Source organism: Pseudomonas sp. S04, assembly GCF_009834545.1.
In the GTDB taxonomy this organism is placed as follows: Bacteria; Pseudomonadota; Gammaproteobacteria; order Pseudomonadales; family Pseudomonadaceae; genus Aquipseudomonas.
The window spans coordinates 2,961,267-3,018,937 of the sequence record NZ_CP019427.1; the positions used below are offsets into that span (position 1 = coordinate 2,961,267).

At 62.6% G+C, this 57,671-nt stretch carries 48 protein-coding genes (2 of these 48 cut by a window edge); 28 read left to right on the forward strand and 20 right to left on the reverse strand.

Annotated elements, in window-relative coordinates; translation table 11 throughout:
• Positions 1-401: the 3' portion of a Zn-dependent hydrolase gene (locus PspS04_RS13185; protein ID WP_095168845.1), read on the forward strand. It extends 871 nt beyond the left edge of the window; 401 of the gene's 1,272 nt are visible here — the last part of the coding sequence; its start codon lies beyond the left edge, outside the window; it ends in the stop codon at positions 399-401.
• A 71-nt stretch (positions 402-472) separates the two neighbouring features.
• Here the strand turns inward: PspS04_RS13185 and fabI are convergent, their stop codons facing one another.
• The 8 genes from fabI to gloB all read right to left on the reverse strand — a co-directional run bounded on the left by fabI (position 473) and on the right by gloB (position 11,212).
• Entirely contained in the window at positions 473-1,267 is a 795-nt protein-coding gene (fabI, locus tag PspS04_RS13190; protein ID WP_007910591.1) for an enoyl-ACP reductase FabI, read from the reverse strand.
• Positions 1,268-1,286: 19 nt separating this feature from the next.
• Positions 1,287-2,897: an ABC transporter ATP-binding protein gene (locus PspS04_RS13195; protein WP_095168844.1), complete on the reverse strand. Its 1,611-nt coding sequence runs from the start codon at positions 2,895-2,897 to the stop codon at positions 1,287-1,289.
• Between the two features lies 1 nt (position 2,898).
• Entirely contained in the window at positions 2,899-3,918 is a 1,020-nt protein-coding gene (locus PspS04_RS13200) for an ABC transporter permease (protein ID WP_095168843.1), read from the reverse strand.
• 1 nt (position 3,919) lies between these two features.
• Positions 3,920-4,993 (reverse strand): microcin C ABC transporter permease YejB, encoded by a 1,074-nt coding sequence (locus tag PspS04_RS13205; RefSeq protein WP_159995773.1) that lies wholly within the window; start codon positions 4,991-4,993, stop codon positions 3,920-3,922.
• A gap of 1 nt (position 4,994) precedes the next feature.
• Entirely contained in the window at positions 4,995-6,836 is a 1,842-nt protein-coding gene (locus PspS04_RS13210) for an extracellular solute-binding protein (RefSeq protein ID WP_095168841.1), read from the reverse strand.
• Entirely contained in the window at positions 6,833-8,665 is a 1,833-nt protein-coding gene (locus tag PspS04_RS13215; protein ID WP_159995775.1) for an extracellular solute-binding protein, read from the reverse strand. Before PspS04_RS13215 ends, PspS04_RS13210 begins: the two co-directional genes overlap by 4 nt.
• Positions 8,666-8,917: 252 nt before the next feature.
• Positions 8,918-10,345, reverse strand: a complete 1,428-nt coding sequence (locus PspS04_RS13220) for a transglycosylase SLT domain-containing protein (RefSeq protein WP_095168839.1) — start codon at positions 10,343-10,345, stop codon at positions 8,918-8,920.
• Between the two features lie 99 nt (positions 10,346-10,444).
• Positions 10,445-11,212 (reverse strand): hydroxyacylglutathione hydrolase, encoded by a 768-nt coding sequence (gene gloB, locus PspS04_RS13225; protein WP_159995777.1) that lies wholly within the window; start codon positions 11,210-11,212, stop codon positions 10,445-10,447.
• A gap of 65 nt (positions 11,213-11,277) precedes the next feature.
• Between gloB and PspS04_RS13230 the strand changes: the two genes are divergently transcribed.
• Together PspS04_RS13230 and rnhA are read left to right on the forward strand one after the other, a co-directional pair.
• Positions 11,278-12,036, forward strand: a complete 759-nt coding sequence (locus PspS04_RS13230) for a class I SAM-dependent methyltransferase (RefSeq protein ID WP_095168837.1) — start codon at positions 11,278-11,280, stop codon at positions 12,034-12,036.
• Positions 12,037-12,128: 92 nt separating this feature from the next.
• Complete coding sequence (rnhA, locus tag PspS04_RS13235; protein ID WP_095168836.1) at positions 12,129-12,572, forward strand: ribonuclease HI; 444 nt, start codon at positions 12,129-12,131, stop codon at positions 12,570-12,572.
• Between the two features lie 216 nt (positions 12,573-12,788).
• Here rnhA and PspS04_RS13240 read toward each other — a convergent pair whose 3' ends face one another.
• Positions 12,789-13,670 carry a LysR family transcriptional regulator gene (locus PspS04_RS13240; protein WP_095168835.1) on the reverse strand — a complete coding sequence of 294 codons (882 nt, stop codon included), beginning with the start codon at positions 13,668-13,670 and terminating at the stop codon, positions 12,789-12,791.
• A gap of 127 nt (positions 13,671-13,797) precedes the next feature.
• Between PspS04_RS13240 and PspS04_RS13245 the strand changes: the two genes are divergently transcribed.
• The 11 genes from PspS04_RS13245 to PspS04_RS13295 all read left to right on the forward strand — a co-directional run bounded on the left by PspS04_RS13245 (position 13,798) and on the right by PspS04_RS13295 (position 25,286).
• Entirely contained in the window at positions 13,798-14,946 is a 1,149-nt protein-coding gene (locus tag PspS04_RS13245) for a muconate cycloisomerase family protein (RefSeq protein WP_162530203.1), read from the forward strand.
• A 10-nt stretch (positions 14,947-14,956) separates the two neighbouring features.
• Entirely contained in the window at positions 14,957-15,247 is a 291-nt protein-coding gene (gene catC, locus PspS04_RS13250; RefSeq protein WP_159995779.1) for a muconolactone Delta-isomerase, read from the forward strand.
• 50 nt (positions 15,248-15,297) lie between these two features.
• Positions 15,298-16,227, forward strand: a complete 930-nt coding sequence (catA, locus tag PspS04_RS13255; RefSeq protein WP_095168832.1) for a catechol 1,2-dioxygenase — start codon at positions 15,298-15,300, stop codon at positions 16,225-16,227.
• A 154-nt stretch (positions 16,228-16,381) separates the two neighbouring features.
• Entirely contained in the window at positions 16,382-17,338 is a 957-nt protein-coding gene (locus PspS04_RS13260) for an AraC family transcriptional regulator (protein ID WP_095168831.1), read from the forward strand.
• Positions 17,339-17,454: 116 nt separating this feature from the next.
• On the forward strand, positions 17,455-18,819 hold the full coding sequence (gene benA / locus PspS04_RS13265) for a benzoate 1,2-dioxygenase large subunit (RefSeq protein WP_095168896.1): 1,365 nt from the start codon (positions 17,455-17,457) through the stop codon (positions 18,817-18,819).
• A complete protein-coding gene (gene benB / locus PspS04_RS13270; RefSeq protein WP_095168830.1) occupies positions 18,816-19,304 on the forward strand; it encodes a benzoate 1,2-dioxygenase small subunit in 489 nt (162 codons plus the stop codon). Before benA ends, benB begins: the two co-directional genes overlap by 4 nt.
• Positions 19,305-19,314: 10 nt before the next feature.
• On the forward strand, positions 19,315-20,328 hold the full coding sequence (gene benC / locus PspS04_RS13275) for a benzoate 1,2-dioxygenase electron transfer component BenC (protein WP_159995781.1): 1,014 nt from the start codon (positions 19,315-19,317) through the stop codon (positions 20,326-20,328).
• 147 nt (positions 20,329-20,475) lie between these two features.
• The gene (locus PspS04_RS13280; RefSeq protein WP_095168828.1) at positions 20,476-21,249 is read left to right on the forward strand and encodes a 1,6-dihydroxycyclohexa-2,4-diene-1-carboxylate dehydrogenase; all 774 of its coding nucleotides are present in this window, start codon (positions 20,476-20,478) and stop codon (positions 21,247-21,249) included.
• Positions 21,250-21,338: 89 nt separating this feature from the next.
• Positions 21,339-22,097 carry a DNA polymerase III subunit epsilon gene (gene dnaQ, locus PspS04_RS13285; RefSeq protein WP_095168827.1) on the forward strand — a complete coding sequence of 253 codons (759 nt, stop codon included), beginning with the start codon at positions 21,339-21,341 and terminating at the stop codon, positions 22,095-22,097.
• A gap of 304 nt (positions 22,098-22,401) precedes the next feature.
• The gene (locus PspS04_RS13290; RefSeq protein WP_159995783.1) at positions 22,402-24,657 is read left to right on the forward strand and encodes an Orn/Lys/Arg decarboxylase N-terminal domain-containing protein; all 2,256 of its coding nucleotides are present in this window, start codon (positions 22,402-22,404) and stop codon (positions 24,655-24,657) included.
• Positions 24,658-24,671: 14 nt separating this feature from the next.
• Positions 24,672-25,286, forward strand: coding sequence for a GNAT family N-acetyltransferase (locus tag PspS04_RS13295; protein ID WP_095168825.1), 615 nt, complete (start codon positions 24,672-24,674; stop codon positions 25,284-25,286).
• On the opposite strand, the gene PspS04_RS13300 is transcribed toward PspS04_RS13295, so the two are convergent.
• Complete coding sequence (locus PspS04_RS13300) at positions 25,252-26,145, reverse strand: LysR substrate-binding domain-containing protein (RefSeq protein WP_159995785.1); 894 nt, start codon at positions 26,143-26,145, stop codon at positions 25,252-25,254. The two genes, PspS04_RS13295 and PspS04_RS13300, sit on opposite strands and share 35 nt — an antisense overlap.
• 87 nt (positions 26,146-26,232) lie before the next feature.
• Positions 26,233-26,469 (reverse strand): hypothetical protein, encoded by a 237-nt coding sequence (locus tag PspS04_RS13305; RefSeq protein ID WP_095168823.1) that lies wholly within the window; start codon positions 26,467-26,469, stop codon positions 26,233-26,235.
• A gap of 184 nt (positions 26,470-26,653) precedes the next feature.
• On the opposite strand from PspS04_RS13305, the gene PspS04_RS13310 reads away from it, so the two are divergent.
• The 3 genes from PspS04_RS13310 to PspS04_RS13320 all read left to right on the forward strand — a co-directional run bounded on the left by PspS04_RS13310 (position 26,654) and on the right by PspS04_RS13320 (position 29,094).
• Positions 26,654-27,211, forward strand: a complete 558-nt coding sequence (locus PspS04_RS13310) for an NADPH-dependent FMN reductase (protein WP_095168822.1) — start codon at positions 26,654-26,656, stop codon at positions 27,209-27,211.
• Between the two features lie 209 nt (positions 27,212-27,420).
• A complete protein-coding gene (locus PspS04_RS13315) occupies positions 27,421-27,768 on the forward strand; it encodes a metalloregulator ArsR/SmtB family transcription factor (RefSeq protein WP_095168821.1) in 348 nt (115 codons plus the stop codon).
• Positions 27,769-27,810: 42 nt separating this feature from the next.
• The gene (locus tag PspS04_RS13320) at positions 27,811-29,094 is read left to right on the forward strand and encodes an arsenic transporter (protein ID WP_159995787.1); all 1,284 of its coding nucleotides are present in this window, start codon (positions 27,811-27,813) and stop codon (positions 29,092-29,094) included.
• Positions 29,095-29,223: 129 nt separating this feature from the next.
• Here the strand turns inward: PspS04_RS13320 and PspS04_RS13325 are convergent, their stop codons facing one another.
• The gene (locus tag PspS04_RS13325; RefSeq protein WP_159995789.1) at positions 29,224-30,174 is read right to left on the reverse strand and encodes a DUF1853 family protein; all 951 of its coding nucleotides are present in this window, start codon (positions 30,172-30,174) and stop codon (positions 29,224-29,226) included.
• A gap of 104 nt (positions 30,175-30,278) precedes the next feature.
• On the opposite strand from PspS04_RS13325, the gene PspS04_RS13330 reads away from it, so the two are divergent.
• From PspS04_RS13330 to PspS04_RS13365, 8 genes are all read left to right on the forward strand, one after another.
• Positions 30,279-31,169, forward strand: coding sequence for an NAD(+) kinase (locus PspS04_RS13330; protein ID WP_095168818.1), 891 nt, complete (start codon positions 30,279-30,281; stop codon positions 31,167-31,169).
• Positions 31,166-32,140, forward strand: a complete 975-nt coding sequence (locus PspS04_RS13335; protein ID WP_442966642.1) for a metallophosphoesterase — start codon at positions 31,166-31,168, stop codon at positions 32,138-32,140. The genes PspS04_RS13330 and PspS04_RS13335 overlap by 4 nt, the downstream gene beginning before the upstream one ends.
• On the forward strand, positions 32,137-33,006 hold the full coding sequence (locus tag PspS04_RS13340; RefSeq protein ID WP_095168816.1) for a rhomboid family intramembrane serine protease: 870 nt from the start codon (positions 32,137-32,139) through the stop codon (positions 33,004-33,006). The genes PspS04_RS13335 and PspS04_RS13340 overlap by 4 nt, the downstream gene beginning before the upstream one ends.
• 33 nt (positions 33,007-33,039) lie before the next feature.
• Positions 33,040-33,300 (forward strand): YeaC family protein, encoded by a 261-nt coding sequence (locus PspS04_RS13345; RefSeq protein WP_095168815.1) that lies wholly within the window; start codon positions 33,040-33,042, stop codon positions 33,298-33,300.
• Positions 33,297-34,127 carry a DUF2797 domain-containing protein gene (locus tag PspS04_RS13350; RefSeq protein WP_159995793.1) on the forward strand — a complete coding sequence of 277 codons (831 nt, stop codon included), beginning with the start codon at positions 33,297-33,299 and terminating at the stop codon, positions 34,125-34,127. The genes PspS04_RS13345 and PspS04_RS13350 overlap by 4 nt, the downstream gene beginning before the upstream one ends.
• A gap of 13 nt (positions 34,128-34,140) precedes the next feature.
• On the forward strand, positions 34,141-36,798 hold the full coding sequence (pepN, locus tag PspS04_RS13355) for an aminopeptidase N (RefSeq protein WP_159995795.1): 2,658 nt from the start codon (positions 34,141-34,143) through the stop codon (positions 36,796-36,798).
• 429 nt (positions 36,799-37,227) lie between these two features.
• The gene (locus tag PspS04_RS13360) at positions 37,228-38,280 is read left to right on the forward strand and encodes a YCF48-related protein (protein WP_159995797.1); all 1,053 of its coding nucleotides are present in this window, start codon (positions 37,228-37,230) and stop codon (positions 38,278-38,280) included.
• A 37-nt stretch (positions 38,281-38,317) separates the two neighbouring features.
• Complete coding sequence (locus PspS04_RS13365) at positions 38,318-40,693, forward strand: efflux RND transporter permease subunit (protein WP_371917593.1); 2,376 nt, start codon at positions 38,318-38,320, stop codon at positions 40,691-40,693.
• Positions 40,694-40,795: 102 nt separating this feature from the next.
• Here the strand turns inward: PspS04_RS13365 and PspS04_RS13370 are convergent, their stop codons facing one another.
• On the reverse strand, positions 40,796-42,469 hold the full coding sequence (locus PspS04_RS13370) for a hypothetical protein (RefSeq protein WP_237234995.1): 1,674 nt from the start codon (positions 42,467-42,469) through the stop codon (positions 40,796-40,798).
• The gene (locus PspS04_RS13375) at positions 42,466-45,687 is read right to left on the reverse strand and encodes a dermonecrotic toxin domain-containing protein (protein WP_159995801.1); all 3,222 of its coding nucleotides are present in this window, start codon (positions 45,685-45,687) and stop codon (positions 42,466-42,468) included. The genes PspS04_RS13370 and PspS04_RS13375 overlap by 4 nt, the downstream gene beginning before the upstream one ends.
• A gap of 162 nt (positions 45,688-45,849) precedes the next feature.
• Here PspS04_RS13375 and PspS04_RS13380 point away from each other — a divergent pair, with 162 nt between their 5' ends.
• The 3 genes from PspS04_RS13380 to PspS04_RS13390 all read left to right on the forward strand — a co-directional run bounded on the left by PspS04_RS13380 (position 45,850) and on the right by PspS04_RS13390 (position 47,644).
• Positions 45,850-46,146 carry a DUF5629 family protein gene (locus tag PspS04_RS13380; protein WP_159995803.1) on the forward strand — a complete coding sequence of 99 codons (297 nt, stop codon included), beginning with the start codon at positions 45,850-45,852 and terminating at the stop codon, positions 46,144-46,146.
• Complete coding sequence (locus PspS04_RS13385) at positions 46,133-47,308, forward strand: lactonase family protein (protein ID WP_174244577.1); 1,176 nt, start codon at positions 46,133-46,135, stop codon at positions 47,306-47,308. Before PspS04_RS13380 ends, PspS04_RS13385 begins: the two co-directional genes overlap by 14 nt.
• Before the next feature lie 156 nt (positions 47,309-47,464).
• Positions 47,465-47,644 carry a hypothetical protein gene (locus tag PspS04_RS13390; protein WP_095168809.1) on the forward strand — a complete coding sequence of 60 codons (180 nt, stop codon included), beginning with the start codon at positions 47,465-47,467 and terminating at the stop codon, positions 47,642-47,644.
• A 172-nt stretch (positions 47,645-47,816) separates the two neighbouring features.
• Here the strand turns inward: PspS04_RS13390 and PspS04_RS13395 are convergent, their stop codons facing one another.
• The 6 genes from PspS04_RS13395 to PspS04_RS13420 form a co-directional block, all read right to left on the reverse strand.
• Positions 47,817-48,428 (reverse strand): glutathione S-transferase, encoded by a 612-nt coding sequence (locus PspS04_RS13395; RefSeq protein ID WP_159995805.1) that lies wholly within the window; start codon positions 48,426-48,428, stop codon positions 47,817-47,819.
• Positions 48,425-52,066, reverse strand: a complete 3,642-nt coding sequence (locus tag PspS04_RS13400) for an AAA family ATPase (RefSeq protein WP_159995807.1) — start codon at positions 52,064-52,066, stop codon at positions 48,425-48,427. Before PspS04_RS13400 ends, PspS04_RS13395 begins: the two co-directional genes overlap by 4 nt.
• Positions 52,063-53,307 (reverse strand): exonuclease SbcCD subunit D C-terminal domain-containing protein, encoded by a 1,245-nt coding sequence (locus tag PspS04_RS13405; protein ID WP_159995809.1) that lies wholly within the window; start codon positions 53,305-53,307, stop codon positions 52,063-52,065. Before PspS04_RS13405 ends, PspS04_RS13400 begins: the two co-directional genes overlap by 4 nt.
• A gap of 113 nt (positions 53,308-53,420) precedes the next feature.
• A complete protein-coding gene (locus PspS04_RS13410; RefSeq protein ID WP_159995811.1) occupies positions 53,421-55,061 on the reverse strand; it encodes a BatD family protein in 1,641 nt (546 codons plus the stop codon).
• Positions 55,058-56,821, reverse strand: a complete 1,764-nt coding sequence (locus PspS04_RS13415; RefSeq protein WP_159995813.1) for a vWA domain-containing protein — start codon at positions 56,819-56,821, stop codon at positions 55,058-55,060. Before PspS04_RS13415 ends, PspS04_RS13410 begins: the two co-directional genes overlap by 4 nt.
• A protein-coding gene (locus tag PspS04_RS13420; protein ID WP_159995815.1) for a vWA domain-containing protein crosses the window boundary here: on the reverse strand, positions 56,818-57,671 show its 3' portion. The gene runs 223 nt beyond the window's last position; the window shows 854 of its 1,077 coding nt (coding positions 224-1,077); its start codon lies beyond the right edge, outside the window — the gene reads right to left on this strand; the stop codon is at positions 56,818-56,820. The genes PspS04_RS13415 and PspS04_RS13420 overlap by 4 nt, the downstream gene beginning before the upstream one ends.

Here is a 57,671-nt window from a genome sequence, read left to right on the forward strand (position 1 = left end):
GCATGACCCTGGACTTCCGGCACCTGCAGCCGGCGCGCCTGGACTCGATGATTGCCGAGGTGCGCGAGGTGATCGACAGCACCTGCCAGGAGCACGGCCTGACGTATGAGCTGACGCCGACCGCCGATTTCCCTCCGTTGTACTTCGACCAAGGCTGTGTCGAGGCCGTACGCGGCGCGGCCCAGGGCTTGGGCCTGTCCCATATGGATATTGTCAGTGGCGCCGGGCATGACGCGATCTTCCTCGCCGAACTGGGCCCGGCCGGGATGATTTTCGTGCCGTGCGAGGGCGGCATCAGTCACAACGAAATCGAAAACGCCACGCCAGAAGATCTGGCGGCGGGTTGTGCGGTGTTGCTGCGGGCGATGCTGGCGGCATCGGCGGCGATCGCCAAGAGGTAGGCCCAAGGCACAAAAAAACCGCCAGGATCGGCGTCAGCCGATCGTGGCGGTTTTTTCTTGCCGCGCGAAGATTACTCTTCGATGTTGCCCATGGCGGTGGTGTTGAAGCCGCCGTCCACGTACATGATTTCGCCGCTGATGCCGGACGCCAGGTCCGAGCACAGGAACGCGCCGGCGTTGCCGACTTCGTCGATGGTGACGTTACGACGCAGCGGGGTTTGCGCTTCGTTGGCGGCCAGCATCTTGCGGAAGTTCTTGATGCCCGAAGCTGCCAGGGTGCGGATCGGGCCAGCCGATACGCAGTTTACGCGGGTACCGTCCGGGCCCAGGGAGCCGGCCAGGTAACGCACGCCTGCTTCCAGGGAGGCCTTGGCCATGCCCATCACGTTGTAGTTCGGCATGGTGCGTTCGGCACCCAGGTACGACAGGGTCAGCAGGCTGCCGTTGCGGCCTTTCATCATTTCGCGACCAGCCTTGGCCAGGGCCACGAAGCTGTAGGCGCTGATGTCGTGGGCAATGCGGAAACCGTCACGGGTGGTGGCTTCGGTGAAGTCGCCGTCCAGTTGGTCGCCCGGGGCGAAGCCGACGGAGTGCACGATGCAGTCCAGGCCGTCCCACTTCTTGCTCAGTGCTTCGAAGACCTTGGCGATTTCTTCATCGCTGGCCACGTCGCACGGGAAGCACAGTTCGGGGCTCGAGCCCCAGCCTTGTGCGAACTCTTCGACGCGACCCTTGAGTTTGTCGTTCTGATAAGTGAAGGCAAGCTCAGCGCCCTCGCGATGCATGGCGGCAGCGATGCCGGATGCGATGGACAGCTTGCTGGCGACACCGACGATCAGTACGCGCTTACCGGCGAGAAAACCCATGTGTTGCTCCTCTTTCAGGTTATTGCGCAGTGGCTGGTGCCAGGAAAGCGGCTTCCAGCAACTGCTGTGTATACGGATGTTGGGGGGCGGCAAAGATACCTTGCGCGTCTCCCTGTTCGACCACTTGGCCATGCTTGACCACCATCAGTTGGTGGCTCAGCGCTTTCACCACAGCCAGGTCATGGCTGATAAACAGATACGTCAGGTTGTACTTGCTTTGCAGTCTGCGCAGCAGTTCAACCACTTGGCGTTGCACGGTGCGGTCCAGAGCCGAAGTCGGCTCGTCCAGCAAAATCAACGCCGGTTTTAGCACTAAAGCCCGGGCAATGGCGATTCTTTGCCGTTGCCCGCCGGAAAATTCATGGGGGTAGCGGTGCCGGGTTGCCGGGTCCAGTCCTACCTCCTCAAGGGCTGCAATGATAGCCAGCTCCTGTTCGGCTTGCGTACCGATCTTGTGGATCTGCAAGCCTTCGCCGACGATCTGGCTCACGCACATGCGTGGGCTCAGGCTGCCGAAGGGGTCCTGGAAGACCACCTGCATCTCCCGCCGCAGCGGTCTGACCTGCTGCTGCGTCAAACCGTCCAACTGCTTGCCTGCAAAGCGGATCGCGCCTTTGCTGGCGATCAGGCGCAAAATCGCCAGGCCCAGGGTCGATTTTCCCGAACCACTCTCGCCGACAATACCCAGGGTCTGGCCCTGGGGCAGGCTGAAGTTGATGCCATCCACCGCTTTCACATAATCGACCGTGCTGCGCAAGAAGCCTTTCTTGATCGGAAACCAGACTTTCAGGTCCTCGACTTGCAGCAGCGGCGGCCCGATTTCATTGGTTGCAGGCCGCCCGCTGGGCTCCGCGGCCAACAGCTCACGGGTGTACGGATGCTGCGGCGCGCGAAACAATTGTTCACAGGATGCCTGTTCGACGATGCAACCGCGCTGCATGACACATACCCGATGCGCAATTCTTTGCACCAGGTTCAAATCGTGGCTGATCAGCAGCAGCGCCATGCCCAGGCGCGCCTGCAACTCCTTGAGCAATTCGAGGATTTTCAACTGCACGGTAACGTCCAGCGCGGTGGTCGGTTCGTCGGCGATCAGCAATTCCGGCTCGTTGGCCAGGGCCATGGCGATCATCACCCGCTGGCGCTGGCCGCCGGACAATTCGTGGGGCAGCGCCTTGAGGCGCTTGTGGGGCTCGGGGATGCCAACCAGCTCCAGCAGCTCCAGGGTGCGCCGGGTCGCGACCTTGCCGGTCAGGCCCTTGTGGATCCCGAGCACTTCGTTGATCTGCTTCTCGATGCTGTGCAGCGGGTTCAGCGAGGTCATGGGCTCCTGGAAGATCATCGCGATCCGGTTACCGCGGATGTGGCGGATGGTTTTCTCTTTCAGGCTCAGCAGGTCGTGTCCGGCGTACTGGATGGTCCCTGTGGGGTGACGAGCGAGGGGGTAGGGCAGCAGGCGCAGGATCGAGTGCGCCGTGACCGACTTGCCCGAACCACTTTCGCCCACCAGGGCCAGGGTTTCCCCGCGCTTGATGTCGAAGCTGACGCCTTGCACCACGCGCTGCTGGTGTTCGCCAACCACGAACTCGACGCTGAGGTCGCGCACTTCGATCAGATTGTCCTGATTCATTTCACTTCCTCGGGTCGAAGGCATCGCGAGCGGACTCGCCGATAAATACCAGCAGGCTGAGCATCACCGCCAGCACGGCAAAGGCACTGATGCCCAGCCAGGGTGCCTGCAGGTTGGATTTGCCCTGGGCCACCAGCTCACCCAGGGACGGGGCGCCGGGTGGCAGGCCAAAGCCGAGGAAGTCCAGGGCGGTGAGGGTGCCGATGGCGCCCGTGAGAATGAACGGCATGAAGGTCATGGTCGAGACCATGGCGTTGGGCAGGATATGGCGGAACATGATCGCCCCGTTCTGCATGCCCAGCGCCCGGGCGGCGCGCACGTACTCCAGGTTGCGTCCACGCAGGAACTCGGCACGCACCACGTCCACCAGGCTCATCCAGGAAAACAGCAGCATGATCCCCAGCAGCCACCAGAAATTGGGCTGCACGAAGCTGGCGAGGATGATCAGCAGGTACAGCACCGGCAACCCCGACCAGATTTCCAGGAAGCGCTGGCCCAGCAAGTCGACCCAGCCGCCATAAAAACCCTGCAGGGCCCCGGCGATAACGCCGATGATCGAGCTGAGCACGGTCAGGGTCAGGGCGAACAGCACCGACACCCGAAAGCCATAGATCACCCGCGCAAGCACGTCCCGGCCCTGGTCATCGGTGCCCAGCAGGTTATCCGCCGAGGGCGGGGCCGGGGCCGGGACTTTCAGGTCGTAGTTGATGCTCTGGTAGCTGAAGGGGATCGGCGCCCACAGGGTCCAGGCGTCCTTGGCCTTGAGCAGTTCGCGGATGTAGGGGCTCTTGTAGTTGGCTTCCAGCGGGAATTCGCCGCCGAAGGTGGTTTCCGGGTAGCGCTTGAGTGCCGGGAAGTACCATCCGCCGTCGTAATGCACCGCCAGCGGCTTGTCGTTGGCAATCAGTTCGGCGCCCAGGCTCAGGCCAAACAGGATCAGGAACAGCCACAGCGACCACCAGCCACGCTTGTTGGCCTTGAACAGTTCGAAACGGCGGCGGTTGAGAGGGGACAGGTTCATCTCAATGCTCCCGGGTTTCGAAGTCGATGCGCGGATCGACCAGGGTGTAGGTGAGGTCGCCGATCAGTTTCACCACCAGGCCGAGCAAGGTGAAGATGAACAGCGTGCCGAAGACCACCGGGTAGTCGCGGTTGATCGCCGCCTCGAAACTCATCAAGCCGAGGCCGTCGAGGGAGAAGATCACCTCCACCAGCAGGGAGCCGGTGAAGAAGATCCCGATGAAGGCCGAGGGGAATCCGGCGATTACCAGCAGCATGGCGTTGCGGAACACGTGGCCATAGAGCACCCGATGACGGGTCAGGCCCTTGGCCCGGGCCGTGACCACGTATTGCTTGTTGATTTCGTCGAGAAAGCTGTTCTTGGTCAGCAGGGTCATGGTTGCGAAGTTGCCGATCACCAGCGCCGTGACGGGCAGTGCCAAGTGCCAGAAGTAGTCGAGGATCTTGCCACCCCAGCTCAATTCGTCGAAGTTGTTCGAGGTCAGGCCGCGTAAGGGGAACCAGTCCAGGTAGCTGCCCCCGGCGAACACCACGATCAGCAGGATGGCGAACAGGAACGCCGGGATCGCGTAGCCGACGATGATCGCCGAGCTGGTCCAGACATCGAAGTGACTGCCGTGGCGGGTGGCCTTGGCGATCCCCAGGGGGATCGACACCAGGTACATGATCAGGGTGCTCCACAGCCCGAGGGAGATCGACACCGGCATCTTTTCCTTGATCAGGTCGATGACCTTGGCGTCGCGAAAGAAGCTTTCACCGAAATCCAGGCGGGCGTAGTTCTTGACCATGATCCACAAGCGTTCCGGCGCCGACTTGTCGAAACCGTACATGTGCTCGATTTCCTTGATCAGCGCCGGGTCCAGGCCCTGGGCGCCACGGTAGCTGGAGCCGGCCACCGAGACTTCCGCGCCGCCACCGGCAATCCGGCTGGTAGCGCCTTCGAAGCCTTCGAGCTTGGCAATCATCTGCTCCACAGGGCCGCCGGGGGCCGCCTGGATGATCACGAAGTTGATCAACAGGATGCCGAACAGGGTCGGGATGATCAGCAACAGTCGCCGTAATATGTACGCCAGCATCTTATTGCTCCACGCCTGCAGGTTCGGTTTGCTCGTTGGTCAGCACCTCGATCGCGGGCTTGGCATCGGGCTTGATCCACCAGGTGTTGATGCCTATGTCATAGGCCGGTGAAATCTTGGGGTGGCCGATGTGGTTCCAGTACGCCACGCGCCAAGTCTTGATGTGCCAGTTGGGGATCACGTAATAGCCCCATTGCAGCACTCTGTCGAGCGCCCTGGCGTGGGCCACCAGGCTCTGGCGTGAATCGGCGTTGATCAGCTCTTCCACCAGTTGGTCGATGGCCGGGTCCCTCAGGCCGATGGTGTTGCGGCTGCCGGGCTTGTCGGCACTTTCCGATTTCCAGAACTCACGCTGTTCGTTGCCCGGTGAGTTGGACTGCGGGAAGCTGCCGACCACCATGTCGAAGTCCCGTGAGCGCACGCGGGTGATGTACTGGGACACATCGACCCGGCGGATCACCAGCTCGATCCCCAGGTCACTGAGGTTGCGCTTGAACGGCAGCAGGACCCGCTCGAATTCGGTCTGGGCCAGCAGGAACTCGATGCTCACCGGTTTACCGGTGGTGTCGACCATCTTGTCGTCGACGATGCGCCAGCCGGCTTCCTGCAGCAGTTGGTAGGCCTGGCGCTGCTGGGCGCGGATCATGCCGCTGCCGTCACACACCGAGTTCTCGAAGGGCTGGCTGAACACCTGGTCGGGGATCTTGCCGCGCAAGGGTTCGAGGATCGCCAGTTGCTCGGCATCCGGTAGGCCGCTGGCGGCCATTTCCGAATTTTCGAAGTAGCTGCGAGTGCGGGCGTAGGCACCGTTGAACAGTTGTTTGTTGGTCCATTCGAAGTCCAGCAGCAGGCTCAGGGCCTGGCGCACTCGCACGTCCTGGAACACCGGGCGGCGCAGGTTGTAGACGAAACCTTGCATGCCGGTGGGGTTGCCGTTGGGGATCTGCTCCTTGATCAGCCGACCTTCGGTGACGGCGGGAATGTTGTAGGCGTTGGCCCAGTTCTTGGCGGTCATTTCCAGCCAGTAATCGAACTGTCCGGCCTTGAGTGCCTCCAGTGCCACCGTGTTGTCGCGGTAGTAGTCGGTGCTCAGGGTGTCGAAATTGTAGAAGCCGCGATTGATCGGCAGGTCCTTGCCCCAGTAGTCCTTGACCCGTTGATAACGGATCGAACGCCCGGCCTTGACCTCGCTGACCTGGTACGGACCGCTGCCCAACGGCGCCTCGAGGTTGCCCTTGCTGAAGTCGCGGTTTTGCCACCAGTGCTTGGGCAGCACCGGCAGTTGGCCAAGGATCAGTGGCAGCTCGCGGTTATTGTTGTGCTTGAACTTGAACAGGACCCGCAGCGGGTCTTCGGCGATCACTTCTGCCACGTCGCCGTAGTAGCCGCGGAACAGGGGCGCGCCGTCCTTGATCAGGGTCTGGAAGCTGAAGACCACGTCCTCGGCGCGCACCGGATGACCGTCATGGAAGCGGGCTTCGGGGCGCAGGTAGTAACGCACCCAGCTGTTGTCCGGGGCCTTTTCGATCTTGCCGGCCAGCAGTCCGTACTCGGTGAAGGGTTCATCCAGGCTCTGGCGGGCCAGAGTGTCGTAGATCAGGTCGATGTTGTCGGCCGGCACACCCTTGCTGATGAAGGGGTTGAGGCTGTCGAACCCGCCGAAACCGGCCTGGCGGAAGATCCCGCCCTTGGGCGCGTCGGGATTGACGTAGGCAAAGTGCTTGAAGTCCGCCGGGTACTTGGGTGGCTCGTTGTACAGGGTCAGGGCATGTTGCGGGGCCGCTTGGGCGACGCAGGCCAGTCCTGCGAAGACCAGGCCCAGCAGGGTACGCAAAGGCATCATTGGGCTTTCTCCGAAGTCTTCAGCCACCAGGCGTTGAGCCCCAGCGTATAGGGCGGCGTGGTGACGAAGGCGAACCGGTTGCGGTACGCCAGGCGATGATAATTGATGTACCAGTTGGGAATGATGTAGTGCTGCCACAGCAACACCCGGTCCAGGGCCTTGCCGGCGGCCAGTTGCGCGTCACGGGATTGGGCGGCGAGCAGTTCTTCCAGCAGGTGGTCGACCACCGGGTTGGCCACGCCGGCGTAATTCTTGCTGCCCTTGACCTTGGCCTGGCTGGAGTGGAAGTACTGCCACTGCTCCAGGCCCGGGCTCAGGGTCTGGTCGAGGGTCATCAGGATCATGTCGAAATCGAACTGGTCCAGGCGCTGTTTGTACTGGGCCCGGTCGACGGTGCGCAGGCGGGCGTCGATGCCGATGCTGGCGAGGTTTTCCGTGTAGGGCTGGAGAATGCGCTCCAGGTTCGGATTGACCAGCAGGATCTCCAGGCGCAGCGGTTGGCCGGCGGCGTTCTGCAGGCGCTGGCCGCTGAGCTTCCAGCCGGCCTCGGCGAGCAGGCCAAGGGCCTGGCGCAGGGTGTCGCGGGGAATCCCGCGGCCATCGGTCTGCGGCAGGCTGAAGGGGGCGGTGAACAGCTTGGCGGGCAACTGCTCACGATAGGGTGAGAGCATCAGCCACTCGTGACCCACCGGCAGGCCGGTGGCGGCAAACTCACTGTTGGGGTAGAAACTCATGGCCCGTTTGTAGGCGCCGCTGAACAGGGTGCGATTGGTCCATTCGAAGTCGAACATCAGGCCCAGGGCTTCGCGCACCTTGGCGTCGGCGAACGAGGCGCGCCGGGTGTTCATGAACAGGCCTTGGGTCTGGGTCGGGATCTGGTGCTCGATCTGCGCCTTGACCACCTCGCCACGGCGTACGGCGGGGAAGTTGTAGCCATTGGCCCAGTTTTTCGCCTGGTGCTCGATGTAGATGTCGAACTCGCCGGCCTTGAAGGCTTCGAACGCCACATCGCTGTCGCGATAGAACTCGACTTCGACGCGATCGTAGTTGTATTTGCCGCGATTGACCGGCAAATCCTTGCCCCAGTAATCCTTCACTCGCTCGAACAGCAACTGCCGGCCTGGCGACACCCGGGTGATGCGGTACGGCCCGCTGCCCAGCGGCGCCTGGAAGGTGGTGGCCTTGAAATCGCGGCCTTTCCAGTAATGCTGGGGCAATACCGGCAACTCGCCCAGGCGCAGGATCAGCAACGGGTTGCCCGCCCGCTTGAACACGAAGCGGATGCGCAGGGGGTTGAGGATATCCACCCGCTGCACTTCCTGCAGGCTGGTGCGGTAACGCGGATGGCCTTCCTTGAGCAGCAGTCGGTAGGAAAAGGCCACGTCGCGGGCGGTAATCGGCTGGCCATCGTGAAAGCGTGCTTCGGGCCGCAGGTTGAACACCACCCAGCTGCGGTCCTCGCTGTACTCGACGGACTGGGCGATCAAGCCGTAGCTGGAGGCCGGTTCGTCCCCTGATGGCGCGTACTGGCCGGTGCCGACCATCAACGGTTCGTTCAACTCGTTGATTCCGTACTGCAGGAAGTTAGCCGTGGCGACCGGGCTGGTGCCCTTGAAGGTGTAGGGATTGAGGGTGTCGAACGTGCCAAAGGCCATGAGCCGCAACGTACCGCCCTTGGGCGCTTGCGGGTTTACCCAGTCGAAGTGGGTGAAACGTGTCGGGTACTTGAGTGTGCCGAACTGCGCATAACCATGGCTTTCGCTGATCGTCGCGCATGCGGGGAAGCTCAAGGCCAGACTGATCAGGAACAGGGGCAGGGGACGCTTCAAGTCAGAGATCCGATCCAGGCGGCTTGGGCTACATGGTTCGTACAGTAACAGCTTGTATGGGCAGGAAAAAGGTAGGGTTCAAGGTTCTCCCACGCAACACGGGCCATCGTTGACGACCATCGCCGGCAAGCCGGCTTCCACAAGGTTTGCGGTAGAAACTGTGGGAGCTGGCTTGCCAGCGATGCACTAAAGAACAACGCGGTGATTCAGGATGTACGCGTCATCGTTGGCGACCACCGCAGGCAAGGGGGCTCAGCGTGGCGAGGAGACCGTCAGCATCTGCCCAGGCTTGAGTGCCTGGCCAACGCGCGGGTTCCAGCGCTTGAGGTGTTGCATCTCGACGTTGAAGCGCTTGGCTACCATGTACAGCGAGTCGCCTTGCTTGACCTTGTACTGGGTCTGCTTCTTGGTGTTGGCGGCCAGCACCGTAGTGGTGCGGCCGGTGCTGCGCTTGCGGGTGTCCTGCATGACCAGGGTCTGGCCGGCCTTGAGGTTCTTGCCAGTCAAGTTGTTCCAGCGCTGCAGGTCCTTGACGTCGACCCGGTTGGCCTTGGCGATGGAGGTCAGGTTGTCGCCGCGCTTGACCCGATAGTTACGCTTGGCCGTAGCCAGCGCCGGGCTGTCTGCGCCCTCGAACACCGGCTTGAGCGAACGCTTGCTGATCAGCTCTTCGGGTTTCATGGTCGACAGGCTGGTCGTCAGCAGTTGCGCCTTGGACGTTGGCACCAGCAGGTGCTGAGGGCCGTCGATGGTGGTGCGTTGCTTGAAGGCCGGGTTGAGCTGGAACAGTTCGTCTTCGTCGATGTTGGCCACCGCGGCAACCTTGGACAGGTCCATGCGCTGGTTGATCTCGACGACTTCGAAGTAGGGTTCGTTGGCGATTGGATTGAGGTTCACGCCGTAGGCTTCGGGCGCCAGGACCACTTGCGAGAGGGCCAGCAGCTTGGGCACGTAGGCCTGGGTTTCTGCCGGCAACGGCAGGTTCCAGTAGTCGGTGGGCAGGCCGAGCTTTTCGTTGCGCTCGATGGCCCGGCTGACCGTGCCTTCGCCGGCGTTGTAGGCCGCCAGGGCCAGCAGCCAGTCGCCGTTGAACATGTCGTGCAGCTTGGTCAGGTAGTCCATCGCGGCCGTGGTGGAGGCCGTGATGTCGCGACGACCATCGTAGAAGCGGGTCTGGCGCAGGTTGAAGTAACGCCCGGTGGACGGAATGAACTGCCACAGGCCGACGGCATGGGAACGCGAGTAGGCCATCGGGTTGTAGGAGCTTTCAATGACTGGCAGCAGGGCCAGTTCCAGCGGCATGTTGCGTTCTTCGAGGCGTTCGACGATGTAGTGGATGTACAGGCTGCCGCGCTCGCCGGCGCTTTCCAGGTAGGACGGGTTGCTGGCGAACCACAAGCGCTGTTGCTCGATGCGCGGGTTAACGCCCAGGCCGTCTTGCAGCTGGAAGCCCTGGCGCATGCGCTCCCAGACATCCTGGGGGATTTCCGGGGCGGGCTTCTCGCTGAGCCAGATCGGTTTTTGCTTGGTGCGTACGGATAAGGTGTGGGCCGCGTCGGTTTGCGGCAACTGACTGGTGCTGCTACAGCCCGCCAGGGTGGCGGACACAGCCACCGCGATGGCTTGAGCCAAGCGGGTCAATGCGTCTGAATGGATGGATTTACGAATAGATGACGACATTGGCTGGAAGTAAGTTCCGGGCAAAAATGTCGGGCGATTCTAGAAAGCGCACCGGGTGCGGTCAACCATTCAGAATTTTTCGGCCTATGGTGGCACTGCTTAGAACGTATCTTTCCATGCGCGCAGGGCCGCAAAAACCTCACTGGGGGCCCGGTTATCGGGGCCATTCCGTTCGTCTATTTTTTCTTTAACAGATGTTACGCCAGTACGCAGAAACGGGTTTGTCAGCTTTTCCAGCGCCAGGGTCGAAGGCAACGACATGCGTCCGGCTTCGCGTAACTGGGAGACCTTCTCGAATCGCTCGGCTATGTGCCGGTTGTCGGGCTCGACCGCGACAGCGAAACGCAGGTTGCTCAGGGTGTACTCATGGGTGCAATACACCAGGGTGTCCTCGGGCAGGGCGGCGAGGCGGCTGAGGGAGTCGTGCATTTGCTGCGGCGTGCCCTCGAACAGACGCCCGCAACCGGCGGCGAACAGGGTGTCGCCACAGAACAGCAGGCCGTGGTGGTAATAGGCGATATGGCCCAGGGTGTGGCCTGGCACCGCATACACCTCAAACTCCCAACCGAGTACGCTGACTCGATCGTTGTCATTGAGGGCCACGTCGCGCCCGGGAATGTTTTCGCTGGCAGGGCCGTAGACCGTCGCGCCCGTGGCGTGCTTCAGGGTTTCGACTCCGCCGACGTGATCATGGTGATGGTGGGTGATCAGAATCTCGCTCAGCCGCCACTCCGGGTGTTGGGCCAGCCAGGCCTGGACCGGCGCGGCATCGCCTGGATCGACCACCGCGCAGCACTGGCTGCGATGATCCTGTAACAACCAGATGTAGTTGTCGGTGAACGCGGGAAGAGCACTGATCTGTATCATCGCGGGATTCGCCAAGCGGAAAACATTGGTGCATCTTAGAGCTTCCTGGCGCATTGGAGAATGCAATGACCGATAAAGCGTTCGCTCAGGCTGATCCGGACTGGCTGGCATTGATCAGCGCGGCCCGCGAGTGGCTGTCCGGTCCCCTGGGGCAATTTCTACTGAATGAAGAGCGGCGCATGCTCGAAGACGAGTTGGGGCGCTTTTTTGGTGGCTACCTGGTGCATTACGGGCCGTCTGCCGAATCTCCACCCAATGCGCCCCAGGTGCAGCGTAATGTGCGTCTTGGCGCACCGTTGCCGGGGGTGGAAATCGTCTGCGAAGAACAGGCCTGGCCCCTCAGCGAACACGCCGCCGACGTGGTGGTGATGCAGCACGGCCTGGACTTCTGCCTGTCGCCCCATGGCCTGCTGCGCGAAGCGGCCAGTGCCGTAAGGCCTGGCGGGCATTTGCTGATCATCGGTATCAACCCCTGGAGCACCTGGGGCCTGCGCCATGTGTTTGCCCATGACGGGCTGCGCAAGGCGCGCTGTATTTCGCCGTCACGGGTTGCCGACTGGCTCAACCTGCTGGGCTTCGCGCTGGAGAAACGCCGCTTCGGGTGCTATCGTCCGCCGCTCGCATCCCCCGCCTGGCAAACACGCTTGGCCGGTTGGGAGCGCAAGGCCGGAGACTGGCAGGTATCCGGTGGTGGTTTCTATTTATTGGTGGCACGCAAGATAGTAGTCGGCCTGCGCCCGGTGCGTCAGGTTCGCCGCGAGCCAATGGGCAAGCTGATTCCACTGCCGATGGCCAAGGTCAACCGCCGCCACAGCGATCCGTAACACCCTCATTATTTTCCCGGCCGGGCTTGCCCGGCCTCAGGCGTTGTCGGTCGTTGATCGGCAAGCCACCGACATTTTCTGGATAGATTGGCATGAGCGATAGCGTAGAACTCTTCACCGACGGCGCCTGCAAAGGCAACCCTGGCCCCGGCGGCTGGGGCGCACTGCTGATCTGCAAGGGCGTGGAAAAGGAACTCTGGGGCGGCGAAGCCAATACCACCAACAACCGCATGGAACTGATGGGCGCGATTCGCGGCCTGGAAGAGCTCAAGCGTTCCTGCGACGTGCTGCTGGTGACGGACTCGCAGTACGTGATGAAAGGCATCAACGAGTGGATGGTCAACTGGAAAAAGCGCGGCTGGAAAACCGCGGCCAAGGAACCGGTGAAAAACGCCGACCTGTGGCGACTGCTGGACGAGCAGGTCAACCGCCACAACGTGACCTGGAAATGGGTCCGCGGGCACATTGGCCACCCAGGCAACGAACGTGCCGACCAATTGGCCAACCGCGGCGTCGACGAAGTCCGGGGTCTGTAGGATCTATAGGGGCGAGCCTGCTCGCGATGGTGATGTGTCAGGCACCGTCGATGTTGAATGTACCGGCCCCATCGCGGGCAAGCCCGCTCCCACAAACTTTGTAGGTGTATGCGGGGTCTGTGTGCATCCAGAGCCACTGTGGGAGCGGGCTTGCCCGCGATGGGGCCGGCACAGCCAGCATCCATAGCGCCTGACACACCGCTATCGCGGCAGCGATCAAGCGCTGCGCAACTGCTCGATCAGCCGCAGGCAATGGTTCAGCCCCGGCGACACATCGCCGATGCGCTGGCTGAGGATGATCGGCGAGGTGGCATTGCTTTCCAGCAGTGGAGTGAAGCCGATGTCGTCGCGGTGCAGCAACTGCACCGAGGCCGGTACCAGCGTCACGCCGATTCCCGCGCCCACCAGCCCAATCGCCGTTTGCAGTTCGTTGGTCCACTGCGCCACCTTGATGCTGACCCCGTAGGATTCGAACAGCGCGATCACGTGATCGGCATAGCTTGGCCGGGGATTGCCCGGGTACAGCACAAAGGGTTCGGCGGCCAGTTCGGTGAGGCTGATGGGCCGTGCCAGCAGCGGGTGGCCAGCGGGCAGGGCGGCGACCAGGCGGTCTTCGTTGAGCACCGTCTGGATGATCGCCGGGTCGTCGATGCGAATCCGCCCGAATCCGACATCGATCCGCCCGGCCTTGAGTGCCTGCACCTGTTGCAGGGTGGTCATTTCCGACAGCCCCAGCTCCAGTTCCAGGATCTCGTTGCTGCGCAGGCGGCGAATCAGCTCGGGCAACACGCCATACAGGGTCGAAGGCGCAAAGCCGATGCCCAGCCAGGTCTTCTCGCCCAGGCCGATGCGCCGCGTGTTGTCGCAGACCTTGTGCAGTTGCTCGAGCAACGCTGTGGAATGCTCGAGGAAAAATCGTCCCGCCTCGGTCAGGCGCAATGGCCGCCCACGCTCAAGCAGCACCACCCCCAGTTCATCTTCCAGTTGCTGGATCTGCCGGCTCAGTGGCGGCTGGGCGATATGCAGGCGCTCGGCGGCGCGTGTGAAATTCAGGGTTTGCCCCAGCACCTGGAAGTAACGCAAATGACGCAGCTCCATGAGCCCTCCACCGTCCACAGGAGTGAATACCTTTAAGGTATCGATCCAGACCAATTCTATATTGGAACCCAGAAAAAAGCCGTACGAGAATCGATCCCAGAACTTCAAGAACCTGACGGGTATCGACATGCTTGCTGCTGCCATTAAATCGATCGAGACGATCATCGTCGATCTGCCGACCATCCGCCCACACAAGCTGGCGATGCACACCATGCAGAACCAGACCCTGGTGATCATCCGGGTACGCTGCGAGGACGGTATCGAGGGGATAGGCGAGGCGACCACCATCGGTGGCCTGGCCTACGGCAATGAAAGCCCGGACAGCATCAAGACCAACATCGACCAGCATTTCACCCCGCTGCTGCTGGGCCAGGATGCCAGCAATATCAACGCGGCGATGTTGCGCCTGGAGCGCAGCATTCGCGGCAACACCTTTGCCAAGTCAGGTATCGAAACTGCCTTGCTCGACGCTCAGGGCAAGCGCCTGGGGCTGGCGGTCAGCGAATTGCTCGGTGGCCGGGTGCGCGACGCGCTGCCGGTAGCCTGGACCCTGGCCAGCGGCGATACCGCCCGGGACATCGCCGAGGCCGAGCAGATGCTCGACCTGCGTCGGCACCGGATCTTCAAGTTGAAGATCGGCGCCGGTGACGTCGACCGCGACCTGGCCCATGTGATCGCCATCAAGAAAGCCCTGGGCGATCGCGCCAGTGTGCGGGTCGACGTCAATCAGGCGTGGGACGAAGCCGTGGCCCTGCGCGCCTGCCGGATTCTCGGCGGCAATGGCATCGACCTGATCGAACAGCCGATTTCGCGCAACAACCGTTCCGGCATGGTGCGCCTGAATGCCATGAGCCCGGCGCCGATCATGGCCGACGAGTCGATCGAGTGCGTCGAGGACGCGTTCAACCTGGCCCGTGAAGGCGCGGCCTCGGTGTTCGCCCTGAAAATCGCCAAGAATGGCGGTCCCCGTGCGGTGTTGCGCACGGCGGCGATTGCCGAAGCGGCGGGCATCGGCCTGTACGGGGGCACCATGCTCGAAGGCGGGATCGGTACCCTGGCCTCGGCCCATGCGTTCCTGACCCTGAACAAACTGAGCTGGGACACCGAGTTGTTCGGCCCGCTGCTGTTGACCGAAGACATCCTCAGCGAACCGCTGGTGTACCGCGATTTCCACCTGCACGTTTCATCGGCGCCGGGCCTGGGCCTGAACCTGGACGAAGAGCGCCTGGCGTTTTTCCGCCGGGACAAGAGCGCCCCTGCCCACCATTTAGTCTGAGGAGTTGCACATGTTGTTCCACGTAAAAATGACCGTGAACCTGCCGGTCGACATGAACCCTGAGCGAGCCGCTCAACTCAAGGCCGACGAGAAGGCCCTGGCCCAGCGCCTGCAGCAGCAGGGCAAGTGGCGGCACCTGTGGCGCATTGCCGGGTTGTACGCCAATTACAGCGTGTTCGACGTCGACAGCGTGCAAGAACTGCACGATCTGCTGATGCAATTGCCGCTGTATCCCTACATGGCTATCGAAGTGACGGCGATGTGCAGGCATCCTTCTTCTATTCATGAGGACGATCGCTGAGCCGCTGTTGCCTGTTCTGTACTCTAATAAATACAAGATGAGGATTAATCATGAACGTCAGAATTTCCCACACTGCCACGGCCCAGAAGTTTCTCGAAGAAGCCAGCGGCCTGCTCAACGATGACGGTAACCCGCGTGCCAAGGCCTTGGTCTACCGCATCCTGCGCGATTCGGTGAACATCATCGAAGACCTCAACGTGACCCCGGAAGAGTTCTGGAAAGCGGTCAACTACCTCAACGTGCTGGGCAGCCGCCAGGAAGCTGGCCTGCTGGTGGCCGGCCTGGGCCTGGAACACTATCTGGACCTGCTGATGGACGCTGCAGACGAGCAGGCCGGCAAGGCCGGCGGCACTCCGCGGACTATCGAAGGCCCGCTGTACGTGGCCGGCGCACCGCTGTCCCAGGCAGAGGCACGCCTGGATGACGGCGTCGACCCGGGTGTGGTGCTGTTCATGCAGGGCCAGGTCAAGAACACCGACGGCACGCCGCTGGCCGGGGCTGTGGTTGACGTCTGGCACGCCAACACCGGCGGCACCTACTCGTATTTCGATGGCAGCCAGTCGGAGTTCAACCTGCGTCGGCGCATCGTCACCGATGCCGAAGGCCGCTATCGTTTTCGCAGTATCGTACCGTCGGGCTACGGCTGCCCACCGGATGGCCCGACCCAGCAACTGCTCGATCAACTGGGCCGGCATGGCCAGCGTCCGGCGCACATTCACTTCTTCATCTCGGCCGATGACCATCGCCACCTGACCACCCAGATCAACCTGGATGGCGACAAGTACCTGCACGATGACTTCGCCTACGCCACTCGTGACGAGCTGATCGCCCAGATTACCTTCAGCGACGACCAGCAGCGTGCCGCGGCCTACGGCGTGAGCGGTCGGTTTGCCGAAATCGAGTTCGACTTCACCCTGCAATCCTCGGCCCAGCCCCAGGAGCAGCAGCGTCACGAGCGGGTTCGCGCACTGGAGGACTGATCCACGCGGGAATCGAGCCACGGCAAAACCCAGCGGTTTTCCCGTGGCTTTGCGCTGTGGGGTAAGTTGCCTAGAATGCCCAGGCCTGATTTGCCTGAGCAGGGCGCCACGAGCAGCCCTGCACAGCCTATAAAAATAATGAGAGTGACCGGTTATGCAAGCGCATCTCTTGAGTGAGCGCAGCAGTGTCTTTGCGCAGGCCGACCCTTACGCGGTGTCGGGTTACGTCAATCAGCACGTGGGCAACCACTGCATCCGCCTGCCCAAGAGTGGCAGCCCGCAAGCCAGTCTCAATCACAGCAAATTCGCCAGCCTGGACCTGTGCCGCATCAGTTACGGCGGCAGTGTGCGGGTCACCTCGCCAGCGCTGGAGACCATCTTTCACCTGCAGGTACTGCTCAAGGGCAACTGCCTGTGGCGCGGTCACAAGCAGGAACACTACTTCGCCCCCGGTGAACTGCTGTTGATCAACCCGGACGATCCGGTGGACCTGACATACTCCGACGATTGCGAAAAATTCATCCTGAAAATGCCCGCCAGCCTGCTCGAGTCGGTCTGCCAGGAACAACGCTGGCTGCATCCAGGGCAGGGCGTACGCTTCCTCGAAAACCGCTACCAACTGGCCGAGCTCGAAGGCTTCGTCAACCTGCTGGGCATGGTCTGCCAGGAAGCCGAGGCCACCGAGAGCATGCCCCGGGTCCAGGAACACTACGCGCAGATCATCGTCAGCAAGATGCTCAGCCTGATGAAAACCAACGTCAGCCGCGCCGGTCTTGGTTCCCAGACCTCGAGTTTCGAGCTGATCGCCGACTACATCGAGCGCAATCTCAAGCAGGACATCTGCAGCGAGGAACTGGCGCGCCAGGCCCGCATGAGCTTGCGCTCGCTGTATGGCCTGTTCGAACGGCATGCCGCCTGCACGCCGAAAAACTACATCCGGCAGAAGAAACTGGAGCGGGTCAACGCCTGCCTCAGCGACCCCACCTGCACGGTGCGCAACGTCACCGAACTGGCCATGGACTACGGCTTCCTGCACCTGGGGCGGTTTTCCGAGAGCTACCGTAAACAGTTCGGCGAATTGCCTTCCGATACCCTCAAGCGCCGCCATTGACCGCCATGGGTGCAATTGCACAAAACGGATAATGATCTGCAGCCAATGGCTATTGCCCCTCCAGCACCGGCTCTAGCATGAGCCTTGCCTGAATAAAAACAATGGAGGCGGCGGCCATGTCCCTGCGACCCGAATACCTTCACTCCCTGCTCGAAGACGACAAAGAACAGGGTATTTTCCGTTGCAAGCGCGAGATGTTTACCGACCCGCGCCTGTTCGATCTTGAAATGCAGCACATTTTCGAGGGCAACTGGCTGTATCTGGCCCACGAGAGCCAGATCCCCAACAAAAACGATTTCTACACCACCACCATGGGCCGCCAGTCGATCTTCATCGCGCGCAACAAGGACGGTGAGCTCAACGCCTTCATCAACGCCTGCAGCCACCGTGGGGCGATGCTCTGCCGCCACAAGACCGGCAACAAATCGTCCTACACCTGCCCGTTCCATGGCTGGACCTTCAACAACTCCGGCAAGTTGCTCAAGGTCAAGGACCCCTCGGCGGCAGGCTACCCGGCCAGCTTCAACTGCGAAGGCTCCCACGACCTGACCAAAGTCGCGCGCTTCGAGTCCTACCGTGGCTTCCTGTTCGGCAGCCTCAAGGCCGATGTGGTGCCGCTGGTCGAGCACCTGGGGGAATCGGCGAAGATCATCGACATGATCGTCGATCAGTCCGCCGACGGCCTGGAAGTGCTGCGCGGCTCCAGCAGCTACATCTACGAAGGCAACTGGAAGCTCACCGCGGAAAATGGCGCCGACGGCTACCACGTCAGTTCCGTGCACTGGAACTATGCAGCCACCCAGAACCAGCGCAAGCAGCGTGAATGCGGGGACGAGAACCCGACCATGAGCGCCGGCACCTGGGCCAAGCAGGGCGGCGGCTTCTACTCCTTCGACAAGGGCCACATGCTGCTCTGGACCCGCTGGTCCAACCCCGAGGACCGTCCGCTGTACGAACGCCGTGACGAATTGGCCAGGGACTTCGGCAAGGCGCGCGCCGACTGGATGATCGAGAACTCGCGCAACCTGTGCCTGTACCCCAACGTGTACCTGATGGACCAGTTCAGCTCGCAGATCCGCATTGCCCGGCCGATCTCGGTCAACCGCACCGAAATCACCATCTACTGCATCGCCCCCAAAGGGGAGAGCGACACCGCGCGCTCGAGCCGGATCCGCCAGTACGAAGACTTCTTCAACGTCAGCGGCATGGCCACCCCGGACGACCTGGAAGAGTTCCGCTCCTGCCAGATGGGCTACCAGGGCAGCACCAGCGCCTGGAACGACATGTCCCGTGGCGCCGAACACTGGGTCGAAGGCGCCGACGAGGCGGCCAAGGAAATAGACCTGCACCCGTTGCTCAGTGGCGTTCGCACCGAAGACGAAGGGCTGTTCGTGCTGCAACACAAGTATTGGCAGCAAACCATGCTCAAGGCGCTGGACGCCGAGCAGTCGGCGTTGATCAAGGTGGAGGAACTGGCATGAGCGTGACCTACGACACCGTGCGCGACTTTCTCTACCGCGAAGCGCGCTACCTCGACGACAAGGACTGGGACAACTGGCTGGAGCTGTACGCCGCCGACGCCAGCTTCTGGATGCCGTCCTGGGACGACAACGACGAGCTGACCGAAGACCCGCAGCGGGAAATTTCCCTGATCTGGTACGGCAACCGCACCGGCCTTGAAGACCGCATCTTCCGTATCAAGACCGAGCGTTCCAGCGCCAGCGTGCCGGACACCCGGACCTCCCACAACATCAGCAACATCGAGCTGCTCGAACAGCACGACGGCCTGTGCAAGGTGCGCTTCAACTGGCACACCCTGAGTTTTCGCTACAAGACCGTCGACAGCTATTTCGGCAGCAGTTTCTACACCCTCGACGTGCGCGGTGACAGCCCGCTGATCAAGGCCAAGAAAGTGATCCTGAAGAACGACTACGTTCGCCAGGTCATCGATGTCTACCATTTGTGAGGCCGCGCGCATGTCCCATTCCATCGCTTTGAATTTTGAAGACGGCGTCACCCGTTTTGTCGACGCCAACCCCGGTGAGACTGTGGCCGATGCCGCCTACCGCCAGGGCATCAACATCCCGCTGGATTGCCGCGATGGCGCCTGCGGGACCTGCAAGTGTTTTGCCGAGGCCGGGCGCTATGACCTGGGTGAGGAATACATCGAAGACGCGCTGACGGCCGAAGAGGCCGAGCAGGGGTTTGTCCTGACCTGCCAGATGCGCGCCCAGAGCGATTGCGTGGTGCGGGTGCCGGCCTCGTCCGATGTCTGCCGCACCCAGCAGGCCAGCTACAGCGCCGCCATCAGCCAGGTGCGGCAGTTGTCGGACAGCACCATAGCCCTGTCGATCAAGGGTGAGGCCCTGAGCAAGCTGGCGTTCCTGCCGGGGCAATACGTCAACCTGGGCATTCCCGGTAGCGAGCAGACCCGGGCCTATTCATTCAGCTCGCTGCAGCGTGACGGCGAGGTCAGCTTCCTGATCCGCAACGTTCCAGGCGGGTTGATGAGCAGCTTTCTCACCGGCATCGCCAAGGCCGGCGACTGCATGAGTCTGGCGGGCCCCCTGGGCAGTTTCTACCTGCGTGATATTCAGCGGCCGTTGTTGCTGCTGGCGGGCGGCACGGGACTGGCGCCATTCACCGCCATGCTGGAAAAAATCGCCGACCAGGGCAGTGCCCATCCGTTGCACCTGATCTACGGGGTGACCAACGATTTTGACCTGGTAGAGCTCGATCGCCTGCAAACCTTGGCCGCGCGCATCCCCAACTTCAGCTTCAGCGCCTGCGTGGCCAACCCGCAAAGCAGCCACCCGCTCAAGGGCTACGTGACCCAGCACATCGAACCCCGGCATTTGAACGATGGCGACGTCGACGTCTACCTCTGCGGTCCGCCCCCGATGGTCGAGGCGGTGAGCCAGTACATCCGCGAGCAGGGCATTGCACCGAAGAATTTCTACTACGAAAAATTTGCCGCCAGTGCTGCCTGACAGGCTCAGGCAGCCACCCCATCCCCTGTGGGAGCGGGCTTGCCCGCGATAGCGCCGGGTCAGCCAACAATGATGTTGACTGTGCCGAAGTCATCGCGGGCAAGCCCGCTCCCACAGGGATCAGTCACACCGTCTTGAGGATTGGAAATGCACAGATTCCACGAAAAAGTCGCGCTGGTTACCGGCGCAGCCCAGGGTATCGGGCGTCGAGTGGCCGAGCGCATGGCGGCGGAAGGTGCGCGCCTGGTGCTGGTTGATCGCTCTGAGCTGGTGTTCGAGTTGCAGGAGCAACTGGGCGCACACTGCGAAGTCCTGACCCTCACGGCCGACCTTGAACAATACACCGAGTGCGACCGGGTGATGCAGGCCGCGGTCGAGCGTTTCGGACGTCTCGACATCCTGATCAACAATGTTGGCGGCACCATCTGGGCCAAGCCGTTCGAACATTACGAGGCGCAGCAGATCGAGGCGGAGGTCCGGCGGTCGTTGTTTCCGACCCTGTGGTGCTGTCACGCCGCATTGCCGTACATGTTGGAGCAGGGCAGTGGGGCGATCGTCAACGTCTCCTCCATCGCCACCCGCAGTGTCAATCGTGTGCCTTATGGCGCGGCCAAGGGCGGGGTCAACGCCCTTACGGCGTGCCTGGCCTTCGAAACCGCCGGGCGCGGGATCCGGGTCAATGCCACGGCCCCAGGTGGCACCGAAGCGCCGCCGCGGCGAATCCCGCGCAACAGCGCCGAGCAGAGCCCGCAGGAGCAGGTCTGGTACCAGCAGATCGTCGACCAGACCGTCGACAGCAGCCTGATGAAGCGCTATGGCACCATTGATGAACAGGTCGAACCGATCCTGTTCCTGGCGTCCGACGCCGCGGCCTATATCACCGGGTTGGTAATGCCGGTGGGCGGTGGCGACCAGGGCTGAGGCCTGCAACTGCCATCGGGCGGTGCTTTGCAGCTCTGTGTTAAGATCGCCGCCCTACGCAAAATGCTACGCAGAAGGGGTGTACATAGATGGCTCAGAGGATGGTGGTGCTCGACACCGAAACCACCGGCATGCCGGTAACCGACGGGCACCGGATCATCGAGATCGGTTGCGTCGAGTTGCTCGGCCGACGCCTGACGGGCCGGCATTTCCACGTCTATTTGCAGCCAGATCGGGAAAGTGACGAGGGCGCGATTGGCGTCCACGGCATCACCAACGAGTTCCTGGTGGGTAAGCCGCGCTTCGCTGAAGTGGCCGATGAGTTCTTTGAATTCATCAAGGGCGCCCAACTGATCATCCATAACGCGGCGTTCGACGTTGGTTTCATCAACAACGAATTTGCCCTGATGGGCGCGCACGACCGGGCGGACATCACCCAGCACTGCTCGATCCTCGACACCCTGATGATGGCCCGGGAGCGTCACCCCGGGCAGCGCAACAACCTCGATGCCCTGTGCAAGCGATATGGCGTCGACAACTCCGGCCGTGAACTGCACGGCGCCTTGCTCGACTCCGAGATCCTTGCCGACGTCTACCTGACCATGACCGGCGGCCAGACCAGCCTGTCGTTGGCTGGCAATGCGTCTGACGGTAACGGTTCGGGTGATGGCTCCGGCAGCCAGGCCAGTGAAATCCGTCGCCTGCCGGCGGATCGCACCCCGGCGCGGATCATTCGGGCCAGCGAAGCCGAACTGGCCGAGCATGCCGTGCGCCTGGAAATCATCGCCAAGTCCGCCGGCGCGCCCGCGCTGTGGACCCAACTGGCCGAAGCCAAAGCCCTGGGCTGAGGAAGTAGCGCCGACCCTGTGGGAGCGGGCGCCCGCTTGCGGCTTGTCCGTGATGGACTTAAGGACCCCGCGTTGAGCCTGGCTTGGCGCGGCATCGTTCACGACCATCGCGGGCAAGCCCGCTCCCGCAGGGGGACGGTGTACCCATGGATTGTGCGGGCTTTTGTGCCGGGTTCATGGTGTTCTCGTATCAGCCATACCGTTTACCCGTAGGTTCCGGTGCATCGCTCGCTACATGGGCCGCAACCCTCTACCCTGAGTGTATTGGCAGACCATGGTCCGCCGTCTCAGGACGCCAAGCCCCATGTACAAAGACTTGAAGTTCCCGGTCCTCATCGTTCACCGCGACATCAAGGCCGACACGGTTGCCGGTGACCGTGTCCGGGGTATTGCCAGGGAGTTGGAGCAGGAAGGTTTCAGCGTCGTGTCGGCGGTGGATTACGCGGAAGGGCGACTGGTTGCCTCGACTCACCACGGCCTGGCGTGCATGTTGATTGCCGCCGAGGGGGCGGGGGAAAACACCCACCTGCTGCAGAACATGGCCGAGTTGATCCGGGTGGCCCGCGCCCGGGCGCCGAACCTGCCGATTTTCGCCCTGGGCGAACAGGTCACCCTGGAAAACGCCCCGGCCGACGCCATGAGCGAACTTAACCAGTTGCGCGGCATTCTTTATCTGTTCGAAGACACCGTGCCCTTTCTCGCACGCCAGGTGGCGCGGGCCGCCCGCAGCTACCTGGATGGCTTGCTGCCGCCGTTCTTCAAGGCCCTGGTGCAGCACACCGCCGACTCCAACTATTCCTGGCACACCCCGGGGCACGGTGGGGGCGTGGCCTATCACAAGAGTCCGGTAGGGCAGGCCTTCCACCAGTTTTTCGGGGAAAACACCTTGCGCTCGGACCTCTCGGTCTCGGTGCCCGAACTCGGCTCGCTGCTTGACCACACCGGCCCCCTGGCCGAAGCCGAAGCCCGGGCCGCGCGCAACTTCGGTGCCGACCACACCTTTTTCGTAATCAATGGCACTTCCACCGCCAACAAGATCGTCTGGCAGGCGATGGTCGCCCGCGATGACCTGGTGCTGGTGGACCGCAACTGCCACAAGTCGGTGCTGCATTCGATCATCATGACCGGGGCCATCCCGCTGTACCTGTGCCCCGAGCGCAACGAGCTGGGGATCATCGGCCCGATCCCCTTGAGCGAGTTCAGCCCTGAATCGATCCAGGCCAAGATCGATGCCAGCCCGCTGACCCGTGGCCGTGCCGCCAAAGTCAAGCTGGCGGTGGTCACCAACTCGACCTACGACGGCCTTTGCTACAACGCTGAGCTGATCAAGCAAACCCTGGGCAACAGCGTCGAAGTCCTGCACTTCGACGAGGCCTGGTACGCCTATGCGGCGTTTCACGAGTTCTTCGCCGGGCGCTACGGCATGGGCACTTCGCGTTCGGCCGACAGCCCGCTGGTATTCACCACCCATTCGACCCACAAGCTGCTGGCGGCCTTCAGCCAGGCCTCGATGATTCACGTGCAGGACGGTGGTGCCCGGCAACTGGATCGCGACCGCTTCAATGAAGCCTTCATGATGCACATCTCGACGTCGCCGCAGTACAGCATCATTGCCTCGCTGGACGTGGCGTCGGCGATGATGGAGGGGCCGGCGGGACGCTCGCTGTTGCAGGAAATGTTCGATGAGGCCCTGAGCTTTCGCCGGGCGCTGGCCAATCTGCGCCAACACATTGCTGCCGATGACTGGTGGTTTTCGATCTGGCAGCCGCCTCTGGTGACCGGTATCGACCGGGTCGCAACCGCGGACTGGCTGTTGCTGCCCGAAGACGAGTGGCATGGCTTTGGTGATATCGCCGAGGACTACGTGCTGCTCGACCCGGTCAAGGTGACCCTGGTGATGCCCGGCCTGACCGCCGGCGGGGCGCTGAGCGAGCGTGGGATCCCGGCGGCGGTGGTCAGCAAGTTCCTCTGGGAGCGCGGCCTGGTGGTCGAGAAGACCGGCCTGTATTCGTTCCTGGTGCTGTTCTCGATGGGCATCACCAAGGGCAAGTGGAGCACCTTGCTCACCGAGCTGCTGGAGTTCAAGCGCAGCTACGATGCCAACGTCAGCCTCGCCGCCTGCCTACCCTGTGTGGCCCAGCAGGACGGCGCCCGTTACCAGGGTATGGGCTTGCGCGACCTGTGCGACCAATTGCACGCCTGCTATCGCAGCAACGCCACGGCCAAGCACCTCAAGCGCATGTACACGGTGCTGCCGGAAGTCGCGATGAAGCCGGCCGATGCCTATGATCATCTGGTCCGTGGCGAAGTCGAGGCGGTGCCCATCGATCAATTGCCAGGGCGCATCGCTGCCGTGATGCTGGTACCGTACCCGCCGGGGATTCCACTGATTATGCCCGGTGAGCGTTTTACCGAGGCCACTCGCTCGATCATCGACTACCTGGCGTTTGCCCGCACGTTTGACCGCAGTTTCCCGGGGTTCGTCGCCGATGTGCACGGCCTGCAACATGAAGATGAGGGCAATGGGCGGAACTACACCGTCGATTGCATCAAGATTTGAGGACGTTTCCCAGCATGCAACCGGTCATCAACCCCAAATACCCGGGCCTGGCAGTGCGTGTCGCTGACCAGGGTTTTGCCGCGTACATCTGGGGCAGCGACTTCAGTTTTGAAGTCAGGGCCTATGCCCGCGCCCAACTTGATACACCGGTGGCGGCCTGGCCGCTGCAAACCATCACGCCTTATCGCAAATGCTACGGCATCGACCCCGAGGAGTTCGCCAGTTTCCACGACGCCGCCGACAGTGCGATTTTCATGGCCTTCCTCGATGACCAGCCAGTGGGGCACATCGTGGTCAGCACCAACTGGAACGGCTTCGCCCATATCGACGAGCTGGCGGTGCATGCGCCGGCGCGGCGCCATGGCGTGGCCAAGGCATTGCTCGACGTGGCGCAATTCTGGAGTCGCAAGAAGAAGCTGCCGGGGATCATGCTGGAAACCCAGAACAACAACCTGGGCGCCTGCCGGCTGTATGAGCGTTGTGGGTATGTGATTGGCGGCATCGATCACCTGCGATATCGCGGTATCGACCCGCAGACGGCGGAAGTGGCGTTGTTCTGGTACCGCCTGTTTGCCGACCCGTTGGAGCACCCGGTCAGCCCGCCAGCATCGCCTCGGCTTGTGCCTTGATGATCTCCAGCAGTGCGCTCAATGCCGGTGTGGCGACAGCATTGTCGAGGGTCAGGGCATACAGGTTGATTGGCACTGCCGGTGACAGTGGGCAGACATCCAGGCCGCTGGCCTTGGCACCCAGGGCGGTAAACGGATCGACGATGGCCAGGCCTTCGCCGGCCTCGACCATGCTGCGCATCATCTGGTGAGTCTGCACCCGGGTGTGAATCACCGGGGCGGGGCGCAGGGCCTGCAATTTACTGTCGAACAGCGGGCTCAGTGGGTCGTGGCCTTCCAGCCCGACCAATGACTGGCCCGCCAGGTCCTGCACGCCGATGTACTTCTGTCGCGGTTGCAGCCAGCCGTGGGGGGCCAGCAGCTGCAGCTTGCCCTGGGCCAGGAGTTGGCAGTGAATGTCGGCGTGTTCGGGGTCATGCAGGCTCAAGCCGAGGTCGCTTTCGCGCAGCAGCAGGCTCTTGACGATATCGCGGGTGGGTTGGCTGTGCAGCGAGCAGGGCGCATCGGGATACCGCCGGCGCAGGCTCGCCAGTCCCTGGGGCACCAGTTGCTGGGCCAGGGGCGGAGTGCAGATCACCCGCAACGGCGGGGCCTGATACTGACGCAGGCTGTCGGCCAGGCGTTGCACGGGCTCGAAGGCTTCATACACGCGGTCGATCTGCACCTGTAGCTGGCGGGCTTCGCGGGTCGCCTGCAGGCGCCCGCGCACGCTGGCAAACAGCATGAAGCCGAGATGATCCTCGGCCTCGCGCAACATCCCCTCGATCGCGGCCACCGGCAATTGCAGCATCTCGGCAGCGGTGCCCAGATGGCTGGTTTGCAGGAGTGCCTGGATCACTTCGATATGGCGTAGACGCATGCGTGAAGTCCATGTTCAGCAGGTGAGGGGTAGTGGCTGAATCCTAACCCAAGTCCGTGACGTTGACTTCAGCTCATGACGGCGGGCTCAAGAGGCGACGTTGGCGTCCGGTTCACGAATGATGGTGACGCCCGATTGCACCAGCACAAATTCGTTGCCGTCGAGCTTGTTGACTCGATCACCGATGGCCAGCTTGTAGGTGGTAACAGGAACGGAGGTGCTGAAACCGTCTGCCGACGGGGTGGAATCCTGGAACTCATGCACCGAATAGACACGGCCTTCCGCGTCTCTTGCATGGAATTGTCCGACGAGTACTGCTGCCATCTGCTTAGAACCTCTGGAGATAAGTCACTCAATTTGCGGTTCTGTAGACCGTCGATAAGCTTGGTAAGTTTTCCTACAGGAAAAAAATAGTGTTTTGCCGCGATAACCGCACAACAACCCCCTGAAATGGCACCGAATCATCTATAACTACAGGCTCCTTTAGCCAGATAGTCGGGAATCTCCAATGAGCAAGGTCTATACGGTTGCTGTCCTGGTGGGTAGCTTGAGAAAACAGTCGATCAATCGCAAGGTCGCGCTGGCGCTGGCCGAACTGGCCCCCGCCAACCTGCGCTTGAACATCGTCGAGATTGGTGATCTGGCGCTTTACAACGAAGACATCGACGTAACCCCGCCGGCAGCCTACAGCACTTTTCGCGATCAGGTGAGCTCATCCGACGCGGTGCTGTTCGTGACCCCGGAATACAACCGCTCGGTACCGGCACCGTTGAAGAACGCCATCGACGTTGGTTCACGGCCTTACGGCAAGAGCGCCTGGAGCGGTAAACCGGGCGCGGTGATCAGCGTTTCGCCCGGTGCGGTTGGCGGTTTTGGCGCCAACCACCACCTGCGCCAGTCCCTGGTGTTCCTCGACGTGCCGTGCATGCAACAGCCGGAAGCGTACTTGGGGGGCGCGGGTTCGGCATTCGATGAGGCGGGCAAGCTCTCGGAAAAGGTCCGGCCGTTCCTGCAAGGCTTCATCGACGCCTACGCCAAGTGGGTCGAGCAACACAAAAAATCCTGAGAGAACTGTGTAGCTGCTGCCGAAGGCCGCGTGGGGTTGCGCAGCGACCCCACGCGGTATTGCCATATCGAATGAACGTCCTGCGGCCGTTGACGCAGTCTCGCGAGCTCGACAGCTGCACGGGTGAACCCAATTCCCAAAGTCTGTGCTTTACCAGATATTCGAAATTCCATATATTTGCGCCTGGTTAGTCCAGGCGCACTCCCTCCATGTCCCCATCCTGCAATCCCGTCGAAGTATTCAAGGCTCTGGCCGATGACACCCGCAGCCGTATCGCCTTGCTCATCACCCATGAAGGCGAGCTTTGTGTCTGTGAGCTGACTGCGGCGCTGGACCTCAGCCAGCCAAAAATCTCCCGGCACCTGGCGCAATTGCGCAGCAGTGGTCTGCTCGCCGATCGCCGGCAAGGGCAGTGGGTGTATTACCGGGTTCATCCGCAACTTGCGCCCTGGGTCGCCCGGCTGTTGCGCGAAGCCCTGGTCGCCAACGAGGCCTGGCTGGCTGCGGATATCGCGCGGTTGGTGGCGATGCCTGGCCGTCCACAACGCTGCTGCTGATGGCTTTCTCTTTCCCCAACTCCTGATTGAAGGTTGCTGTGCATGCTGATCGCCTCATTGATTTTTTTGCTGACCATCACCCTGGTGATCTGGCAACCCAAGGGCCTGGGCGTCGGCTGGAGCGCCATGCTCGGCGCGGTGCTGGCCTTGCTCAGTGGCGTGGTGCACTTGAGCGACATCCCCTTGGTCTGGGAAATTATCTGGAATGCCACCGGGACCTTTGTCGCCCTGATCATCATCAGCCTGCTGCTGGATGAAGCCGGTTTTTTTGCCTGGGCGGCCCTGCATGTGGCGCGCTGGGGGCACGGCAGCGGGCGCAAGCTGTTTGCCTATATGGTCTTGCTCGGAGCCCTGGTCTCGGCACTGTTCGCCAACGATGGTGCCGCGCTGATCCTCACTCCGATCGTCATTTCAATGCTGCTGGCCCTGCGGTTTTCGCCGACGGCGACCCTGGCCTTCGTGATGGGCGCCGGATTTATCGCCGACACCGCCAGCCTGCCGCTGGTGGTGTCGAACCTGGTGAACATTGTCTCGGCCGACTTTTTCCACATTGGCTTCAACCGCTATGCCGCGGTGATGGTGCCGGTCAACCTGGTGGCCGTGGCCGCGACCCTGGCGGTACTGCTGTGGTATTTCCGCCGCGATATTCCGCAGCGTTACGAGCCTGAGCAACTGGCGGAGCCGAAGACCGCGATTCACGACAAGGCCACCTTCTTCGCCGGGTGGGCGGTGCTGGCGATCCTGCTGCTGGGGTGTTTTGCCCTGGAGCCGCTGGGGATTCCCATCAGCGCGATTTCCGCGGTGTGCGCGGCGCTATTGCTGGCTATCGCTGCCCGTGGGCACAAGATCTCCACGCGCAAGGTGATGAAGGAAGCGCCTTGGCACATCGTGATTTTTTCCCTGGGCATGTACCTGGTGGTCTACGGCCTGCGCAATGCCGGGCTGACCGCCTACCTGGCCGGCTGGCTGGATCTGTTCGCCCAATATGGCGTGTGGGGCGCGGCCATGGGCACCGGGCTGCTGACGGCGCTGCTGTCGTCGCTGATGAACAACCTGCCGACAGTACTGATCGGTGCCTTGTCGATCGATGCCAGCCAGGCCACCGGGGTGGTCAAGGAGGCGATGATCTACGCCAACGTGATCGGCAGCGACCTGGGGCCGAAAATTACCCCGATCGGCAGTCTCGCGACCTTACTCTGGCTGCATGTGCTGCAACGCAAGAACATCCAGATCGGCTGGGGCTACTACTTCAAGGTGGGGATTGTGCTGACATTGCCGGTGTTGCTGGTGACACTGGCGGCCTTGGCTGTGCGGTTGTCGGTCTAGGACCGCGTTGGCCCTATCGCGGGTGAGCCCGCTCCCACAGTGTTTGGGGTGTTCGCAGGTTTTGCATACACCACCAAACCTGTGGGAGCGGGCTTGCCCGCGATGAGGCCGGCCCAGGCACCGCGTAACTCAGCTCGACCCCGGAACGTTCGGCCACAAATCAGAAACCAGGAACAACCGTTCGGCTTCCTCCCAGTCGCCCTGAGGGTTTTCGCTCAGGCGCACCATCAGCTGTGCCGGCGCCATGGGTTGCAGCTCAGCCAGCCAGGCGTGCAGTTGCTCCGGGCGCCAGGCCTGGTCGGCGCTGTAGTGCGCAGGCGCCAGCCAGGCGTGGCGGGGCAGGTTTACCCAGCGTCCGGGCGGGCGTTGCGCGACAAAGGCCGGCCAGTCCTTCTGGTGCAGCCAGCTGCCGCGCAGGTGTTGCGGGTGGGCACCGGTCGGGGGTTCGGCGTGCCCCGGCCACGGGTACAGCAGATAGCCGCCGAGCCACAGCCTGGCGCTGAACTCCCCGATATCCAGGGCGGCCAGGGCCGCGCGGCTCTCCGGGCGCGCGGAGATCGGCAGCTGGTGTTGGCTCAGGTGCGCCAGCTTCAGGTCCAGTCGGTCGTGGCAACCGGGGCCCAGCCACTGCGCGGGGTCCTGGCCGTTGCCTTGTTGCGGGCCGAGGTAGAGCTTGATTGCCAACTCCAGGTGATGCACACCGTCGCGGTCGCGCAGCAACATGTCCAGCTCCCCCAGGGTATGACCTTCGCGGCGGATCGGCAGGTTGGCGGCAATCAGTTCGATCCCCGGCGCATGCTGCACGGCAAATTGCCACAGACGTTCGTAATACAGGCCCAAGCGCCGGGTGCGAGCCTGGGACAACCAGTGCAGCAGAGCGTAGCTGTCGCGGTCGAGCTCGCGCAGCCAGCGCTCCAGGCGCTGCGGATCGTTCACCCAGTCGCTGCCGGCCAGCGGATGGCGTTGCGGCCAGGGCGTGGCGCTGAGCATCGGCGGGGCGAGAATCACCCACGCCAGGTCGCGCACTTGCGGGTGGTGCAACTGGTGGGGCAGGGTGAGCAAATCGGGGAACAGGATCATTTTGCGAGCATAGCTTCTAAAGTCCCGGCTGAAAGGATTTTGTCTACGCAGCGCTTTCGCCCATAATCGTGGTTTTCGCCGTTGCAGACCCCCGCAGGAGCCCCATGGAGCAATTTCGCAATATCGGCATTATCGGTCGCCTGGGCAGTTCCCAGGTGCTGGATACCGTTCGCCGACTGAAAAGATTCCTGCTTGACCGGCACTTGCACGTGATTCTCGAAGACACCATCGCCGAAGTCCTGCCCGGCCACGGCCTGCAGACCTCGTCGCGCAAGATGCTTGGCGAAGTCTGCGACATGGTGATTGTGGTCGGCGGTGACGGCAGCCTGCTGGGCGCCGCACGGGCACTGGCGCGACACAACATCCCGGTGCTGGGGATCAACCGCGGCAACCTGGGTTTCCTCACCGACATCCGCCCCGACGAGCTGGAAGTCAAGGTCGCCGAAGTGCTGGACGGCCACTACCTGGTGGAAAACCGCTTCCTGCTCCAGGCCGAAGTGCGCCGCCATGCCGAAGCCATCGGCCAGGGCGATGCCCTTAATGACGTGGTGCTGCACCCCGGCAAGTCGACCCGGATGATCGAGTTCGAGCTGTACATCGACGGCCAGTTCGTCTGCAGCCAGAAAGCCGACGGCCTGATCGTCGCCACACCCACCGGTTCCACGGCCTACGCGCTGTCGGCCGGCGGCCCGATCATGCATCCCAAGCTCGATGCCATTGTGATTGTGCCGATGTACCCCCATACCTTGTCCGGACGGCCGATCGTGGTCGATGGCAACAGTGAGCTGAAAATCGTCGTGTCCAAGGATATGCAGATTTACCCGCAGGTTTCCTGTGATGGGCAGAATCACTTTACCTGCGCCCCCGGCGACACCATCACTATCAGCAAGAAGGCGCAGAAGTTGCGGCTGATCCACCCACTGGACCACAACTACTACGAAGTCTGCCGGACCAAGCTTGGCTGGGGCAGCCGTTTGGGTGGTGGAGGCGACTGATGCTCGATCCCGCGCGTAGCTACGACCTGATCGGTGACGTGCACGGTTGCGCTCATACCCTTGAGCATCTGCTGGACCGACTCGGGTACCACAAGATGGGTGGCGTGTGGCGTCACCCATCGCGCATGGCGGTGTTCCTGGGCGACGTCATCGACCGTGGCCCGCGCATCCGCGAGGCGCTGCACCTGGTGCACGACATGGTCGAGGCAGGCCAGGCGCTGTGCATCATGGGCAACCACGAGTTCAACGCGCTGGGCTGGAGCACACCGGCACCACCGGGCAGCGGCAAGCAGTACGTGCGCGAGCACACCCCGCGCCATGCCCGGCTGATCGATGAAACCCTGAGCCAGTTTGCCCACCACCCCGCAGACTGGCACGACTTCCTCGAATGGTTCTACGAGATGCCGCTGTTTGTCGACGCCGGGCGTTTCCGGGTAGTGCATGCCTGCTGGGACGGTGGCTTGATCGACCTGCTGCGCCGCCAGCACCCTGACGGCTGCGTGGATGAACACTTCGTCCAGGCCGCGGCGGTCAGCGGCAGCTTTGCCTGCATGGCCTTCGACCGCCTGTTGCGCGGCACCGACATGCGCCTGCCCCACGGCTTGACCATGACCAGCGGCGATGGCCTGACGCGTTCGTTCTTCCGTACCAAATTCTGGGAAGACAACCCGCAGACCTACGGCGACATCGTGTTCCAGCCGGACGCCTTGCCCGAACCCGTGGCCCAGACCCCGCTGACCCCAGTGGAAAAAGACACCCTGCTGCGCTATGGCGTCGACGAGCCCTTGTTGTTCGTCGGCCACTACTGGCGCAGCGGCAAACCAGCGCCCATCCGCCAGAACCTGGCGTGCCTGGACTACAGCGCAGTGCTGTACGGCAAGCTGGTTGCCTATCGACTTGACCAGGAAACCCGACTCGACCCGAGCAAATTCGTCTGGGTCGATGTCGAACGGCCGGAGGCCCTGCAATGAGTGCTGTTGCTGTATTACGTCTGCCCCTGACTGTGGACCTCAGTGGTTTTGTCAAACTGCTGCAACGTATGCAGGTGCCCCATCGAGTCAGCGAGGAGGCGGGACAGCAGGTGCTCTGGGTGCCGCACGCCGTCAGCGAAGACGTGCGCGCGCTGTACCAACGGTTTCCAGCAGGTGATCCCGATCAGCAACTGGACTTGCCGCCCGCGGCGAAATCCCAGCGTCCGGGTTTTATTGCGCAACTGCGCGCCAGCCCCATGACCGCCTTGGTGCTGCTGCTGACGCTGATCGTCGGCGCTATCACCTTACTGGGGACCAACCTCGATACGATGCGCTGGTTCACCTTCCTGCAGTTTCGCGTGGTGGGCGAGTACATCCATTTCACCCCCCTGGCCGACAGCCTGGCGGCAGGGCAGTGGTGGCGCCTGGTGACGCCGATGCTGATCCACTTCGGTTTCCTGCACGTGGCCATGAACGGCATGTGGTACTGGGAACTGGGACGGCGCATCGAAGCGCGCCAGGGTGGCATCAACCTGTTGGGCCTGACCCTGCTGTTCAGCCTGGTGTCGAACTACGCCCAGTATTTTTACGGCGGTCCGGGGCTGTTCGGCGGCCTGTCCGGAGTGCTGTACGGCCTGCTTGGGCACTGCTGGATCTACCAATGGCTGGCGCCGAACCCGGCTTATCGCTTGCCGCGTGGCGTGCTGGTGATGATGCTGGTGTGGCTGGTGCTCTGTCTGTCGGGGCTGATCTCGCTGATCGGTTTCGGCGAAATCGCCAATGCGGCCCACGTCGGCGGGTTACTCGTCGGCTGCGCCACCGGTTTGTTGGGCGGCTTGTACAGTCGTCGTAAAACAGCCCTCTAATCTGTTTAGTAAATGAAGAGCACGGAGACCCTGATGTCCTCTTTTAGCGAAATGATCAACAACATCACCCCCGAGATCTACCAGAGCCTGAAACTGGCAGTGGAGATCGGCAAGTGGTCCGACGGCGGCAAACTCACCGCCGAGCAGCGTGAACTGTCGTTGCAGGCAATGATTGCCTGGGAAGTGCAGAACCTGCCCGAAGACCAGCGCACCGGCTACATGGGCCCGCAGGAATGCAGCTCCAAGTCGATCGAAGTGCCGAATATCCTGTTCAAGTCGGATGCCATCCATTGATCGAGATTGGCCGCGGTGCAATCAGTAAAATGTCGGCGCGCCTCGACGCGTCGGCGGTGCAATACGCCTTTCGCCTGGGCGATACCGAGGTGCCGGTCAACCCGCTGATCGGCAGCACGCTGCGCCTGGAGTTCCTGGGGGCGATCCACTGCAGCCATTGTGGACGCAAGACCAAGACCAGCTTCAGCCAGGGTTACTGCTACCCGTGCATGACCAAGCTGGCGCAGTGCGACGTCTGCATCATGAGCCCGGAACGCTGTCACTACGACGCCGGCACCTGCCGCGACCCGGGCTGGGGCGAGCAGTTCTGCATGACCGATCACATTGTGTATCTGTCCAACTCTTCCGGGGTCAAGGTCGGGATCACCCGTGCCACCCAGTTGCCGACCCGCTGGATCGACCAGGGCGCCCGCCAGGCACTGCCCATCATGCGGGTGTCGACCCGTCAGCAATCGGGGTTCGTCGAAGACCTGTTCCGCAGCCAGGTGGCCGACAAGACCAACTGGCGCGCCTTGCTCAAGGGCGAAGCGCCCGCGGTCGACCTGGCCGCGGTTCGCGATCAACTGTTTGCCAGCTGTGCCGAAGGCCTGCAAGGCTTGCAGGCGCGTTTTGGCTTGCAGGCGATCCAACCGGTCACCGATGTCGAGCCGCTGGAGATCCATTACCCGGTGCAACAATACCCGGCGAAGATTGTCAGTTTTAACCTGGACAAGAACCCGATTGCCGAAGGCACGCTGATGGGGATCAAGGGCCAGTACCTGATCTTCGACACCGGCGTGATCAATATTCGTAAATACACGGCCTACCAGCTCGCCGTGCATCAGTAGAAGGATTCGAGCCATGCGCACCGAACAACCGAAGATGATTTACCTGAAGGACTATCAGGCGCCTGAGTACCTGATCGACGAGACGCACCTGACCTTCGAGTTGTTCGAGGACCACAGCCTGGTCCATGCGCAACTGGTGATGCGCCGCAACCCGGCCCAAGGCGCCGGCCTGCCGCCGCTGGTGCTCGACGGCCAGCAGCTGGAACTGCTGTCGGTGGCCCTGGGCGATAACACGCTGACGCCGGCCGACTATCAGTTGAGCGACAGCCACCTGACCCTGCACCCGACCAGCGCCAGCTTCACGGTCGATACCAGCGTGCGCATCCACCCGCAAACCAACACCGCCCTGGAAGGCCTGTACAAGTCCAGTGGCATGTTCTGCACCCAGTGCGAGGCCGAGGGTTTTCGCAAGATCACCTACTACCTCGACCGCCCGGACGTGATGAGCAAGTTCACCACCACGGTCAGCGCCGAGCAGCACAGCTATCCGGTGCTGCTGTCCAACGGCAACCCGATTGCCTCAGGCCCAGGCGAAGACGGCCGGCACTGGGCGACCTGGGAAGACCCGTTCATGAAACCGGCCTACCTGTTCGCCCTGGTGGCCGGTGACCTGTGGTGCGTCGAAGACACCTTCACCACCATGACCCAACGCAGCGTGGCCCTGCGCATCTATGTCGAGCCGGAAAACATCGACAAGTGCCAGCACGCCATGAACAGCCTGAAGAAGTCCATGCGCTGGGACGAAGAAGTCTACGGTCGCGAGTACGACCTGGACATCTTCATGATCGTCGCGGTCAACGACTTCAACATGGGTGCCATGGAGAACAAGGGTCTCAACATCTTCAACTCCAGTTGCGTGCTGGCCCGTGCCGAAACCGCCACCGATGCCGCCCACCAGCGGGTCGAGGCGGTGGTCGCCCACGAGTACTTCCACAACTGGTCGGGCAACCGCGTGACGTGCCGCGACTGGTTCCAGTTGTCGCTCAAGGAAGGTTTCACGGTGTTCCGCGATGCCGAGTTCTCCGCTGACATGCATTCGCGCACCGTCAAGCGGATCGAGGACGTCGCCTACCTGCGCACCCATCAGTTCGCCGAGGATGCCGGCCCCATGGCGCATGCCGTGCGCCCGGACAGCTTCATCGAGATTTCCAACTTCTACACCCTGACGGTCTACGAGAAGGGCTCGGAAGTGGTGCGCATGATCCGCACCTTGCTCGGCAACGAAGGGTTCCGCAAAGGCAGCGACCTGTATTTCGAGCGTCATGACGGTCAGGCCGTGACCTGTGATGATTTCATCAAGGCCATGGAAGACGCCAACGCGGTCGACCTGACCCAGTTCAAGCGCTGGTACAGCCAGGCCGGTACGCCGCGTCTGGCGGTCAGCGAGTCGTACGATGCCGCGGCCCGGACCTACAGCCTGACGGTGCGCCAGAGCTGCCCGGAAACCCCGGACAAGGTGCAGAAACTGCCGTTCGTGATTCCCCTGGAACTGGGCCTGCTGGACCGCCAGGGCGCGGCGATTGCCCTGCGCCTGAGCGGCGAAGCGGCGGCCAGTGGCACCTCCCGCGTGCTGTCGGTGACCGAAGCCGAACAGACTTTCACCTTCCTCGACATTGCCGAACACCCGCTGCCGTCCTTGCTGCGCGGTTTCTCGGCACCGGTGAAACTGAGCTTCCCGTACAACCGCGACCAATTGATGTTCCTGATGCAGCACGACAGCGACGGCTTCAACCGTTGGGAAGCCGGCCAGCAACTGTCGGTGCAAGTGCTCCAGGAACTGATCGGCCAGCACCAGGCGGGGCAGGCACTGGCCCTCGACCAGCGTTTGATCGAAGCGCTGCGCAGCGTGCTCGCCGATCCGGGCCTGGACCAGGCCATGGTTGCCGAAATGCTCTCGCTGCCGAGTGAAGCCTACCTGACCGAAATCAGCGAAGTGGCGGACGTCGAGGCAATTCATGCCGCCCGTGAATTTGCTCGCAAACAACTGGCCGAGCAACTGTTCGAAGGGTTGTGGCTGCGTTACCAGGCCAATCGCGAGCTGTCCCGGCAGACACCGTACCTCGCTGAGGCCGAGCACTTTGCCCGGCGCAGCCTGCAGAACATCGCCTTGTCCTACCTGATGCTCAGCGCCAAGCCTGAAGTCCTGGCCGCGACCCTTGAGCAGTTCGAGGCCTGCGACAACATGACCGAGCGCCTGACGGCGTTGGCGGTGCTGGTCAATTCGCCGTTCGAGGCCGAGAGGGCCAAGGCCCTGGCGAGCTTCGCCGAGCACTTCAAGGACAATCCGCTGGTCATGGACCAATGGTTCAGCGTTCAGGCTGGCAGCGGCCTGCCGGGTGGCTTGCAGCGCGTGCGGCAACTGATGGAGCACCCGGCGTTCAACCTCAGGAACCCGAACAAGGTCCGGGCGCTGGTGGGGGCGTTCGCCGGGCAGAACCTGATCAACTTCCACGCCGCCGACGGCTCGGGCTATCGCTTCCTCGCTGACCTGGTGATCGAGCTCAACGGCTTCAATCCGCAGATCGCCTCGCGTCAACTGGCGCCGTTGACCCGCTGGCGCAAATACGACAGCGCCCGCCAGGCGCTGATGAAAGCTCAACTGGAACGCATCCGCGCCTCGGGCGAACTGTCCAGCGACGTCTTCGAGGTGGTCAGCAAAAGCCTGGCTTAGGTAGGAGCGGGCTCCCGCTTGCGGTGCCCGCTTGCGGCTCCCGCTTGCGGTGCCCGCTTGCGGCTCCCGCTTGCGGTGCCCGCTTGCGGTTTCCTATTCAACATCGATGGCGCCTGACCCACCGCCATCGCGAGCAAGCTCGCTCCTACAAAAGGGCTTAACTGATCGACATTAACCTTCGTGGCCTTTTTTCATCATGCGCACGAATGCCTTGCCATTCAGCGCCTACCCTTACTCCCCAAGTTAACAAAACATAACGTGGCGTCGATTGTCAGACGATTCTAAAGCTGGATAGGATAGGCCAGCTTCCGAGAAGGGGCTCTAGATTGCAGGTTTCAGCTCAACGCTGAATCCGGTCATCCGGTAGCACGCCCCGCACGGCGCCCTGAAAGGTTGAACGACCTAACAATAATAATGGGGGAAAGGTCTATGAGTGAGCCTGTCATGGGTGTGGGTATTGGCCGCCCGCCGGCACCACGCAGATTCGCGTTGCTGGCTACAGCGCTCTCGCTGTTGGGCAGCGCGGTCCTGTCGGCACCGGCCCTGGCGAATGCCACGCCAGCCGTCGATACGGTCTATTCCATTGAGTCGGCCAAGTCCGCCAAGGGCTTGATGCTGGATGTCGTGCATGCTGGCAAGCGGCTGATCGCGGTCGGTGACCGCGGGCACATTCTCTATTCCGATGACCAGGGCAGCACCTGGACCCAGGCCAAGGTGCCTTCGCGGCAGTTGCTGACCTCGGTGTTCTTCGTCGATGACCAGCATGGCTGGGCCGTCGGTCACGATGCGCAGATCCTCGCCAGCGCCGACGGCGGAGTGACCTGGACCAAGCAGTTCGAAGACCTCAAACGCGAAGCGCCGTTGCTCGACGTCTGGTTCAAGGACGCCAGCAACGGCTTTGCCGTGGGTGCCTATGGCGCGCTACTGGAAACCACCGACGCCGGGAAAACCTGGGAAGACGTCAGTGACCGCCTCGACAACGAAGATCAGTACCACCTCAACGCCATTGCCGCGGTCAAGGATGCCGGCCTGTTCATCGTCGGAGAGCAGGGCAGCATGTTCCGCTCCGCCGATTGGGGCCAGACCTGGGAACGGGTCGAAGGCCCGTACGAGGGTTCGCTGTTCGGGGTCATCGGCACCGCCCAGCCATCGACGCTGCTGGCCTACGGCTTGCGCGGCAACCTGTTCCGCTCCAGCGATTTTGGCAGCACCTGGGAGCCGGTCGAGCTCAAGGCCGCGCGCGGCGCCCTGGAATTCGGCCTGTCTGGCGCGACCTTGCTCGAGGATGGCTCGATCGTGATCGTCGGCAACGGCGGCAGCGTGGTGCGCAGCAATGACGACGGGCAGACCTTCAGTGTGTTCAATCGCCCAGACCGGATTTCGGTGGCGGGCGTCACGGCGGCAGGCAACGGCAATTTGATTTTGGTCGGACAGGGCGGTGTTCGCGCCACTTCGCCAACCGGCGCAGAACTGAATAAATGAGCCGGGCAAATAATAAGAAGGCGGAGAAATGACATCCATGAGCAGTCATCATCAAGACAAGGCGACGTTTCTCGAGCGCCTGATTTTCAACAACCGCCCGGCAGTCATCGTGATCTGCCTGCTGGTGAGCATTTTCCTGTTCTGGCAGGCGACGCTGATCCGGCCTTCCACCAGCTTCGAAAAAATGATCCCGCTACAGCATCCGTTCATTGAAAAAATGATGGAGCATCGCAACGATCTGGCGAACCTGGGCAACACCGTGCGGATTTCGGTGGAGGCCACCAACGGTGACATCTTCTCCAAGGAGTACATGGAGACCCTGCGCCAGATCAATGACGAGGTGTTCTACATCTCCGGCGTCGATCGCTCGGGCCTGAAGTCGCTGTGGAGCCCCAGCGTACGCTGGACCGAAGTGACCGAGGAGGGCTTTGCCGGCGGTGAAGTGATCCCGCAGAGCTACAACGGCTCGGCCGACAGCCTCGAACTGCTGCGCAACAACGTGCTCAAGTCCGGCCAGGTCGGACGCCTGGTGTCCAACGACTTCAAGTCGAGCATCGTCGACATTCCGCTGCTGGAGTCCTACCCGGACCCGCAAGACCAGGGCAAGCTGCTGGCGCTGGACTACCAGAAGTTCTCCCACGAACTTGAAGACAAGATCCGCAACAAGTTCGAGCAACAGAACCCCAACATCAAGATCCACATCGTCGGTTTTGCCAAGAAGGTCGGTGACCTGATCGATGGCCTGATCATGGTGGTGCTGTTCTTCGGCGTGGCCTTTGTCATCACCCTGGTCCTGCTGTTGTGGTTCACCAACTGCGTGCGCAGCACCATCGCCGTACTGAGTACCACCCTGGTGGCGGTGATCTGGCAACTGGGCTTGATGCATGCGTTCGGCTTCGGCCTGGACCCGTACTCGATGCTGGTGCCGTTCCTGATCTTCGCCATCGGTATTTCCCACGGCGTGCAGAAAATCAACGGTATCGCCCTGCAATCCAGCGAGGCCGACAACGCGCTGACCGCAGCCCGGCGCACGTTCCGCCAGCTGTTCCTGCCGGGCATGATCGCGATCCTGGCGGACGCGGTGGGCTTCATTACCTTGCTGATCATCGACATCGGGGTGATTCGCGAGCTGGCCATCGGCGCCTCCATCGGCGTGGCGGTGATCGTGTTCACCAACCTGATCCTGTTGCCGGTGGCGATTTCCTACGTAGGCATCAGCAAGCGTGCCATCGCCAAAAGCAAGAAGGACGCAACCCGCGAACACCCGTTCTGGCGCCTGCTGTCGAACTTCGCCAGCTCCAAAGTCGCGCCAGTGTCGATCCTGATCGCCCTGATCGCCTTCGGTGGCGGCCTGTGGTACAGCAAAAACCTGAAAATCGGTGACCTCGACCAGGGCGCACCGGAGCTGCGTCCGGACTCGCGCTACAACAAGGACAACAACTTCATCATCAACAACTATTCCACCAGCTCCGACGTACTGGTGGTGATGGTCAAGACCAAGTCCGAAGGCTGCTCGCGCTACGAGGCCATGGCACCGATCGATGAGCTGATGTGGAAAATGCAGAACACCGAGGGCGTGCAGTCGGCGATTTCCCTGGTGACCGTGTCCAAGCAGATGATCAAGGGCATGAACGAGGGCAACCTGAAATGGGAAACCCTGTCGCGTAACCCTGACGTGCTGAACAACTCCATCGCCCGCGCCGACGGCCTGTACAACAACAGTTGCTCCCTGGCGCCGGTGCTGGTGTTCCTCAACGACCACAAGGCCGAAACCCTCGACCGTGCGGTACATGCGGTGCAGGAGTTTGCCAAGGAAAACAACAAGGATGGCCTGGAGTTCATCCTTGCCGCCGGTAACGCCGGGATCGAGGCGGCCACCAACGAGGTGATCAAGGAGTCGGAGCTGACCATCCTGATCCTGGTCTACATCTGTGTAGCCACCATGTGCATGATCACCTTCCGTTCCTGGGCGGCGACCTTGTGCATCGTCTTGCCGCTGGTCCTGACCTCGGTGCTGGGTAACGCCCTGATGGCCTTCATGGGCATCGGCGTGAAGGTTGCGACCTTGCCGGTGGTGGCGCTCGGGGTGGGGATTGGCGTGGACTACGGCATCTACATCTACAGCCGCCTGGAAAGCTTCCTGCGCGCCGGCCTGCCATTGCAGGAGGCTTACTACCAGACGCTGAAATCCACCGGCAAGGCGGTGCTGTTCACCGGCCTGTGCCTGGCCATCGGCGTGTGCACCTGGATCTTCTCGGCGATCAAGTTCCAGGCCGACATGGGCTTGATGCTGACCTTCATGCTGCTGTGGAACATGTTTGGCGCCCTGTGGCTGTTGCCAGCCCTGGCGCGGTTCCTGATCAAACCGGAGAAACTGGCAGGGCAGAAGGGTAATTCGCTGTTCGCCCACTGATCCAGCGCCCCAAGGACACAGAAGACCGCAGCCAAGGCTGCGGTCTTCTGCTTTGTGGTCCAACCCACCGCGCGGATCCGCGCTCCTCCAGGTTGTTGGGTCTCAGACTGGCAGCAGGTCGAGGAACAGTCGCCGATCCAGGGGTGGGGAGATCGGGCTGTAGAGGTCCCTGACGATTTTTCGGTTGTCCGTTCCAGCCTGGGCCAGCAGGTCCTTGAACGTTATAAACCGATGCTCTGGACGTTTGAGGTGTGCGGCTGTGTAGGCTTCGGGTGCGCTGGTGCTGCTGCTGTAGTGAAAGTGGGCGTACCACAACACCGTGAGCGAGTTCTTCTCGCGTACGGCGAACTCCGTGACGTAGTCCTGTGCGGCTGTGGGTTGCGGGCCGTGGACCAGGCCGATATCCACCGCGCCGTGGGCTCGCAGGTAGTCGATATTTTCAGCGCGGGGGCGTTGGGCCTTGTAGCCTTCGCTGCAATGTCGTTGGGCTTTGCTCCTGATGTCGAGGGCTTCCTGGCGCAAGCGCTGAACGCTCTGCATCGCGTCCTGTTTGTCCCCGTGGTTGCTTTCGATTTCGCTGGCCACCGCTTCGATCCGCTGTGCCTGTTGGCTGAGCATGTCGTTCCAGTCACGGGGATTGAGTTCATCGCGTCGTTGTGGATCGACGAGTTTCCTTTTCTGGAACTCGATGGATTTTTCGATGGCGGGGACTTCATCGATCAGCCGGTTGCCTTCCGCGCGCAGGGTCGCCAGGGCGCGTGCTTGAGGCTTTGGTGCCGGTGGCGTTGGTTTTGCTTCGACGATTTCCACCCAGCCTTCGTCGGGATTCTCCATGAAGCGCGCGCTGATCTCTTCGGTGATGGGGTTTCGAGTGACGATGGTCGGGAACGTGCTCCCAGCCTCCGCAGGCACCAGGTCGCCCACCAGGGTGCCCTTGTCCCGGGATTTGAAGACACGTCTGGAGCGGGGTGTGGTTGGCGGGGAAGTGACGACAGTTGCGGGCGGGGTCAGGTGCTCGTCTTCGCGCAACACCGCCGCCAATTCGGCCTCGGCGCTGTTGCGCACCCAATCCAGGCGTTCGATCAACAAAGGCATGTAGCGTGGGTGGACGCTGTTGGAATCCAGCTCTACCAGTGCGCGGCTGGTCTGAATGTACTGGTTGTAATGCTCGATCAGGTTAGCCAGCACTTCCTTGCGCTCCGAGACGCTGAACCCTTCGCTGCTGAGCAACTCCAGGTGGGAGTCCTTCATGGCATACAACGAGGTCTTGCGGTTTATGTGGAGTGTCAGGAAGTAGTCCTCCTGCGGTGTGGTCGCCTGGGGGATGGGTTCGAGGCTCAGCTCGACGAGAGCATCGAGTGTCTCCAGGGTCGCGCTGAGTCGCGTGTAGTTTTTACGCTTGGGGTTTGCATCGAGGAATTTGACGCGCTGTGCCGGGCCGGTCTTGCAATGCTGGGTCATTTCTTCCAGCGCGGCTTCGAAGGCCATGACGGCCTGTGCATAGTGTTCGGCGGCGGCGAAGTTGGTCTCCACGAAGTCATGGACAACCCTGGCCGACGCTTCGTCGTGGATCGCTTCATACATGTCTGCCAGCGATTGACCCCGTTCGGAAGTAAAGGAGGCCACGTAGACGCTTGCCTGCTCAAGGGTTCGAACCTCGTAGGCGGCCAGGATCTGCAGGTATTGCGTAATGGACTTGGTCTCGGCATCAAACTTGCCATCGGCTTCCTTCATCTGTGGGTAGGCCTTTATCAGGTCGCGACGTATTTCGATCACCCGATCGACAACGACCCGGTTTTTTCCAGGACCACCTGGAGATTCAGCCTGGCACGGGCACCCTGGACCATTTTGGCCGCGTGCTCGGCGATCAGGGCCTCGTCGTCAGGTGCATTGCCCAGGCTGCGTAGCAGGTCTTTCAGCTGATTGCGTACGCGTGTGCTCACCAGACTGGCGACCGCCACCTCCCTGAGCAAAGGGTTGGCCAGATCGATTTGGGCGTTCAGCGTGTCTTCGATCCGGTTGAGTTCAGCCAATGCCAGCGTACGTTTGTTCGCTATCGCCAGCTCTTTGGCTGATTTGCGCTGGTCCCGTCCACCTCCTTGCAGTTTCAATCCCTGGTCCAGGGTCCAATGGCCTTGTCCATCGGTCCTGAGCTTGAATCCCGGGTGCAGGGGTTTTTCCGGATGGATGATGAACACTTCGCCAAACCCGGGAACGATGCTTACACGAAACAGTAACCCGCTCACCGAGGCGTGCCAGCGATTGTCAATGCGATACAGGCCTTTGAAGGGACCGATCTCCACGGGGGAGGGTGGTGGCGCCGGCCAAACGACACTGAGCTCTCGCAGGGCGTCGAGCAGTCGACGGCTGGACGCGTCTCGGGCGTTTGACTGGATAAAGTCGACCAGGGTGTGGTCGCCGGCGGGAGGCTCTGAAGGTAGGCCGACCGATCCCTGTTCGATGGCTGCCGTTGGTTGAACCGCGGTTTCGGTTGCCGGTCGACGCAACGAGGCCAGGACCAGCGGCAGTTCAGCAACGGGCTCAAGTGTTGCGGACTCAATGGCCGGATGTTCCCGTGACGCACTGTGCAACACAATCAGCCCGATGTTGAGCAGTAGATCGACCCAGGCCAGCTCTCGGGTGGATGAGTCATCACTGTCCAGCCCGGCAATGTCCTGTTTGAGGCTCAGGGTCAACTGCAGCATCCAGCCGACCACCATGGCAGGCCCGCGCAACAGGGGCATGAGCACGGCATTGAACAACAGCCAGCCACCCTCCATCAGGATCGCCCAGCGGCTTTCGGCATTGGACACCGACTCCCGGTCAGCCAGATCCACCAGGGTCCGGGCATTGCTGCCATACAGGTACTGGGTCAACCGGCCGGTGGCCAGGCACTGCGCCAAGGAATCCGCAACCTCGCTGGCATTGTTGTCCCCCGCCAATTGTGCGGGGGCGGGAGCCGTCCACACAACGGTGTCGTCGCCTGGGCCGAAGCGCAGAATATGTGGGCTGGCAAAGCCATTGTGGCTGTAGATTGGCCGGGCTTTGTCTGACAACCAGCTGAGGACGCTGTCCTGTAGCGCTCCAGGCTGGGTGATCGCCTGTAATAGCGCGGCACGTGTCGGAAACTGGCGCAAGCAATCCTGATACAGCGGTCGATAGAGAATATGCGGGCCATTGCCGGTATCGCGCGGTTCAACGATGAACATGTTATTGACGGGATCTGCCGCCGCGCCGGGCTGGCGGATGAACGCCAGGGGGCGAATCACGATGTCCTGATCGTCAACCACGCGGTCGGCGGCACGGGTGTGCATCAAGGCCTTGAGGTGACGGTAACCCTGGAACGTAAAGCCCTGTTGCGCACGGATACTGTGTTCCAGGGCCTGCAGGGGCAGGCGCACCTTCAGTTCCTCACCGAACAAGGCTTCGCGCCGTTGCGACTCGGCGGTATTGGCGAGCAACAGCTCGTTGATTTTCTGCGGGTAGCGTTCGCCGATGTTGGCTCGGCTGATCAGGCCTTCGGTGCTGCTGAACAGGCCCTTTTCACCCAGCAGGTAGTCAGCGGTCAGCCACCCGGGCACGGGTTTTCCAGTCTTGTCGCGAACGCTCAGGCGACCGTGCGGCGCGCTGGCGAGGTTCTTGATGGCCAACTCGGTCAGGCTCATGGACTCCGGGACGAGGTAGCCGCTACCCAGGTCACCCACTGGCACATGGAAGGTCAATTCCAGATCGTCAGGCTCGCAGGTGGCGTCGGGGTGGTCCTGACGTATGAGCTCGCGCAAGGTGCGGGTGGTGAAGGCGTGCAGGTTCTCGATGCCGTCGAGAAACGAGGCGCCTGCCGTTTCTCGCTGCAGACGCGCCAACTCCATGGTCTCCAGGCGATAGGCAAAACGGTCGCGGGGGCTGGCATCGAGCAGCCATTGCGGCAGTGTCGATTCGATTTTGGCGCGGTGTTGCTGATCGGGCACCGGTGCGTCGATAAAGTAGGGTGCAGGATGGGTGGTGGCAGCGAACAGCCTTTGCAACACCGGCTCGCCATGGTTGGCCGGCAAGCGGATGGCGTCGAGTTCGTCCAGTTGGTGATTGAGCAGTAATGCGGCCTGGGTATCGAAAATATTGCCGTCGGGTTCGTAGCGCTTGACGATGATCCGGTCCGCCAGCACCTGGCGTGTGAGGTGCGCGCCCCAGTCCTGGGTGAACGCCTCCATGGATGGATAAGACTCGATGCTGCCAGATACCTTGCACAGCAGAATATGGCTGGCCTGTACCACGAGCAGATCGGGAGCCAGCAGGCGCGTGGTCGCACCGTCTCGGATAACACAGGTTTCAAGGCAATACGCATGCACGAAGCCGTCAGGATGAGGCAGTGCTTCGCGGTCGCGACGATCCGGGTGGCGAGTCAACGTATCAAGGACCATTCGCAATGGCTGGTGCTGTGGCGACAGTAGACTCGCAGCGTTGCTCAGGTTGCTGGCCAGCAGATCGCCCAGCCATTGCCAGCGGCTGACGCCTGTGTCGCCCGGTAGATTCCAGTAGGCCGTCAGCGCGTCCTGGTACTCGACGCTCAGGGTGTCGGCCAGGTCTGCCACCACGCGCTCGATAAGGCCCATGTCAGGCTCTTTGCTGCCATTGGCCTCATAGGTCAGGTGCGTGGGCACCTGCTGGGTCAGGAAGCAGCGGCGTTCATCGACGCTGACGGTAAAGTTCAGCGGTGTGTCATTGGCCAGGTACTCGAGGGTTACATCCATCAACAGCTTGAGATCCCAGCCACCGTTTTGATTGGGCGTGGCGAGTTTGGTCTTGCTCAGATCCAGGGACAGCGGCGGGTACTGCTTCACGATGCGCTCGTGCAAGACCTGCGCGACCACCTGGCGCAAGGTCGGTCGGCTGGCAAACTGGCGGGCAACGGCGTCGGCAAGGAAGTTGCCGCGGTTGGGCAACAGGGTGAGTGCCTGGCGGGTGCCCGGCTCGGGTGTCGATGCAATGATCGGCATAGCAGATTCCTTTCTGTGGTGTGGGAGGTGTGATTTCGCGCCAAGGATCGCAAGTCTGTCCGGGGCAAGTGCGGTAGTCCGTTACCGCTGAGGCATGCAAGAGGGGAAAGACGCGGGGGATTGGCCTATCATCAGCGTCTTTGCCACTGAAGATGGATTGTGATGACTGCTGCTTCAAAGACTCTGCTCAACGCCCTCGAAACCTGCGACATGCTGGAAATCGATGGCCTGCACGCCTTCGACTTCTCGTTGGACGAGGAGGATCAGTTGCACATCGAGTGCATGGATGGCCGCGCGATCAAGCATTGGGTGTTCAGCCTGGCCCAGGTGCAGGCGGCCGTGTTCGACGCCGACCTGCAGAGCTGGACCCTGAGCAGCGATGCCGGTGAGCACCGCCTGGTGTGCATGAGCGCGTTCAGTGGCAGCAACGATGAAGGCGAAGACCATGGGGATGCGTAACCTCTGGCCGCTCCTGGTGGCCAGCAGCTTCGCCGCGATGGGGGTGCAAGCCGCTCCCGCCGAGCCCCACGAGCTGTTGATCGGCAGCTACACCCAAGGCCAGAGCCAGGGCATCTATCGCCTGCAGTTCGACAGCCGCAGCGGCCAGCTCGACGCCACGCCGTTGCAAGTGTTCCAGAGCGCCAACCCTTCGTGGCTGACCTTGTCCCGCGATCAGCGGCAACTGTTCGTGGTCAACGAGAATGGCCCCGGACAAGCTGACGTGGTCGGACGCGTCAGCAGCCTGGCGATCGACCCCAAGACTCGCCAACTGAGCCTGATCAACCAGGTACAGAGCCTGGGCAACGAGCCGACTCATTCGAGCCTCAGCGCCGATGGCCAGTACCTGTTCGTCAGCAACTACTCGGTAGCGGCCGACCCGGGTGGCAGCCTGGCGGTCTTGCCGGTCAGCCGCGAGGGCCGGTTGTCGCCACCCGTGCAACTGAGCAGCCATCCGGCGAGCCGGGTCAACCCCGAGCGCCAGATGTCGGCCCACGTGCATTCGACGGTGTCGTCACCGGACGGTCGGTTCGTGTTTTCCAATGACCTGGGGGCCGACCAGGTGTTTGTCTATCGCTACGACCCCAAGGCTAATCCGGAGCACCCGCTGACGGCCGCCACGCCAGCCTCGGTGCAGTTGCCACCAGGCAGCGGGCCACGGCACCTGCTGTTCGCCGCCGATGGCAAGCATGCCTACCTGAGCATGGAGATGAGCGCGCAAGTCGCGGTGTTCGACTACCAGGATGGCACGCTGATCCAGCGCCAACTGGTGGACCTGGCAGCCGGGCAGCCAGCGGCGAAAAAAGCCGCAGCCGCGTTGCATGCCTCTGCCGATGGCAAGTTCCTCTACGTCAGCAACCGCGGTTCGGCCAACGAGCTGCTGGTGTTTGCCATCGACCCGAGCACGGGTGAGCTCAAGGAGCTGCAACGGCGTTCGGTGGAAGGCGATCATCCCCGCGAGTTCAGCCTCGATCCGAGCGGCCGGTTTGTGTTGGTGGCCAACCAGAAAAGCAACCAGATCGTCGTCATCGAGCGTGATGGACACAGCGGCCTGTTGGGTAAAACCGTGCAGAAGCTGGCGATCGATGCGCCCAGCGATCTCAAGTTCCTGTCCCGCCCGTAAGCGTGAGGCCCCGCCTGGCGGGGCTTGCACCGTTGTATTAATCGCAGTGATATCGGCTACTGATACAAAAGATTTCAAGCGCGCCAACCCTCGGGCGTAAGTTTGCTTCACGGCCTACACAGGCAAGCAAGCCAACTGCACACGAGGGTTACCGCCATGAACTTCAATCTCTTCTCCGTCATCGCCGCGTCCGCCATCTCAGCCAGCGTCGTGCTGCCAGCCAATGCCAGCGTCGAGATCAACGACAAAAGAACCGGCACCCAGACCTACACCCAGAAATACCTGCAACAGAGCGCCAATTTCTATGCGGCGCTGGATCATAAAGTCCAGCATTGATCTGCCAGGCACCGCCGATGTTGGATGTGCCGGCCCCATCGCGGGCAAGCCCGCTCCCACATGTTGAGTGGGTGTACCCAAAATCTGCGAACACCCCAAAATCACTGTGGGAGCGGGCTTGCCCGCGATGAGGCCGGCATAGCCAACATCAATGGTGCCTGATTCAGTGGTATCAGTGATGCTCGGGTTGCTTGGCCATGATCGCCGTGAACAACGGCGACTCGATCATCCCCGTAAGCCACACCTGCAACTGCGTATACGGTAGCTGCGCGAAGCCGTCGCGGTCGACGTGGGCGAACTGGCGGATAAAGGGCATCAGGGCAATGTCGGCCAGGCTTGGGTGATCGGCCACTAGATAGCGCTGCTGTTGCAGCAAGCCATCGAGCTTGCGCAGGAACACTTCGCCCTCGGCGCGGTAGTGCTCCCTGGAATGCTCCGGGTAGCGCTCGGCGTACTTGTAGCGATTGAGGCTGACCTTGAACACCTGGTCGTTTTCTTCGATCAGCGCCGCGGTCAGTGATTGGGCGACAGGGTTGTCCTTGAGCAGCCAGTCCTCGGGATCGTTCTGCGCCAGCGCCCAGGTCATGATCTGCAGGCTTTCGTCGATCACTCGGCCATCGGTACTCAGTACCGGCACCGTGCCTTTGCTGGAGAGCGCGAGCATCTCCGGCGGCTTGGCCTTGAGGCTGACTTCGACGATGGCCAATGGCACCGCGCTATAACGCAGCGCCATGCGTGCCCGCATGGCGTAGGGGCAGCGGCGGAAGGAATACAGCCGGTTCATTTCACCTCCAGGGTGCTCAGTCCGTTGCCTTGGCGACGCACCTGAATCTGCACCGGAATCCGCTCGTGCATTTCCTGCACGTGGGAAATCACCCCCACCTTGCGTCCCTGGGCCTGCAGGCCGTCGAGGGCGTCCATCGCCAGTTGCAGCGACTCCGGATCGAGACTGCCAAAACCTTCGTCGATGAACAGCGACTCGATTTTCAAGGTGCTCGAAGCCATCGAGGCCAGGCCCAGGGCTAGCGCCAGCGAGACCAGGAAGGTTTCCCCGCCGGACAATGAATGCACCGAACGCAGTTCGTCGCCCATCTCGGTGTCCATCACCAGCAGGCCGAGCATGCTGCCGCCGCGCTTGAGCCGGTAGCGCCGCACCAGTTGGCGCAATTGCACGTTGGCGTGATGCACCAGCAGGTCGAGGTTGTAGGCCTGGGCGATCTTGCGGAAAGTGTCGCCGGTGGCCGAGCCGATCAAGGCATTGAGCCGGGCCCAGCGCTGCCACTCCTGATACGCCTGGCTGATGCGTTGGGCCAGCGCCTGGTTGGCATCCTGGCGTCGTTGATCCTCGGCCTGTTGTGCGCGCAACTCGGCGCATTGTTGTTCGCTGATGGCGGCCTGTGCTTGCAGATCGCCCAGGGCCGCGGCCAGTTGTTCGCCGTCCAGGTAAGCGTTGTGCTGGGCCTGATGTTCGTGCAGGCGCTGCTCGCGTTCCTGCAGCAAGACCTTGGCTTGCTCGATCGCGGTTTCGCTGCGTTGCAACTGTTGGCGCAACTGGCTGACCTGTTCGTCGCTGTAGCCCAGCAACTGCGCAAGGCCTGCGTCGTCGAGTTCGGGATGCAGGGTACGCCATTCGGCGACGTTGCTCTGCAGTGCTTGGCGTTCGCTGTCCAGCGCCTGCTGGCGCTGTTGCTGGGCCTTGAGTTCGGCTGCCAGTTGGATGAGCTGGCTATGCACTTCCTGCAGTTGCTGGCTGGCCGTGGCTTGTGCCTGGCGCGACAGTTCGAGCGCTTGCTCCAGTTGTGTTTGCCAGGCTTCGGCACTCGGCTGGTCACCCAGCAGCGCACTGAGTTGCTGTTGGGCGCCGTGCAGCTGTGCGCTGAGCAGAGCGTGCTGCTGTTGCGCGGCCTCGGTCTGTTGCAGCCGGGTCAGTTGGCGGTCTTGTTCCATTTCCAGGCTTGGCTGGCGTTGCTGCTGCTCGTCCAGTTCTTCACGCTGGCGCGCCAGTTGCTCCAGGCGCTGGGCCACCTGTTGGTCGAGCTGGAGGAAGGTCGCCGCAGGTTCATGGCGCAGGCCTTCAAGGATGGCGCTCGGGAGCAGGTTGGCGAAAGCGGCAAGCTCTTCGTCCAGGCGTAGGCGGTCGTTGCCCAGCTCGCGCTGCTGCAGGGTCAGTTGTTGCGCCGCCTGCTGGCTGGCCTGTTCGGCGGCCTGCAGTTGCTGCGCCAGGCGCGCGGCGTCCTGTTGCAGGGTGAGCAGGGCGCCCTGGCGCTGTTCGTCCTGGCTGAGGTTCTGGTTCAACTGAGTGTTTTGCTGGGCCAGCCAGGCTTCGCGGCGACCAGGATCCTGCGCCTGCAACTGGGCTGCCAGCGGATGGGCTTCCAGGCTCGGGGCCAGGCTTTGCTGCTGGGTGAGGAGGTTTTCCTGCTGTTGCAGCAGCTCTTTTTGCTGGGCGATCACGCCGCCGACTTCGGCGCGCAGTTCGGCGAGGGTTTCCTTGAACAGGTCGACGGCTTTCTGGGCGCTGGCCTGTTCGTTTTCATCGTGTCGGCCCAGGCTTTGCAACAAGGCCTCGGGCTGGTGATACGGGTGCTCGACACTGCCGCAGACCGGGCATGGCTGATTGTCCTGCAACTGCCCGCGCAACTCCTCGACACTGGCGCTGCGGGCCAGGCGTTGGCGCTCCAGCAGCGCTTGGGTGACGGTCAGTGTCTGCTCGGCCACGGTCAGCTCGGCCTTGGCTTGAACGCCTTCGCGGGTCAGGCGTTCGCGTTCGCCCTGGGCACTGTGTAGGCGCTGTTGCAGGGCTTGCCCGCGATTGTCCAGCTCCTGTTGGTTGGCCCACAGCCGCGTCAGCTCTTCCACCGCCCGCAGTTGCTTGCGGTTGTCTTGCAGCAGGCTGCCGAGAATCTGGATCTGCTCGGCGACTGCCTGAGGTTCGACGTCGGCTTCGCTGTACAGCACCTGTAGCAGCTGACGCTGCTCCTCCAGGCGGCTGGCGCTGGTGCTCGCCTGATGTTGCAGCCCCTGCAGTTCCGCCTCGCCTTGTTTCAGGCGATTGCCCACCAGCATCAGTTGCTGCAAGCGCTCGCGGTGCAGGTTCCAGGCATCGCTGACCGGCGCCCACTGCAGGCTTTGCTCCAACTGGCTGGCGATGCTGACCAGGCGCTCGGCCACGCGCTGTTGTTGTTCGAGCATCTGGGTGATGGCTTGCTGGCCTTGCAGGCTTGCCTGTTCGGCGGTCTGCTTGAGCTCCGCCGAGGCGCTGATGGCCTGGGTCAGTCGCGCCAGGTTGCCTTGTTCTTCGAACGCCTGACGCAGCAGCGGAGCATTACTGGTGTGCTGCTGTTGCGCCTGAATCAGTGCCGCCTTGGCCGACTCCAGGCTCAGTTCCAACTGTGCCTGACGGGCGAGGTGTTCGGCCTGTTGGGCGCTGTGGTGCTGGATCGATGCGGCCAAGGGGCTCAACTGCGCATCAAGCTCGGCCTGGCGGGCAAACTGGTGACGTTGCGGGGCCAGGTGCTCCAGGCGCTTGAGGTTCAGCCGTGCGTCCGCCAGGGCATCCCAGGCGTGCTGGGCTTGTTGCAGTTGCTCGGCGCCCGCCAGTTGCTGGTCCTGGATCTGTTGCAGTTCCTTGAGCCAGGTGTGCTGCAGTTCCAACTGCTTGAGCTGCGCCTGTTGGGTCTTCAACTGCTGCTGGGCCTGGCTGAAACGCTGGTCGAGTTCGGTGCGGGCCTCGGGCTCCAGGGGGGTGACGCCGCTGGCCTGGTCCTGCAGCTGTTTGTGCAGCTCGCGGGTTTCCTTGCTCTTGTCGAAGGCGCGTTTGCCCAGACGGGTGTAGAGCGCGGTGTCGGTGAGTTTTTCCAGCAGTTCGCTACGGTCGTTGTCGTCGGCCTTGAGGAAGGCGCTGAATTCGCTCTGGGCGAGCATCACCGCCCGGGTGAACTGTTCGAAGTTCAGGCCCAGTACCGCTTCGAGCTGGGTCTTGTATTCACCTTTCTGGCTGGCCAGCAGTTGATCGGTGTCCAGGTCGCGCAGGCTCTGGCGGCTGGCCTGCAGTTTGCCGTTGGCTTTTTCCCGGGCACGGTTGGCTTCCCAGCGCGCGCGGTAGCGCCGGCCATCAATGCCGAGGAAGTCGACCTCGGCGTAGCCGTCGCCAGTGCCGCGGCGCAGCAGGGTGCGTGGATCGCCGGTGGCGATTTCGCCGTCGGCGTCCGGGACCTTGGCGTCACGCCCGGTGTTGTTGAGTCGCGGTACGGCGCCAAACAGGGCCAGGCACAAGGCGTCGAGCAGGGTACTTTTGCCGGCGCCGGTGGGGCCGGTGATCGCAAACAGGCCGGCACTGGCCAGCGGTTCGGCGCTGAAGTCGATCTCGAACGGCCCGGCCAGCGAGGCCAGGTTCTTCAGGCGGATGGCGAGGATCTTCATGGCTGTTCGCTCTCCTGCTGAACGTCTTGCAGCAGTTGCGCAAAATCGCTGAGGGTCTGTTCGTCGACGGCGCTGCCGTAATTATCCAGCCAGGCGCGACTGAACAGCTCCTGGGGCGTCAGTTGATCCAGTTCGATCAAGGTGTCGCCCTCATCGCTGCCACCCCCCGCGCCGCTGCCGGCGTATTCGGCGGCGATCCGCACCAGGCGCACGGCTTTGCCTTGCAGGGCGCTTTCCACCTGTTGGCGCAGGTCCGGTTGCGGCTCGTCGAGACGTACCCGTACCTCCAGCCAGGGCTGGCGCTGGACATCGGCCAGCAGGTCGATGTCGGGCAGTGCTGCCAGTTGGCCGAGGATATCGGCCAACGGTGCCGGACCCATGCGTTGCAGATTGACTGCCCGCGGAACCAGGCGCGGCTCGACGCTGACCAGGGTCGAGCCGTCGAGACGCACGTCGAGGATCTGGTGCTGGTAGCCAATTTCGGAAAACGACAAGGGGATGGGCGAACCGCAGTAGCGAATGCGCTCCTCGCCGTTGACCTTCTGCGGCTTGTGCAGGTGGCCGAGGGCGACGTAGCTGATGCTCGGGCCAAACAGGCTGGCGGGCAGGGCTTCGGCGTTGCCGATGATCAGGCTGCGCTCGGAGTCCTCGGACACCGAGCCGCCGGCCATGTGCGCATGACTGATGGCGATCAGCGCCTGGCCCGGCTGGCGCTTGGCGTTGGCGGCTGCGATCAGCCACTCATGCACCTGGCCGATGCCGCGCAGGTAGTTGTCGCCCAGGTGGGCGCCGGTGACTTCGGCAGGGCGCAGAAATGGCAGTGCCAGGCACCAGCCGGTGATCTCGCCCGAGGCGTCGGGCAGCGGGATCAGCAACCGTTCGGCATCCAGTTGCCCATCATCGAGCCACAGCACTCGGCCGAGGGCGTGGGTGCGCAGGCGGCGCATCAGCGGTGCGGGCAGTTCGATCCGGGAGCCGGAATCGTGGTTGCCGGCGATCATCACGATGCTCAGCGCGGGCTGTTGTTCGTGGGCACTGACGATGAAGTCGTACAGGCGTTCCTGGGCTTTGACCGGCGGGTTGACCGTGTCGAAGATATCGCCAGCAATCAGCAGCACGTCGGGCTTTTCCTGCCCCAGTTGACGCAGCAGCCAGTCGAGGAAACAACCGTGTTCGTAGTCGCGTTCCTGGCCATGCAGGTTTTGCCCAAGGTGCCAGTCGGAGGTGTGAAACAGACGCAAGGCAAACTCCGCTCATTCTGAAAGAGGTGGACTGTGTAGGGGCAACGCTTGCTGGCGATAACGTTCTTTGGGACGTGATCACCGTCAAGCCTTGCCCCTGCAGGGTATCGAAATTACTTAGGATAAAGCGGCGGCAAGCCACTGTCGCCCACCGGGTCCTGGACCCGTTCGGCGGTGGGGATGGCGCGGATCGCGCGCCACAGGTCTTCGCCTTGCCAGTGCTGTCCGGTTTCGCTGTAGAGCGCGCCGTTGAGGCCGTCGAGGGCGTCGGACAGCGGTACGAAGCGCGCCGCCATGTCAGCCAGGGTTTCCGGTTGCTGGCGCGCCCAGGCGTCCAGCGCCTGGCGGGTGGCCTGGGGGTCGTTGGCCTGGCTGGCGCGCTTGAGGTCATCGAGCAGGGTGCGTGGGCTCGGCCCGGTCTGGGCGGCGCGCAGGATCGCCGGTTGCCAGCGCGCGCGCCACCACAGGCCGAAGCCGAGCAGGGTGGTGCAGGACAGGATCAGCGTGGCGAGCTTCCAGTACCACAGCGCTTCGCTGTCGGCGGTGGGCTGGGCCGGCGCGTTGCCGGCCGGGGTGTCGACCATCAAGCTTGGGTTGTTCTGGATGTGCAGGGTTCGCGCCGGCAGGCTGCTGCGTTCCAGGCGGTCTTCGTCGGTGTTCCACCACACCACCTCGACGCCCGGCAACTCGATGTTGCCACTGCGGGTGGGAACCAGGGCTTCGCGGTCCTCGCGGCTACCGATCAGGCCACGGTCGCTCTGCTGATTGCTCAGTTGCGGTTGGTCGGGGTAGCGGCGCAGGCCGCTGACGTCAGTCGCCGGCAAGGGCGGCAGTTGTGAACTGGCCAAGCCTTCGGCCTTGAGCGTCAGGCTGCGGGTCAGCGAGTCGCCGACCTGGCTGCGGTCCGGTTCCGGGTTCCAGTGTTCCCCCAGGCTCAGGCTTCGGGCCGGTAGCCATGGGGTGTCCGGCGGATATTCGGCGGGCTTGACCTTGACGGTCAGGGTGGTCTCGGCGGAGCTGACGCGCAGCAACTTGCCGGATTTCGGCCCCTGGGCCGCGGAGTCCTGGCTCGGCTGGGCGTCCACCAGGGTGGCGCTGAATATCTGCGGCGGGATGCTCAGGACACCGCTGTGCTGCGGGTAAATGGCATAGCGCTGTTCAATCACCCCATGGCGCAGGTCATTGATGACTTTTTCGTAGGTGCGCGACTCGCCCAGCGGTTCGACGCGCGCATCGGGAATCTGCAGCGGCGTGATATTGCTGTCGTCGTACAGCGACACCGAGTGGTAGATGCGCAGGGTCAGGATGGCCTGGGCCTGCACGTAGACGCTGTCTTGATCCAGGCTGGCCTCGACGAACACCGGTGCCAGTTTGCTCGGGGTGTCCTGGGTCTGGCTTTGCACCACGGTCAGCTCAATCGGTTCGCTGGTGAATTCCCCCAGTTGCAACGGCGCAATTACCACGCTGCCGGTGAGCTTGGGCAGCAGGGTGATGATCCAGCGGGTGGTGGCGTGATTTTCGCCGTTGAGGCTGGTCAATTGGTTGACCTGACGGGTGCCGCGTACTTCGAACTGCGCCTCCAGGGCACTCAGGTCGGGTTTGCCGAAAAGCGTGACATCGTTGGATTCCAGGGTCAGCTCCACCGTTTCCCCGGAACTCAGTTGGTTGCGGTCGACGCTGGCGACCAGGCCCGCCGCCTGGGTTTGCAGGGTGCAGAACAGCAGGCCGAGTGAGAGTGCGGTGCAGCGGTTCATCGAGTTTTTCCCTGATCTTGATGTTGTTGCTGTTCGTACCAGAACTTGCGTCTGAGCAGTTCTCCCGGTTCATCGGGGATTTTACGCAGCCATTGTTCCAGCGCTTCGCGGTGTTCGCCATTGAAGTCGTTATCGGCGCTGCTCAGCGGTGGGGTGGTGGTTCGCTCGTCGCCCAGTTCACTGCCCGGCACTTCATTATCACCCGGCTGGGGTGGGTGGTCGGGGTCGGGTTGCGGCTCGGGTGGATTCTCCACCACGGGTTCGGCTGGCTCGCTCGGGGTCTCGGCGGGTTGTTCTGCGCTGCTGGAAGGCGGTGTCGCAGTCCCCGGCGGTGGTGTTTGTGCACCGGGTGGCGGGGTTTCCTCACTGGTCGGTTCTGGCGCGGAGGCAGGCGGCGTGGCGTTCTGCTTGATCAGCGCCTCGACCAGGGCTTTGTTGGTTTGTGCCGGGCGCAATTCCGGTTGTTGCTCCAGGGCTTGCTCGTAGGCATCCAGCGCAGCCTCCAGTTCACCGCTCTTGGCCAGGGCGTTGCCGCGATTGTAGTGGGCTCGGGCGTCGCTGCCCTGGGCGAAACGTTCGGCGGCCGCGGCATACTGGCCGGCCTCGTACAGCGCCACCCCTTGCCATTGCGGGTCCTGGAAATGCTCGGCGGCGGCCAGCGGCTGCTTCTGGCGGAGCAGGTGCAGGCCCTGTTGATCAGGGCGCAACCACAGGTCGTTGAACTCGAAGGCCTGGCTCGGTTGCGGCAGCATGAACAACAGCGGCAGGCACAACAGCCAGCCCCTGCGCCCGGCGCAGGCGGCGAGCAGCAACAGCGGCAGTAACAGCCAATAGCCCTGGTCGGCCCAAGTGTCGAGGCGCAAGGTCTGGCCGTCTTCACGCAGGCTGTGGGGTGCGTCAAACAGGCCCAGGCCGCGCAGGTCACTGTCATCCACCCGCGCCTGGCGATAGCGGCCGCCCAGCTCATTGGCAAAGGCTTTTAAACTCGGGCTGTCCAGGCGTGGCACCAGGATCGCGCCCTGGGCGTCCTTGAGGAAGCTGCCATCCTCGGCGGTGACAGGTGCACCCTGGGGCGTGCCGATGCCCAGCATCAACCACTGCGGGGCCTGCCCGCGCAGGGCCTGGCGAATACCCTGGCGCTCCGGTTCGCTTAGAGACGAGCCGATCAACAGGATTCGTCCCTGGCCCAGGGCGCCACGCTCCAGCAAGGTCAGTGCCTTGGCTACGGCGAGGTCGGCGCGCTGGCCGACTTGCGGCATGATCGAGGGCTTGAGGGCTTCGAGCAGGTTGCGGCTGGTGGCCAGGTCATCCGAAAGCGGTACGAGGGTGTGGGCGCTGCCGGAATACACGACGATTGCGGTTTGCGCATCGCTGCGGCTCTGCAGCAGGTCGAGTAGTTTGCGCCGCGCTTGCTCGAGGCGCGTCGGCGTGACGTCGGTGGCGAGCATTTGCGGGGTCAGTTCGAGCAATACCACCAGCGGGTCGGCGGGTTTTTGCGCGGACTGTTCGACCCGGTCCCAGCTCGGACCGAGCAGCGCCAGCACGGCCAGCAGCCACGCCAGGCCGAGGACGATCCACGGGGTCTTGCTCTCACGGCCACTGCCACCCTTGAGCAGTGCGGCGTGAAAGGCCGGCGGCAGGATCATCTGCCAGCGCCCGGCACGTTTTTGCCGGTGCCAGAGTTGCCACAGCAACCAGCCCAGCAGCGGCAGCAGCAGTAACCACCAGGGACGGAACCAATGGGGCCAGAGGGCGATCATCGACGCCTCCGCAGACGCAGGCGTTTGAGCCGTTGGCGCCAGTCCGGGTGCTGTTGCAGAAAGTGCGACGAGTTGAACAGGCGTTGCAGTGGGTTGTGCGGCCAGCGTTCGCGAATCGCCAGCAGCATGCTCATCAGCAACGCCGCCGCCAATGGCCAGCTGTACAACGCCTGGGCGGGGCGGGCCTGGGTGGGTTGCTGGATCACCGGTTCCAGTTCGTCGAGGGTCTGCTTGATCGCCTCCAGCTCGGCACCGTCGCGGGCGCGGAAGTAGCGCCCGCCGGTGGCCTCGGCAATTGCCTTGAGCGCCGGCTCGTCAAGGTCCAGGCTCGGGTTGAGGCCGAGCAGGCCCAGGGTCCCGGTTTGTTCCGGGTCGGCGCCGATGCCGATAGGGTAGATCTTCACGCCTTCTTCGGCTGCCAGGCGCGCGGCTGTCAGGGGATCGATTTCGCCGCCATTGTTGGCGCCGTCGGTGACCAGGATCAGCACCCGGCTTTGCGCCGGACGCTGGCGCAGGCGCTTGAGGGCCAGGCCGATGGCGTCGCCAATGGCGGTGTTCTTGCCGGCGATGCCGATCCGCGCCTCGTCGAGCCAGACCCGCACGGTGCGGCGGTCGAACGTCAGCGGGGCCTGCAGGTAGGCCTGGCTGCCGAACAGGATCAGGCCGACCCGGTCACCATCGCGCTGCTCGAGAAAGTCGCCCAGCAGGTGTTGGACCAATTCCAGGCGGCTGACGTCTTCGCCTTGCCACTGCATGTCGGGAAAGTCCATCGAGCCGGACACATCGACGGCCACCAGCAAATCGCGGCCACTGGCGGCGATTGGCAACGGCTCACCCAGCCATTGCGGGC

Excerpts from the sequence above, each read along its gene's own strand:
- fabI (WP_007910591.1), bottom strand. The coding sequence starts at position 1,267 with ATGGGTTTTCTCGCCGGTAAGCGCGTACTGATCGTCGGTGTCGCCAGC.
- PspS04_RS13195 (WP_095168844.1), bottom strand. The coding sequence starts at position 2,897 with ATGAATCAGGACAATCTGATCGAAGTGCGCGACCTCAGCGTCGAGTTC.
- PspS04_RS13200 (WP_095168843.1), bottom strand. The coding sequence starts at position 3,918 with ATGAACCTGTCCCCTCTCAACCGCCGCCGTTTCGAACTGTTCAAGGCC.
- PspS04_RS13205 (WP_159995773.1), bottom strand. The coding sequence starts at position 4,993 with ATGCTGGCGTACATATTACGGCGACTGTTGCTGATCATCCCGACCCTG.
- PspS04_RS13210 (WP_095168841.1), bottom strand. The coding sequence starts at position 6,836 with ATGATGCCTTTGCGTACCCTGCTGGGCCTGGTCTTCGCAGGACTGGCC.
- PspS04_RS13220 (WP_095168839.1), bottom strand. The coding sequence starts at position 10,345 with ATGTCGTCATCTATTCGTAAATCCATCCATTCAGACGCATTGACCCGC.
- gloB (WP_159995777.1), bottom strand. The coding sequence starts at position 11,212 with ATGATACAGATCAGTGCTCTTCCCGCGTTCACCGACAACTACATCTGG.
- PspS04_RS13230 (WP_095168837.1), top strand. The coding sequence starts at position 11,278 with ATGACCGATAAAGCGTTCGCTCAGGCTGATCCGGACTGGCTGGCATTG.
- rnhA (WP_095168836.1), top strand. The coding sequence starts at position 12,129 with ATGAGCGATAGCGTAGAACTCTTCACCGACGGCGCCTGCAAAGGCAAC.
- PspS04_RS13240 (WP_095168835.1), bottom strand. The coding sequence starts at position 13,670 with ATGGAGCTGCGTCATTTGCGTTACTTCCAGGTGCTGGGGCAAACCCTG.
- PspS04_RS13245 (WP_162530203.1), top strand. The coding sequence starts at position 13,798 with ATGCTTGCTGCTGCCATTAAATCGATCGAGACGATCATCGTCGATCTG.
- catC (WP_159995779.1), top strand. The coding sequence starts at position 14,957 with ATGTTGTTCCACGTAAAAATGACCGTGAACCTGCCGGTCGACATGAAC.
- catA (WP_095168832.1), top strand. The coding sequence starts at position 15,298 with ATGAACGTCAGAATTTCCCACACTGCCACGGCCCAGAAGTTTCTCGAA.
- PspS04_RS13260 (WP_095168831.1), top strand. The coding sequence starts at position 16,382 with ATGCAAGCGCATCTCTTGAGTGAGCGCAGCAGTGTCTTTGCGCAGGCC.
- benA (WP_095168896.1), top strand. The coding sequence starts at position 17,455 with ATGTCCCTGCGACCCGAATACCTTCACTCCCTGCTCGAAGACGACAAA.
- benB (WP_095168830.1), top strand. The coding sequence starts at position 18,816 with ATGAGCGTGACCTACGACACCGTGCGCGACTTTCTCTACCGCGAAGCG.
- benC (WP_159995781.1), top strand. The coding sequence starts at position 19,315 with ATGTCCCATTCCATCGCTTTGAATTTTGAAGACGGCGTCACCCGTTTT.
- PspS04_RS13280 (WP_095168828.1), top strand. The coding sequence starts at position 20,476 with ATGCACAGATTCCACGAAAAAGTCGCGCTGGTTACCGGCGCAGCCCAG.
- dnaQ (WP_095168827.1), top strand. The coding sequence starts at position 21,339 with ATGGCTCAGAGGATGGTGGTGCTCGACACCGAAACCACCGGCATGCCG.
- PspS04_RS13290 (WP_159995783.1), top strand. The coding sequence starts at position 22,402 with ATGTACAAAGACTTGAAGTTCCCGGTCCTCATCGTTCACCGCGACATC.
- PspS04_RS13295 (WP_095168825.1), top strand. The coding sequence starts at position 24,672 with ATGCAACCGGTCATCAACCCCAAATACCCGGGCCTGGCAGTGCGTGTC.
- PspS04_RS13300 (WP_159995785.1), bottom strand. The coding sequence starts at position 26,145 with ATGCGTCTACGCCATATCGAAGTGATCCAGGCACTCCTGCAAACCAGC.
- PspS04_RS13305 (WP_095168823.1), bottom strand. The coding sequence starts at position 26,469 with ATGGCAGCAGTACTCGTCGGACAATTCCATGCAAGAGACGCGGAAGGC.
- PspS04_RS13310 (WP_095168822.1), top strand. The coding sequence starts at position 26,654 with ATGAGCAAGGTCTATACGGTTGCTGTCCTGGTGGGTAGCTTGAGAAAA.
- PspS04_RS13315 (WP_095168821.1), top strand. The coding sequence starts at position 27,421 with ATGTCCCCATCCTGCAATCCCGTCGAAGTATTCAAGGCTCTGGCCGAT.
- PspS04_RS13320 (WP_159995787.1), top strand. The coding sequence starts at position 27,811 with ATGCTGATCGCCTCATTGATTTTTTTGCTGACCATCACCCTGGTGATC.
- PspS04_RS13325 (WP_159995789.1), bottom strand. The coding sequence starts at position 30,174 with ATGATCCTGTTCCCCGATTTGCTCACCCTGCCCCACCAGTTGCACCAC.
- PspS04_RS13330 (WP_095168818.1), top strand. The coding sequence starts at position 30,279 with ATGGAGCAATTTCGCAATATCGGCATTATCGGTCGCCTGGGCAGTTCC.
- PspS04_RS13340 (WP_095168816.1), top strand. The coding sequence starts at position 32,137 with ATGAGTGCTGTTGCTGTATTACGTCTGCCCCTGACTGTGGACCTCAGT.
- PspS04_RS13345 (WP_095168815.1), top strand. The coding sequence starts at position 33,040 with ATGTCCTCTTTTAGCGAAATGATCAACAACATCACCCCCGAGATCTAC.
- pepN (WP_159995795.1), top strand. The coding sequence starts at position 34,141 with ATGCGCACCGAACAACCGAAGATGATTTACCTGAAGGACTATCAGGCG.
- PspS04_RS13360 (WP_159995797.1), top strand. The coding sequence starts at position 37,228 with ATGAGTGAGCCTGTCATGGGTGTGGGTATTGGCCGCCCGCCGGCACCA.
- PspS04_RS13365 (WP_371917593.1), top strand. The coding sequence starts at position 38,318 with ATGAGCAGTCATCATCAAGACAAGGCGACGTTTCTCGAGCGCCTGATT.
- PspS04_RS13375 (WP_159995801.1), bottom strand. The coding sequence starts at position 45,687 with ATGCCGATCATTGCATCGACACCCGAGCCGGGCACCCGCCAGGCACTC.
- PspS04_RS13380 (WP_159995803.1), top strand. The coding sequence starts at position 45,850 with ATGACTGCTGCTTCAAAGACTCTGCTCAACGCCCTCGAAACCTGCGAC.
- PspS04_RS13385 (WP_174244577.1), top strand. The coding sequence starts at position 46,133 with ATGGGGATGCGTAACCTCTGGCCGCTCCTGGTGGCCAGCAGCTTCGCC.
- PspS04_RS13390 (WP_095168809.1), top strand. The coding sequence starts at position 47,465 with ATGAACTTCAATCTCTTCTCCGTCATCGCCGCGTCCGCCATCTCAGCC.
- PspS04_RS13395 (WP_159995805.1), bottom strand. The coding sequence starts at position 48,428 with ATGAACCGGCTGTATTCCTTCCGCCGCTGCCCCTACGCCATGCGGGCA.
- PspS04_RS13400 (WP_159995807.1), bottom strand. The coding sequence starts at position 52,066 with ATGAAGATCCTCGCCATCCGCCTGAAGAACCTGGCCTCGCTGGCCGGG.
- PspS04_RS13410 (WP_159995811.1), bottom strand. The coding sequence starts at position 55,061 with ATGAACCGCTGCACCGCACTCTCACTCGGCCTGCTGTTCTGCACCCTG.
- PspS04_RS13415 (WP_159995813.1), bottom strand. The coding sequence starts at position 56,821 with ATGATCGCCCTCTGGCCCCATTGGTTCCGTCCCTGGTGGTTACTGCTG.